58 protein-coding genes, 8 pseudogenes and 1 riboswitch (2 of these 67 only partly in view) are annotated in these 57,671 nt (G+C 35.5%); of the genes and pseudogenes, 29 read left to right on the top strand and 37 right to left on the bottom strand.

From position 1 onward, the window contains the following. Window positions 1-249, bottom strand: the 5' portion of a protein-coding gene (locus ABH960_RS15645; RefSeq protein ID WP_404446412.1) for a ribonuclease. It extends 423 nt beyond the left edge of the window; only the first 249 of its 672 coding nucleotides appear in the window; its start codon is at window positions 247-249; its stop codon lies off the left edge, out of view. 258 nt (window positions 250-507) lie between these two features. Beyond that, window positions 508-1,977, bottom strand: coding sequence for a glutamate decarboxylase (gene gad, locus ABH960_RS15640; protein WP_404446409.1), 1,470 nt, complete (start codon window positions 1,975-1,977; stop codon window positions 508-510). 105 nt (window positions 1,978-2,082) lie between these two features. On the opposite strand from gad, the pseudogene ABH960_RS15635 reads away from it, so the two are divergent. Beyond that, window positions 2,083-2,397: pseudogene (locus tag ABH960_RS15635) on the top strand (Tn3 family transposase); the annotation flags it as partial. A gap of 113 nt (window positions 2,398-2,510) precedes the next feature. Here ABH960_RS15635 and ABH960_RS15630 read toward each other — a convergent pair. From ABH960_RS15630 to ABH960_RS15620, 3 genes are all read right to left on the bottom strand, one after another. Continuing rightward, the gene (locus tag ABH960_RS15630) at window positions 2,511-3,122 is read right to left on the bottom strand and encodes a DUF2812 domain-containing protein (protein ID WP_002186530.1); all 612 of its coding nucleotides are present in this window, start codon (window positions 3,120-3,122) and stop codon (window positions 2,511-2,513) included. A 16-nt stretch (window positions 3,123-3,138) separates the two neighbouring features. Then, on the bottom strand, window positions 3,139-3,453 hold the full coding sequence (locus ABH960_RS15625) for a PadR family transcriptional regulator (RefSeq protein ID WP_001078071.1): 315 nt from the start codon (window positions 3,451-3,453) through the stop codon (window positions 3,139-3,141). Window positions 3,454-3,606: 153 nt separating this feature from the next. Then, window positions 3,607-5,343 carry an S-layer homology domain-containing protein gene (locus tag ABH960_RS15620; protein WP_404446405.1) on the bottom strand — a complete coding sequence of 579 codons (1,737 nt, stop codon included), beginning with the start codon at window positions 5,341-5,343 and terminating at the stop codon, window positions 3,607-3,609. A gap of 637 nt (window positions 5,344-5,980) precedes the next feature. On the opposite strand from ABH960_RS15620, the pseudogene ABH960_RS15615 reads away from it, so the two are divergent. Then, a pseudogene (locus tag ABH960_RS15615) lies at window positions 5,981-6,184 on the top strand (hypothetical protein); the annotation flags it as partial. A gap of 88 nt (window positions 6,185-6,272) precedes the next feature. Beyond that, window positions 6,273-7,109 (top strand): VanW family protein, encoded by an 837-nt coding sequence (locus tag ABH960_RS15610; RefSeq protein ID WP_404446402.1) that lies wholly within the window; start codon window positions 6,273-6,275, stop codon window positions 7,107-7,109. Between the two features lie 628 nt (window positions 7,110-7,737). Here ABH960_RS15610 and ABH960_RS15605 read toward each other — a convergent pair. The 3 genes from ABH960_RS15605 to ABH960_RS15595 form a co-directional block, all read right to left on the bottom strand. Continuing rightward, window positions 7,738-10,122, bottom strand: coding sequence for an immune inhibitor A domain-containing protein (locus ABH960_RS15605; RefSeq protein WP_242311204.1), 2,385 nt, complete (start codon window positions 10,120-10,122; stop codon window positions 7,738-7,740). Between the two features lie 418 nt (window positions 10,123-10,540). Next, the gene (locus ABH960_RS15600; protein ID WP_257475379.1) at window positions 10,541-10,675 is read right to left on the bottom strand and encodes a hypothetical protein; all 135 of its coding nucleotides are present in this window, start codon (window positions 10,673-10,675) and stop codon (window positions 10,541-10,543) included. Next, the gene (locus ABH960_RS15595; RefSeq protein ID WP_404446398.1) at window positions 10,672-11,784 is read right to left on the bottom strand and encodes a response regulator aspartate phosphatase; all 1,113 of its coding nucleotides are present in this window, start codon (window positions 11,782-11,784) and stop codon (window positions 10,672-10,674) included. The genes ABH960_RS15600 and ABH960_RS15595 overlap by 4 nt, the downstream gene beginning before the upstream one ends. A 221-nt stretch (window positions 11,785-12,005) precedes the next feature. Between ABH960_RS15595 and ABH960_RS15590 the strand changes: the two genes are divergently transcribed. Beyond that, window positions 12,006-12,341: an AbrB/MazE/SpoVT family DNA-binding domain-containing protein gene (locus ABH960_RS15590; protein ID WP_061674074.1), complete on the top strand. Its 336-nt coding sequence runs from the start codon at window positions 12,006-12,008 to the stop codon at window positions 12,339-12,341. Next, entirely contained in the window at window positions 12,341-12,724 is a 384-nt protein-coding gene (locus ABH960_RS15585; protein WP_404446394.1) for a type II toxin-antitoxin system PemK/MazF family toxin, read from the top strand. Before ABH960_RS15590 ends, ABH960_RS15585 begins: the two co-directional genes overlap by 1 nt. A 118-nt stretch (window positions 12,725-12,842) precedes the next feature. On the opposite strand, the pseudogene ABH960_RS15580 reads toward ABH960_RS15585, so the two are convergent. Next, window positions 12,843-13,100: pseudogene (locus ABH960_RS15580) on the bottom strand (DUF3967 domain-containing protein); the annotation flags it as partial. Between ABH960_RS15580 and ABH960_RS15575 the strand changes: the two are divergent. Together ABH960_RS15575 and ABH960_RS15570 are read left to right on the top strand one after the other, a co-directional pair. Continuing rightward, window positions 13,092-13,292 (top strand): annotated as a pseudogene (locus tag ABH960_RS15575) (IS4 family transposase); the annotation flags it as partial. The pseudogenes ABH960_RS15580 and ABH960_RS15575 overlap by 9 nt on opposite strands. A gap of 247 nt (window positions 13,293-13,539) precedes the next feature. Further along, window positions 13,540-14,016, top strand: a complete 477-nt coding sequence (locus ABH960_RS15570) for a YhfM domain-containing protein (protein ID WP_404446391.1) — start codon at window positions 13,540-13,542, stop codon at window positions 14,014-14,016. 31 nt (window positions 14,017-14,047) lie between these two features. Here the strand turns inward: ABH960_RS15570 and ABH960_RS15565 are convergent, their stop codons facing one another. Both ABH960_RS15565 and ABH960_RS15560 read right to left on the bottom strand, forming a co-directional pair. Beyond that, on the bottom strand, window positions 14,048-14,782 hold the full coding sequence (locus tag ABH960_RS15565; RefSeq protein ID WP_404446388.1) for a hypothetical protein: 735 nt from the start codon (window positions 14,780-14,782) through the stop codon (window positions 14,048-14,050). Between the two features lie 143 nt (window positions 14,783-14,925). Continuing rightward, window positions 14,926-15,725: pseudogene (locus tag ABH960_RS15560) on the bottom strand (LLM class flavin-dependent oxidoreductase); the annotation flags it as partial. 82 nt (window positions 15,726-15,807) lie between these two features. Continuing rightward, a riboswitch (SAM riboswitch) is annotated at window positions 15,808-15,915 on the bottom strand. 251 nt (window positions 15,916-16,166) lie between these two features. On the opposite strand from ABH960_RS15560, the gene ABH960_RS15555 reads away from it, so the two are divergent. The 3 genes from ABH960_RS15555 (at window position 16,167) to ABH960_RS15545 (ending at window position 17,139) form a co-directional block, all read left to right on the top strand. Then, on the top strand, window positions 16,167-16,373 hold the full coding sequence (locus ABH960_RS15555) for a hypothetical protein (RefSeq protein WP_404446385.1): 207 nt from the start codon (window positions 16,167-16,169) through the stop codon (window positions 16,371-16,373). Between the two features lie 135 nt (window positions 16,374-16,508). Continuing rightward, the gene (locus tag ABH960_RS15550) at window positions 16,509-16,832 is read left to right on the top strand and encodes a YolD-like family protein (RefSeq protein ID WP_404446382.1); all 324 of its coding nucleotides are present in this window, start codon (window positions 16,509-16,511) and stop codon (window positions 16,830-16,832) included. A 67-nt stretch (window positions 16,833-16,899) separates the two neighbouring features. After that, on the top strand, window positions 16,900-17,139 hold the full coding sequence (locus ABH960_RS15545) for a 3'-5' exonuclease (protein ID WP_404446379.1): 240 nt from the start codon (window positions 16,900-16,902) through the stop codon (window positions 17,137-17,139). Window positions 17,140-17,606: 467 nt separating this feature from the next. On the opposite strand, the gene dhaK is transcribed toward ABH960_RS15545, so the two are convergent. Next, on the bottom strand, window positions 17,607-19,358 hold the full coding sequence (gene dhaK / locus ABH960_RS15540; protein ID WP_404446376.1) for a dihydroxyacetone kinase subunit DhaK: 1,752 nt from the start codon (window positions 19,356-19,358) through the stop codon (window positions 17,607-17,609). A 178-nt stretch (window positions 19,359-19,536) separates the two neighbouring features. On the opposite strand from dhaK, the gene dhaS reads away from it, so the two are divergent. The 3 genes from dhaS (at window position 19,537) to ABH960_RS15525 (ending at window position 21,524) form a co-directional block, all read left to right on the top strand. Further along, window positions 19,537-20,103 (top strand): dihydroxyacetone kinase transcriptional activator DhaS, encoded by a 567-nt coding sequence (gene dhaS / locus ABH960_RS15535; protein ID WP_000204220.1) that lies wholly within the window; start codon window positions 19,537-19,539, stop codon window positions 20,101-20,103. 19 nt (window positions 20,104-20,122) lie between these two features. Beyond that, entirely contained in the window at window positions 20,123-21,121 is a 999-nt protein-coding gene (gene dhaQ, locus ABH960_RS15530; protein WP_404446372.1) for a DhaKLM operon coactivator DhaQ, read from the top strand. Between the two features lie 295 nt (window positions 21,122-21,416). Beyond that, window positions 21,417-21,524 (top strand): YjcZ family sporulation protein, encoded by a 108-nt coding sequence (locus tag ABH960_RS15525; protein WP_000505673.1) that lies wholly within the window; start codon window positions 21,417-21,419, stop codon window positions 21,522-21,524. A gap of 328 nt (window positions 21,525-21,852) precedes the next feature. Here ABH960_RS15525 and ABH960_RS15520 read toward each other — a convergent pair whose 3' ends face one another. Together ABH960_RS15520 and ABH960_RS15515 are read right to left on the bottom strand one after the other, a co-directional pair. Then, window positions 21,853-22,488 (bottom strand): hypothetical protein, encoded by a 636-nt coding sequence (locus ABH960_RS15520; protein WP_404446369.1) that lies wholly within the window; start codon window positions 22,486-22,488, stop codon window positions 21,853-21,855. Between the two features lie 126 nt (window positions 22,489-22,614). After that, a complete protein-coding gene (locus ABH960_RS15515; RefSeq protein ID WP_404446366.1) occupies window positions 22,615-23,244 on the bottom strand; it encodes a VanZ family protein in 630 nt (209 codons plus the stop codon). Window positions 23,245-23,488: 244 nt separating this feature from the next. On the opposite strand from ABH960_RS15515, the pseudogene ABH960_RS15510 reads away from it, so the two are divergent. The 4 genes and pseudogenes from ABH960_RS15510 to ABH960_RS15495 all read left to right on the top strand — a co-directional run. Then, window positions 23,489-23,590: pseudogene (locus ABH960_RS15510) on the top strand (TetR family transcriptional regulator); the annotation flags it as partial. Between the two features lie 194 nt (window positions 23,591-23,784). After that, window positions 23,785-24,096: an ArsR/SmtB family transcription factor gene (locus ABH960_RS15505; RefSeq protein WP_404446363.1), complete on the top strand. Its 312-nt coding sequence runs from the start codon at window positions 23,785-23,787 to the stop codon at window positions 24,094-24,096. A gap of 288 nt (window positions 24,097-24,384) precedes the next feature. Further along, window positions 24,385-25,560 (top strand): MFS transporter, encoded by a 1,176-nt coding sequence (locus ABH960_RS15500; protein WP_404446360.1) that lies wholly within the window; start codon window positions 24,385-24,387, stop codon window positions 25,558-25,560. Between the two features lie 550 nt (window positions 25,561-26,110). Beyond that, window positions 26,111-26,212, top strand: a complete 102-nt coding sequence (locus tag ABH960_RS15495) for a YjcZ family sporulation protein (RefSeq protein ID WP_000505688.1) — start codon at window positions 26,111-26,113, stop codon at window positions 26,210-26,212. 129 nt (window positions 26,213-26,341) lie between these two features. On the opposite strand, the gene ABH960_RS15490 is transcribed toward ABH960_RS15495, so the two are convergent. The 3 genes from ABH960_RS15490 to ABH960_RS15480 are packed head-to-tail and all read right to left on the bottom strand — an operon-like array spanning window position 26,342 to window position 27,804. Then, entirely contained in the window at window positions 26,342-26,713 is a 372-nt protein-coding gene (locus ABH960_RS15490) for an ATP synthase subunit I (protein WP_404446445.1), read from the bottom strand. A 38-nt stretch (window positions 26,714-26,751) separates the two neighbouring features. Further along, complete coding sequence (pssA, locus tag ABH960_RS15485; protein ID WP_404446357.1) at window positions 26,752-27,300, bottom strand: CDP-diacylglycerol--serine O-phosphatidyltransferase; 549 nt, start codon at window positions 27,298-27,300, stop codon at window positions 26,752-26,754. Window positions 27,301-27,345: 45 nt separating this feature from the next. Continuing rightward, the gene (locus tag ABH960_RS15480) at window positions 27,346-27,804 is read right to left on the bottom strand and encodes a MarR family winged helix-turn-helix transcriptional regulator (protein WP_404446355.1); all 459 of its coding nucleotides are present in this window, start codon (window positions 27,802-27,804) and stop codon (window positions 27,346-27,348) included. Between the two features lie 519 nt (window positions 27,805-28,323). On the opposite strand from ABH960_RS15480, the gene ABH960_RS15475 reads away from it, so the two are divergent. Next, window positions 28,324-28,629, top strand: a complete 306-nt coding sequence (locus tag ABH960_RS15475) for a hypothetical protein (RefSeq protein WP_404446352.1) — start codon at window positions 28,324-28,326, stop codon at window positions 28,627-28,629. A 127-nt stretch (window positions 28,630-28,756) separates the two neighbouring features. On the opposite strand, the gene ABH960_RS15470 is transcribed toward ABH960_RS15475, so the two are convergent. Then, window positions 28,757-28,993, bottom strand: coding sequence for a hypothetical protein (locus tag ABH960_RS15470; protein WP_002134711.1), 237 nt, complete (start codon window positions 28,991-28,993; stop codon window positions 28,757-28,759). A 275-nt stretch (window positions 28,994-29,268) separates the two neighbouring features. On the opposite strand from ABH960_RS15470, the pseudogene ABH960_RS15465 reads away from it, so the two are divergent. The 4 genes and pseudogenes from ABH960_RS15465 to ABH960_RS15450 form a co-directional block, all read left to right on the top strand. Further along, window positions 29,269-29,361 (top strand): annotated as a pseudogene (locus ABH960_RS15465) (YjcZ family sporulation protein); the annotation flags it as partial. Window positions 29,362-29,650: 289 nt separating this feature from the next. Next, window positions 29,651-29,992, top strand: coding sequence for a PadR family transcriptional regulator (locus ABH960_RS15460; RefSeq protein ID WP_113936656.1), 342 nt, complete (start codon window positions 29,651-29,653; stop codon window positions 29,990-29,992). Continuing rightward, window positions 29,985-30,467, top strand: a complete 483-nt coding sequence (locus ABH960_RS15455) for a hypothetical protein (RefSeq protein ID WP_002140612.1) — start codon at window positions 29,985-29,987, stop codon at window positions 30,465-30,467. Before ABH960_RS15460 ends, ABH960_RS15455 begins: the two co-directional genes overlap by 8 nt. Continuing rightward, complete coding sequence (locus ABH960_RS15450) at window positions 30,464-30,991, top strand: permease (RefSeq protein ID WP_016126645.1); 528 nt, start codon at window positions 30,464-30,466, stop codon at window positions 30,989-30,991. Before ABH960_RS15455 ends, ABH960_RS15450 begins: the two co-directional genes overlap by 4 nt. A gap of 43 nt (window positions 30,992-31,034) precedes the next feature. On the opposite strand, the gene ABH960_RS15445 is transcribed toward ABH960_RS15450, so the two are convergent. Further along, window positions 31,035-32,510, bottom strand: a complete 1,476-nt coding sequence (locus tag ABH960_RS15445; protein ID WP_309514625.1) for an MDR family MFS transporter — start codon at window positions 32,508-32,510, stop codon at window positions 31,035-31,037. A gap of 142 nt (window positions 32,511-32,652) precedes the next feature. Between ABH960_RS15445 and ABH960_RS15440 the strand changes: the two genes are divergently transcribed. Further along, on the top strand, window positions 32,653-33,228 hold the full coding sequence (locus ABH960_RS15440) for a TetR/AcrR family transcriptional regulator (protein WP_404446346.1): 576 nt from the start codon (window positions 32,653-32,655) through the stop codon (window positions 33,226-33,228). Window positions 33,229-33,393: 165 nt separating this feature from the next. On the opposite strand, the gene ABH960_RS15435 is transcribed toward ABH960_RS15440, so the two are convergent. The 3 genes from ABH960_RS15435 to ABH960_RS15425 form a co-directional block, all read right to left on the bottom strand. Next, window positions 33,394-33,555 carry a hypothetical protein gene (locus ABH960_RS15435; RefSeq protein ID WP_404446343.1) on the bottom strand — a complete coding sequence of 54 codons (162 nt, stop codon included), beginning with the start codon at window positions 33,553-33,555 and terminating at the stop codon, window positions 33,394-33,396. A gap of 163 nt (window positions 33,556-33,718) precedes the next feature. Continuing rightward, complete coding sequence (locus ABH960_RS15430; RefSeq protein WP_199715369.1) at window positions 33,719-34,378, bottom strand: PspA/IM30 family protein; 660 nt, start codon at window positions 34,376-34,378, stop codon at window positions 33,719-33,721. Window positions 34,379-34,380: 2 nt separating this feature from the next. Continuing rightward, entirely contained in the window at window positions 34,381-34,926 is a 546-nt protein-coding gene (locus ABH960_RS15425) for a hypothetical protein (protein ID WP_016103904.1), read from the bottom strand. A 393-nt stretch (window positions 34,927-35,319) separates the two neighbouring features. Between ABH960_RS15425 and ABH960_RS15420 the strand changes: the two genes are divergently transcribed. Continuing rightward, window positions 35,320-36,207, top strand: coding sequence for a DMT family transporter (locus ABH960_RS15420; protein WP_404446339.1), 888 nt, complete (start codon window positions 35,320-35,322; stop codon window positions 36,205-36,207). 224 nt (window positions 36,208-36,431) lie between these two features. Here the strand turns inward: ABH960_RS15420 and ABH960_RS15415 are convergent, their stop codons facing one another. Continuing rightward, window positions 36,432-37,199: a TSUP family transporter gene (locus ABH960_RS15415; RefSeq protein ID WP_404446336.1), complete on the bottom strand. Its 768-nt coding sequence runs from the start codon at window positions 37,197-37,199 to the stop codon at window positions 36,432-36,434. 110 nt (window positions 37,200-37,309) lie between these two features. On the opposite strand from ABH960_RS15415, the gene ABH960_RS15410 reads away from it, so the two are divergent. Beyond that, entirely contained in the window at window positions 37,310-38,095 is a 786-nt protein-coding gene (locus ABH960_RS15410; protein WP_404446333.1) for a TrmB family transcriptional regulator, read from the top strand. Window positions 38,096-38,258: 163 nt separating this feature from the next. Here ABH960_RS15410 and ABH960_RS29555 read toward each other — a convergent pair whose 3' ends face one another. The 8 genes from ABH960_RS29555 to ABH960_RS15370 form a co-directional block, all read right to left on the bottom strand. Continuing rightward, window positions 38,259-38,423: a MerR family transcriptional regulator gene (locus ABH960_RS29555; RefSeq protein ID WP_483862328.1), complete on the bottom strand. Its 165-nt coding sequence runs from the start codon at window positions 38,421-38,423 to the stop codon at window positions 38,259-38,261. A 197-nt stretch (window positions 38,424-38,620) separates the two neighbouring features. Then, complete coding sequence (gene dnaB / locus ABH960_RS15400) at window positions 38,621-39,907, bottom strand: replicative DNA helicase (RefSeq protein WP_404446327.1); 1,287 nt, start codon at window positions 39,905-39,907, stop codon at window positions 38,621-38,623. Next, on the bottom strand, window positions 39,904-40,761 hold the full coding sequence (locus ABH960_RS15395; protein WP_404446324.1) for a DnaD domain-containing protein: 858 nt from the start codon (window positions 40,759-40,761) through the stop codon (window positions 39,904-39,906). The genes dnaB and ABH960_RS15395 overlap by 4 nt, the downstream gene beginning before the upstream one ends. Window positions 40,762-40,947: 186 nt before the next feature. After that, on the bottom strand, window positions 40,948-41,274 hold the full coding sequence (locus tag ABH960_RS15390) for a phosphoribosyl-ATP pyrophosphohydrolase (RefSeq protein ID WP_404446321.1): 327 nt from the start codon (window positions 41,272-41,274) through the stop codon (window positions 40,948-40,950). A gap of 82 nt (window positions 41,275-41,356) precedes the next feature. After that, entirely contained in the window at window positions 41,357-42,085 is a 729-nt protein-coding gene (locus tag ABH960_RS15385; RefSeq protein WP_404446318.1) for a hypothetical protein, read from the bottom strand. Between the two features lie 288 nt (window positions 42,086-42,373). Then, a complete protein-coding gene (locus ABH960_RS15380; RefSeq protein ID WP_404446315.1) occupies window positions 42,374-43,111 on the bottom strand; it encodes a MerR family transcriptional regulator in 738 nt (245 codons plus the stop codon). Window positions 43,112-43,119: 8 nt separating this feature from the next. Continuing rightward, window positions 43,120-43,371, bottom strand: a complete 252-nt coding sequence (locus tag ABH960_RS15375; protein WP_404446312.1) for a hypothetical protein — start codon at window positions 43,369-43,371, stop codon at window positions 43,120-43,122. Between the two features lie 3 nt (window positions 43,372-43,374). Continuing rightward, window positions 43,375-43,713 (bottom strand): magnetosome magnetite crystal formation protein family, encoded by a 339-nt coding sequence (locus ABH960_RS15370; protein WP_404446309.1) that lies wholly within the window; start codon window positions 43,711-43,713, stop codon window positions 43,375-43,377. A gap of 286 nt (window positions 43,714-43,999) precedes the next feature. On the opposite strand from ABH960_RS15370, the gene ABH960_RS15365 reads away from it, so the two are divergent. Next, entirely contained in the window at window positions 44,000-44,620 is a 621-nt protein-coding gene (locus ABH960_RS15365; RefSeq protein WP_404446306.1) for an AAA family ATPase, read from the top strand. 31 nt (window positions 44,621-44,651) lie between these two features. After that, window positions 44,652-45,713, top strand: a complete 1,062-nt coding sequence (locus tag ABH960_RS15360) for a hypothetical protein (RefSeq protein WP_404446303.1) — start codon at window positions 44,652-44,654, stop codon at window positions 45,711-45,713. Between the two features lie 327 nt (window positions 45,714-46,040). On the opposite strand, the pseudogene ABH960_RS15355 reads toward ABH960_RS15360, so the two are convergent. The 6 genes and pseudogenes from ABH960_RS15355 to ABH960_RS15330 all read right to left on the bottom strand — a co-directional run. Next, a pseudogene (locus ABH960_RS15355) lies at window positions 46,041-46,379 on the bottom strand (PD-(D/E)XK nuclease family protein); the annotation flags it as partial. A 27-nt stretch (window positions 46,380-46,406) separates the two neighbouring features. Continuing rightward, window positions 46,407-48,851: a DUF2357 domain-containing protein gene (locus ABH960_RS15350; RefSeq protein ID WP_404446442.1), complete on the bottom strand. Its 2,445-nt coding sequence runs from the start codon at window positions 48,849-48,851 to the stop codon at window positions 46,407-46,409. Beyond that, entirely contained in the window at window positions 48,826-51,366 is a 2,541-nt protein-coding gene (locus tag ABH960_RS15345; protein ID WP_404446300.1) for an MrcB family domain-containing protein, read from the bottom strand. The genes ABH960_RS15350 and ABH960_RS15345 overlap by 26 nt, the downstream gene beginning before the upstream one ends. 88 nt (window positions 51,367-51,454) lie before the next feature. Continuing rightward, a complete protein-coding gene (locus ABH960_RS15340) occupies window positions 51,455-52,429 on the bottom strand; it encodes a tripartite tricarboxylate transporter substrate binding protein (RefSeq protein ID WP_404446439.1) in 975 nt (324 codons plus the stop codon). Next, the gene (locus ABH960_RS15335; protein ID WP_404446297.1) at window positions 52,426-53,103 is read right to left on the bottom strand and encodes a response regulator; all 678 of its coding nucleotides are present in this window, start codon (window positions 53,101-53,103) and stop codon (window positions 52,426-52,428) included. Before ABH960_RS15335 ends, ABH960_RS15340 begins: the two co-directional genes overlap by 4 nt. Before the next feature lie 19 nt (window positions 53,104-53,122). Continuing rightward, window positions 53,123-54,712, bottom strand: coding sequence for an ATP-binding protein (locus ABH960_RS15330; RefSeq protein WP_404446295.1), 1,590 nt, complete (start codon window positions 54,710-54,712; stop codon window positions 53,123-53,125). Window positions 54,713-54,937: 225 nt separating this feature from the next. Here ABH960_RS15330 and ABH960_RS15325 point away from each other — a divergent pair, with 225 nt between their 5' ends. Next, a complete protein-coding gene (locus ABH960_RS15325) occupies window positions 54,938-56,260 on the top strand; it encodes an MFS transporter (protein WP_201034777.1) in 1,323 nt (440 codons plus the stop codon). Between the two features lie 642 nt (window positions 56,261-56,902). Continuing rightward, a protein-coding gene (gene blaIII, locus ABH960_RS15320; protein WP_404446292.1) for a class A beta-lactamase BlaIII crosses the window boundary here: on the top strand, window positions 56,903-57,671 show its 5' portion. Its footprint extends 179 nt past the window's final position; only the first 769 of its 948 coding nucleotides appear in the window; it begins with the start codon at window positions 56,903-56,905; its stop codon lies off the right edge, out of view.

Raw genomic sequence — 57,671 nt, 5'->3', positions numbered from 1 at the left:
AGGCTTGATTTCGTTTTCGTATGTAGCCTTATCAGCGTTTACAGCTGGCTTAGGTTCTTCCTTTTTCTTAGCTTCATCTTGTTGCTTCTTCTGTTCTTCTTTTATTGGAGCATCCTTTTTGCTTTCTTGTTTTGGATTAGTAGATGCTTTTTCTTTCGAATCATTACTACCATCAATAACTGCAGCAACAAAAATGATGACTACTATTGCTATTACCCCTAAACACCCAAACTTAAAAATTTTACCCATTATGTAGTTCCTCCAGTGGTTAAATGTAAGATTTACTGCACAAGCATAACAGAAACAGTTACAACTATTTTGTCATATTCTGTCGAAGAGCAATAAAAAAGACACCCTAAGGTGCCTTCCTCCGACTTGAACCATCTTAATTTTAATAATATGTATTGAGGTAGCGTCAGAAAAATGCTGATTTACAACGTTAAGGAAATTTCAATATTAAAAAGCCTAATTTCTCAATTAAATATGAAGAAATTAGGCTTTTTTCATTTAGTGATGAAACCCATTATCACATTTCGTATCATGTGGCATAGGCCCGTCCAGGGAATCCAGAAAGGCAACGGTCTGTTTGAGGTTCCTCAAAAATAAATGCGCGAGATCCATGGAAAATCCATTTCGAACCACAACGCGCATAATCGTCACCGCTTCCATATCTGGAGGCAATGGATAGGCGGGTACTTGCCAGCCGAACACACGCAATTGTCGAGATAAATCATAAAGATTCCAGTTTAATGTGTAACCATCTTTCAGTCGCCAAGCGAAAACCGGAATATCCGAACCATCGGACAAAAGTTCGAACGGTTCCATCTTCTGAATCGCCTTGCTAAGAAAAAGAGCGACTTTCTGAGAAGCCCTTTGGACATCATAGTACCCACTTTTCCACAAACGCAGGTAATTGTAATATTGCAGGAGCACTTGTGCGCCAGGACGAGAGAAATTCAGGGCAAAAGTCGGCATGTTCCCGCCCAAATAGGAGACGCGGAAGATTAGATCCTCAGGGAGATCTTCAGCTTCCCGCCAAATTATCCAACCCAACCCAGGGTAGACTAATCCATATTTATGTCCGGATACATTGATGGACTTCACCCTCGGTAATTGAAAATCCCAGACTAAATCTGGTTGAAGAAACGGTGCTATAAATCCCCCCGAAGCCGCATCCACATGCATGGGAATGTCGAGGCCCGTCCTCTCCTGTAAATCGTCCAACGCTTTCGCAATGGCGGCAACCGGTTCGTAAACCCCGGTATAAGTCTCACCTAGAATCGGTACCACACCAATCGTATTTTCATCCACGGCAGCGAGGACCCCCTGAGGATCCAATCGGGGATGCTCTGGGCTAACCTTCACATAGCGTGGTTCAACCTCCCAATAGTTCGCGAATTTTTCCCACACGACTTGAACAGCAGAACTAAACACAATATTGGGCCGATCCACCGGCTTCCCTTCGCTTTTGCGTGCATTTTGCCAGCGTCTCTTTAACGCAAGCCCCCCGAGCATACATGCTTCCGACGATCCAGTTGTTGAAACGCCCATAGTCGTAAGGGGAGTGGGCGAATGCCAGAGGTTTGCTAAAATGCGGACACACCGCTCCTCAATTTCGGCTGTCTGTGGATATTCATCCTTGTCAATCATGTTCTTGTCGAATGATTTGGCATATAAGTGCTCTGCGGCAGGCTCCATCCATGTGCTAACGAATGTTGCAAGATTCAAGCGGGCATTGCCATCAAGAGCAATTTCATCATGGACGATTTGATACGCTGTTTCTGGTAACATGCCTTCATCAGGCATGTGAAAGCGCGGAACGACTGATTCTCCTTCGCGGGCAAACAGAGGATTTACAGAAAATTCGTGAGGCAGCTCCATTTGCACGTGACGCGGTAGATATTGTAGATTATCTGGCATGATCTCTTTTCCTTCGTATGCATCGTTTTGAACTTCTGCTTTTCGATCCTGTGGCATACAAGTCCCCCTTAATTAATTGTTTAACAAACATATTATTTACAAAAAAGCATTTGTTACACCAAGGGGACAATTCTAATAAAAGGTGCTGCCACCATTCGAATTAAAGGAGAAGCCATGAATGGACTTGCAAGAGCTATTTTCTTCGGAAAACAAGGTGAGCTTAGGGAACAAACCATACAGCATCAATTGCAAAGGGCCAGTGCCTTAAACATAATTATCAATGCCATCAGTATCTGGAATACTTTACATCTAACAAAAGCAGTTAAATATCAAAAACGGATAGGTAGTTTTAATGAAGACTGATTGCATCATATGTCACCTTTAGGTTGGGAACATATCAATTTACTAGGAGAATACCATTTTAATTCAAAGAAAGTGGTCTCATTAGATTCTCTAAGACCATTGAAACTTTCTTAGCGTTGTAAATCCGCATTTTCCTGACTCTACCCCATGCCCATCAAGCTAACCAAGTACACCATTTACAAATTCAAAAGAATCCCCCTCAAAGCATCAGCTTTAAGGGGGTCCTCCTAGTATTTTCTCTCTTCATACAATCGATTTGCTTTATATGAGAAAAAGAAAAACATACCAATCGCAGCTGGGATAAACAACCATGAAATGCCCCTCATTAATGCAAATGGCGTTTCAAATAAGAATGATCCTAAAAATGCTGCGCCGTGCATATCCCATAATCCTGGTGTATAGTATAGGCCTTTCGGATTTAACATCACTCCTAAATCAATTGTATTATTAAACATAAATAGCATTAATAGAGGAAAATAACATATTGCTAATTCTAAAAATGTCTTAGATAAACGTTTATACTTCCCTGCTCGTGACATTTGATCTGAAAAAATGTCATCTTCACTTTCCTCATCTATCTTTTTAAAATATTGCGTGCCTGCCCACCATTTACCGGCTATATGCTTCCAGCCGCTATCTTCAAATAACGTACAATAATTAATAAAATCACTTCGTCTATAAAATATTCTATAATCTATTTTAATTGTCGCATCCTCTGGTTCTGCGATTTTAAATTTATAACCAAATGTATTACTTTTTAGTTGATAGCCTTTCCAAGCCATCTCTTCTAACCATTTTTCCTCTTTCTCAAAGTCTAAGAAGAATTTCAATCTCCACATCTTCGCTTCCTCCTAACTATACATTTAATAAGCTTTTTGTAACCCCAATAATGTGCTGCATCCTCATAAAGTCTAAATGTAATACTTCTTTCCCCCGCTCAGTAATGACATACACTTTTCTTCGTTTATCTTCACTTTTTACCGATTCTATTAATTGTTGCTTTAATAAATTTTCAACCGCACCATACAATGTACCCGCTGCGATTTTCACTTGATGATTACTAAGTTCCTCAACCTTTTGCATAATTAAATATCCGTGTGCTGGCTCTAATAAAGCTAAAAGAACGTAATACGTTGTTTCCGTTAATGGTAAATTTTTATCTCTATTCATAAAGACCTCCAATGTAACGATTAATATATAGCTAAACTATATAGTTGAACTGTATAGTTGAACTGTATAGTTTTATTTTATACAGTCTAACTGTATATGTCAAATTTAGGTACAAAAAAACAACCTAGATTTCATAGGATCTAGGTTGCTTTTTTACATAAACGTAATCGTCACTAAAGAATATCCTTCTTTCGCATTATACGGCTCAGCTTTATAAGAAACACGGTTCGCTCCTTGCGGATAACCGATTTCTCCAATTACTTTTTTCACATCTTGCAATGCGCCATCCATTGATTGTTTATAAAGAATTTCAATCTTTGCTGACTTTGTGCTATAACGTTGCTGCATTTTATTTTTGAATTCATTATAGTTATTTGCGATATATTCATTTCCTAAATAATTTAACTTTGTATCTTTCAATATTTGCTGATATGCAGGTGTTTTCGTACCACCTGTCGCAATTTTATTTGTTAATGTACTATAATAGTTTGTTGTAGCTTGCGGATAGTCCCCGCGGTTCCACTCATGATTTCTTGCAATTTGCTCATCTGATAAGTTGAAATAAGAATATGTTACGCGGCCTTGTTCATCTGGCACCGGATCATCGAATGTTGTATCAAGGTGATACCATTTGTTTTCGATTTTCACCAAGTTCCAAGCATGAGGCTGACCGTCTCCAGTTCCTACTACAAAATGATTCTCAATTCCAGCTTCTTTTAATAATTGATAGGTTAATAGTGTGTAACCTTGGCAAACGGCAGAACGATTCGCGAGTGCCTCATATGCTGTATACGCTTTATAAGACGTATCGTAAGAAACATGTTTTACAACATAATCATGAATTGCCTTCACTTTTTCATGATCATCCATTCCCGTTTGAATAATAGAAGAAACGATCGCTTTCGCTTGTTTCATCACATATTCTGTTTGTTCTTTCGTTTCGCGATATGTAATCTTTAACGTAAATGTATAATTTCCAGGGGATCCAGAAAGTCCATATGAAACATTCGACCTATTATAATTTGTATACTCATTTTTACTTGCGACTTCTTTATACGCGTTAAAAAGTGTATTCATCACTTCTTCTGTATTACTATTTTTCGTTTTATATGGAAGTGTAATATTCGTTTCGTACGTATTAATACGTGTTTGCACTTCACTTTTGAATGCTGCTAATAATGCCGCATCTCCTGTATCTTGCACCGCAACCTCAGGCTTTTTATATTTCAATGCATTATATAAAAACTGTGCATACTGTTCACGCGTTACCGTTTTAGCTGGTTCAAATTTCCCGTCTCCTGTACCAGATGCAATCCCGTTTGACTGCACGGCACTAATCGCATTTTCTGCCCAAAATCCATTTGGAACATCATTAAATGTATGTTTTTGTTTAGCTGAAACTTGGAATGCATTTTTAATAATTTGCGCCATTTCTGCGCGGCTAACAGAATCTTTCGGTCTAAAACCGCCATTTCCATCACCTTTAAAAATCCCCAATTTCGTTAACGTTAAAACCTCTTCCGGAAACATTGTAGAACCTGAGCGAATATCTCCATACGGATTATTTAAAGTAGACCCATCTTGTAATACATAACGAGCACCATCATTACTAAACGTACCGCCTTGCTTATTCGGTACTAACACACGATAAATTAAAGCTGCAACTTGCTCCCTCGTCGCAACATCACCAAAACCAAACTTTCCATTTCCATAGCCTGAAATAATATTTTTGCTCGCTAAGTCTTTAATCGCAGGATAGGACCAGTGCGATGTAGGTACATCGGAAAAAGCACCTGCTTCAGCAGCTTTCATCTCACCAACATTTGTATATAATAAAGCGCTACCAATAAGCGTTAATGACGTAATTGATTTTAATAGTTTTGTGTACATAATACCCTCTCCCATACGTCTTCTATTCTTGTTATTTTTTGTCGAAAAATCTAAAAAACTATGACAAGAAACATTATACAATTAAAACTTTTCGGAGGATATATTAAATTTTAAAATATGCAAAAACTCATATTACTATAGTGATTCGTACTAATATTATGTTGCAAATATATAAAGTGAAACTTTAATCAGTGGGGGTTTACGGGCAGCCCGACTCCCACCTAACTTCTTTGCTCCACCTGAATTTTGAGGTGGGAGTTTTACTGCCCGCAAATAGCGGGATAAATAAAAAGAAAAACACTAATGTAACATTGTAAATATACATATCGCTTTTTGAGCCTTTATTTCGCTAAAATGTAGCCTAAAAAACAATGCTATCTCCATTAAAATCACAATATAATCCTGAGAACATACCTTTTAACATGATTCATTGTAATTAACTTAACTTTTTATTTGCTAAGAAACTTTGCAACAGAACCTAGTAAAGTCTCAAAAAATAACTTATTATCAATCAATATTTAGTAAAAATATATTAATTCTTTAGAATTTATTTAATTTTCATTATTATTTATTTAAGGTTATCCTTTATATTTATAATGTGTTTATTTGAATTTATCATATTGAGGCAGAGTTTCACATGACTATAAGCAATTCGAAAAATGGAAAAAACAAGGTCCCCATTAGATTAATTATACTGTTTTTTTGCGTCTTTTATCTATTTATATTAATTACTATGCAGCTAAGAAAAGTACAATTCATTGATGGATATACATATAAGAATGTAGTTAAAAAACGAGAGAATGCGATAATTAATATTACAGTTCTGTGCGGGAAAACTTGGGTAAATTCAAAGGCATTAATACGGCAATTGATTGGGATCGTAATTACGAAAATGGTAACATATGAAAACGATGGAGAGAGGAAATAAAATGAATTTAGTGAACTTACGTCCTAAACAGCGGTCTAAGTATCGCATTCTACTAGGGACATGGTATTACTCTACAAAGAGGTACATTCAGTGGTTAGCAGATGGAAAAACATATGCAAAAACATTTCAACAAGAAAAGTTACCCTATACAGCGATTCAGCACCGAACGATACTACTTCGTAAGCTCAAAGATGTAGATATGTGGTATCAACAGAATAAAGTTGTTAATTTGAAGATTGCTATTAAACAACTAAATGGTATCGTCATTAGACCGGGAGAAACATTCTCTTACTGGCGTTTAATAGGTAAGCCTACGAGGAGAAAAGGGTATGTAGAGGGCATGATACTACACTATGGATCTTTTCAAGCAGGCATTGGAGGAGGGCTTTGTCAGCTTTCAAATTTAATATATTGGATGACCTTACATACACCATTGACAGTAACAGAGCGATATCGTCATAGTTTTGATGTCTTTCCTGATTCCAAGCGGACCCAACCATTTGGAAGTGGAGCGACTTGTTCTTATAATTATTTGGATTTACAAATCAAAAATGAAACGGACCAATCGTATCAACTTCACCTTTATATTACAGATAAGCATTTAGTCGGTGAGTGGAGAATTGCCCATCCGCAGCTTTATCAATATGAAGTATATGAAAAAGAACACTCAATCCAATCTGCATACTGGGGTGGTTATATACGACATAATGTTATTCAACGTAAAGTATATAATCAACAGAAACAGTTTATAGAAGACCAATATGTAACGGAGAATCACGCTATAATGATGTACGAACCATTATTAGCTTATAATAATGAGGAGGGTAAGTTAAGGTAACCTTGGTGTATCAAGTATTTTTGTCTAGTAACACACTACATGCCTCTCTTCATATAATTAATAGGCACAACCCTTTTTGCAACATAACTTTTTCTTGTTAAAAAACTTTGTAACAGAACCTCTTTTTAGGTTCTAGTGTGAAAATAAAAGGATGTGATAATTAATTTTTTCTGTACATCATAAAAAATCAATTATCACATTCTTCTTTAAATGGTCTTAAGGATAATAACAATACAATTATACTTATCATTTCTTACAATCAAGTCTGATAAGTATTTTGTAATTTAATAAAAATCTCGTATGAGAATGTATTTTTGCTCATGCATTTCAATTAATTTGAATCATGCTACATAAATCTATTTTGATTTCTCGACATATAAATCGCTGCTATGCAGAATATAACAGGACCACTACTGACTTTCTCCCTTTGTTTTACATCTCTCACGTGGAAGGAAAAGGAAATTATCTGACGATATTATTTCTCGTTTTTATTGAAAATGAATTTTATATCTTCCTTTCCAATGAACTGGTTCCTAAACTAAACTGCCACGTTTCTAGAATAAGAAAAGAGCTGTCCATAAGTAAGTTTCACCAACTTATGGACAGCTCCTCTTAGTTTCACCTTATTCTATCGATGAATCCAAACTGCACCTGCAGATTTGTCTTCAGCTTGACCTACTACTTCAAACTTCAATCCTAGTTTCGGCAACTTACGTCCTGCATCTGGAATTGCACTGTTGATGTACTGCTTAGAGTCATCAAATTTTGCAACGCCTGGTAATCCTTTATAGTCAAAGATACCGCGAGTTGGCGAATCTACTCTCCATGCTGGCGTTTGATCAAATGAGAATGCCGCATCGGCAATTTGATAACGCGTACTGCTCTTCACAGTCGGTTGTCCGTTTAATGTACCTACGATTGCCTCTGGATGAGAATCTACTACTCCTAAGAATCCTTCACCTGGATGAACACCTACCCAGTTATCTGTAAAGCTTTGATCCGCATACCATACAACCATTCCTGTATTAAAGACTGGACCACGCGCATGTTGTAACGCCGTGTCAGAACCAGCGTAATTTCTCCACTCTACATAGTAGTTATTTTTTTTCTGTTCCAATCCGTTAGATACAGTAAATCCTTTTAATGTCATTGCTGGTTGACCTTCTGCATCATCTGAGAAAACAACTTTTCCATCTACAGTTAATGCAGCATTATCTAACGCAAATCCTTTATAAGCTACTGCAATATCTGTTAAATACTCAAATTGCAGTTTTACTTTTTTCCCTTTAAATTGGCTTAAATCGTATGATTTATCAACCCACTTACCATTAGTTGTATCCACGCCGTCTTTTACATCTTTTTCGCCCATTCTATCAATACGTACCTTCGTTCCATCTTCTGCAATCGCATATACGTCAAGGAAATCATACTTCGCTTCAAGTTCGTAGAATGCCTTATAATCGAACTTAGCATCCTTTGCATTTGTTAAGTCAAATACTGGTGTCTCAAGTGTTGTATGAATGTCATTTCCTTTTGTGCTGTAATAAAACTTCTTACCAAATGCCGCTTCGATATTTTTAATATCTTTGTCTGGCAAGTTAACACGAACGATTCCTGGTCGTTTTGATTTTGTAACACTTTGATCTAAATATGTTGCAACACCGACTCCCGTGCGAAGTTTATCATAATCTACCTCAACGATATTCGCCCAGTTGCCATTCATATTCTTTTGGAAAAACTCTTTATTTTGTGGTGAAAAACTTGTTGGCTCTGTTCCTGCAATTTTTCCAGCCCAGCTACCACCACTCATAATAGACCATGACTCAATAGGTTCACCTTGTCCTGAGTACTTCGTATCGTACTCATCTGGTAAGCCTAAATCATGACCATACTCATGCGCAAACACACCAACCGCTCCATCTTCAGGCTCGATTGTATAATCGTATGCAGCCATCTTTCCGCCCCAATTCGAAACAGAAGATTTTGTGCCATCAATCGCATATGGTTTTGATCCAAGTTTTGAACGATGAGACCAAATTGCATCATCTTTCAATTTACCGCCGCCAGCTTCTTGACCCACGCCAGCATGTACAACCATTAAATGATCAATAATGCCATCTGGCTCGTTTTTATTTCCATCACCATTTTGATCGTATTGATCATATTGGTCATAATCAGCTAAGTTAATTCCTTTTGCTACCGCTGCTTTTAATGCTTCTTTCACAAGATCGCGCGGCCCTAAAGGACCTTTGTTATCATGACCAGTGCCCGCATCCGCACCATAATCTGAAGCTTTCCCTGGAACAGTAAGCCATTCCGTTACAGTTCCATCAACTGTGTAGCTGCCGCCAGATTGTTCTTCATAATATTGTTTAAATGTATTAATCTTCGATCCATCAAATAACGTAAATGGTTCATCACCAAATAACATTTTTTGATAATGTTCACGATTAAAGTCCTTAGAATACATGTATCCTGGCTCTTGATCAATATTGTTATGCTTAAAATCGCTAAATTCTACAAGTAAAACAAGTACTTTATCTTTTCGAACAGCACCGTTGTACTCTTCTTGCTTCGCTGGTGCAGTAGGGACTTTTCCATTTAATTTACTAGAATTCAATCCCGCACCTGGTCCAGCTACTGGCCCTACTGTTGGCTGCTGCGCCTGTTCATTTTCCTTCATTTTTGCATCTTTTACTTTTTTCATAAAATCAGAAGCTTCTTGCGTAAGACTATCTCCTGTCAAGATTTCTTTACCAGGGTTTTCCCCTTTCTTTTTCTCAACATATTTTTCGACAGCCTTTGACGTCTCAGCTTGTGATGCAGATTGATCAATTACGCCCCGTTGTTTTAGCGCTTCTGCCAAACGCTCCTCCGGTATTAAATGCTCATCTATTGGTAGAGATGATGGCGAATCAGCATACGCCGCATGACTTCCAAAAGCAAAACTACTACTTAGTACTGCCGCTGTTGCTAAAACTGATAATGGTTTTAACTTCTTATTCTTTTTCAATGCATTTCCTCCCCAGTGTCTGCGAATTATCGTTTTTTTTGCCGATAGCAACATAATATTCTCTTTATAGAGAATATTCAATGTTTTTCAACAATTAAATATTGAGAAATATTTTTTGTGCAGGGTGAAATGCGTAGGATAAGAAAATACAAAACTTCTACTAGTTTATGTTTTGCACATAACCATAAAGTGGGGTCACTCGTTCTTTTGTTTTGATGGCGATAGAATAGTGCTAGGAAAGGCAAGGAAATAACAAACAGCCCAAGTTCCTCATTGGAACTCGGGCTGTTTGTTATTTGAATGAATACTTTCCATAATGAACGATTACATTTCAAGCCAATTTACAGAGTTCCTTTCCTAATTCCTTTATATTAAAAGAGCGCCACCCTAATTCGGATAGCGCTCTTTATATTTGGCATCAACCACCATAATCTCCTACTGACATACTTTGAATCACATTTTTATGCTGTTTCACATCTTTCTGTCCTACTAATCCTAATGAAAACGAAAAGATTGTAACGATCCCCATCACACTGATCAATACTTTTTTCATTTTAATGCCCCCTTGTCTTGTGCTTTCTTTCTAAATTTTGTACCCAAGTAAAAATACTTACTAGATTCCATGTGCTTTTCTTCCTCTAAAAATCTCACCCCAAGTGCCTCATAGTATTCTTGGACATTTTCATATAATTCTTCCCTCTCAAAATAGCGAATTCCTTCTAACACTATTTTTTCAAATTCCGTTGCGGAGTAATTATTATTTAATCCTTTTAGAATTATAAAGCGGTGATAAAATTCCTCTTGCTTGATTTCCTCTACAACTTTTAAACCATTTTCAATAAGTTCATTCGCTAGTTCTACCTCTTCTAATTTATAATGTTCTAATGCTTTTGCAAAAATCGCCTTATAATGATTTGGATTCTTTTCTACTACTTCAGAAAGATAGCGAATCGCTAAAGGCGATAGGTTTTGATTTGAATACATCCAACCTAAGTTATGGCGCACCATCAATATAAACTTTTCTTCTCCAACCCTTTTGAATTGGTCCAATGCTGCTGTGAAATATTCTTCAGCTAATCCCCATTCCCTCAAATGAATACAAGCTAATCCCAAAATATTCTCACAGAACGCCACGTTAATTTCGTAGCCACTTTCTTCAGAATACATTTCTTTCGCTTTTTTTCCATATTCAAAAGCCTTTAATCCTTGCTGTATATCATAGTGGAATGTAGCCATTTTAAAATAAAATTCAACCTGTTCTAACGGATCGGAAATATATCTCAAATACTCTTCAGCTTGATCATAATACTCTTTTGCTAAATGCAAATTACCAAGTTCATTTGCGTGAATCCCCTTAAAGAAGTAATAATAATACGTTAAAGGATTATCCGTAGGCTTCCCAAATGCATCTATTTCATTAAAACTATCTTCAGAAACCCCTAAATTATTAATTAAATAATTGTATCTAAACTCTAGTAAGGAATGATATAGAAATAGACTTTGATCCTGCGCCTCTACTTCTGCCTCCTTCTTTAGTTGAGATATTTTAAAGTCAATTTCCTTTTTCAAGCGTTCCGCTTCTGGAATACGTCTTGATCTGATTTCTATGTACCATTCATTTAGCAATTCTAATACTTTCTCTTTCGTATTAGCGACAACCATATGACCCCTCCTATTCACAATCAAAATACTCACTACCTTAATAATAACAGAAAATTCTAATTTGTTTTTCCTCATAATCCGTTATTAAAACTTTCTCAACATTTATCACACAATTATAAGACCACATTGATTTTCTCTTCATGATTTTCAAAAATCATGTATCATTCTTTCGTTTTTTGTATATACATAAGTATACACATTTTTAGCAGGAGGTGATACAATTGAACCATAGTAATACAAATAATAGCAAAGGGATGATTCATGTGACAGTAGTTGCTGAAGCTATCGCAAAAGGAACTATCCGAACTTGGGGGAATAGCCTCGCTGTTCGAATCCCATCTGAAGTCGTTAAAATGGCTAAGTTTAAGGATGGAGTTAAAATTGATTTCCACGTTTCAGATAACGGAGAAATCGTTTTACGCCCTGCATCATATCCTGAAGCCGATGATCAAGAAGGTCTAAGAAAATTGTTCCTATCCTTGCGTGGATCTTCTAAGCCAGGTGTACGTAGTCATGAAGAAGAACTTTATGAACCAATAGGAGATGAAGAAATTTAATGGCTATTTCAGGAAATGTAGTTCGCGGGAGTATCGTTTGGCTTAATCTGTATCCGAAAGCCGGAAATGAACAAGCGGGATATCGCCCTGCAATCGTTATATCAGACGGGCTTATCGATGATAAAATCTCTAGTTTAGGTATTATCGTTCCCACAACTTCAAAAGTAAGAGGCTACGCTTTCGAAGTTCCCGTTCCTTCAGGTATACCAATGAACGGCGCTTTAGTAGGAACGCCATATACGAATCTCTCAGGTGTAGCATTAACAGATCATGTGAAGTCATTAGATTTAGCTGCAAGAAACGCAACTGTTGTTGGTCATATTGACCCAAACTCTGATTTCTATAAAAAAGTCGTAACATATGTAAGAGCAATGCTAGCATAGCAACAAAAAGGCATTTTGATAAATATATCAAAATGCTTTTTTATCAAAATCGCTATTTGTGGCTAGTAACCACCCCTAAACCCACCTGCACAACCAAATCCGTTTATACTTTTATAAACTACCCCCAAAATTTCCACCAGGCTCTCTTCTTTGTTGTGGCTATTTCTTCTCGTACTGAAGTAAGTTCTTTTTTTACTTCCTGAATTCCCCTGATCATATTCATAAGATTTTCATCCCGCTTTTCCAATCTTTTTTCTATTTTATTTTCATGTTCCACCAATCTATTTTCCATTTCCACCAGGCCTGCTTGCTGCACCTTATTAATCTCTTCTACCATAGCGCTATATTGTTGTTGCATGAATTGTTGTATAGGATAAAGAATTATTATCTATTGTTTTACCAAGGATTATAAAAGGGCACCCACGAATTATCAAAGATTTTCCTACGTCTGTTCAACCTTTTAGAGAAAAATGGACGGAAATCTCACCGTTACGAAAAGAAAACAGTCTTTGATATCCTAGGCGTTATGTATGATTGTACGTTGTTAAAGAGTTTCAAAGTTGCATAATATTTTTCAAAAAAACTATTTGATAGGTTTATTTGTTATGCTCATCTTTAGTGTAGTCATAAAAATTCCAAAAAACACACTCATATATACCCTCTTGGTACCCTTAGTTTGATGGGCATGGGGTCCCACCAACCGAATGACATATTTCTCAACTTATAGATTTTTATTTAAGTACTTATTTTTCTTCACTTTGGGATATTCTTAAAATAAAAAGTAAAATAAATTTTCAGATTAAGGTGATACCATGGTGAAATTCCGGATTACTTTACTACTTACTTTTCTGTTTTTTAATAATTTAGTAGGGTGTACTATTCAATCTAACACTTTAAAAAACACAGAAAGCCAAGAAATAAAAAAAGACACACTGGAATCTTCTATACAATTTAAAAACAAGGTAATAAAAGAAATTGAAATTACATCAAATAAAGATCAGACATCAATAAGCATTAATGACAAGAAAAAAATAAAGGTATTTGTGGATGGACTTAATCAAGCCAAAGAAAAAACTTTATCAGTAGATAAAGAAGCATTATCTTTTGTAGAAAATAAGATAAATTTAAAATACCAAGATGGCTCAAATCAAGAATATCTAATTTGGGTGACTGATAATGAAAATGTTGTTACTTTAGGAGAGCAGATGAAATCAGAACAATTACAAGTTCCAGGATATAAATTAACTGATCATGATTCAAAGAAGTTTATAAACCTCCTTAAAAATAAGTAAAGATGGACAAAATGTCCATCTTTACTTATTTTTAAGGCTTATATCCATCTAATTCTTGGATTTTAAATTTTTGAGTATCAGATGGTGTATTTAATTTTATATCATTCACTTTAATTGCTACTACTTTTTCGCCTTTTGAATCGTATTCTTCAAAGTTTAGTAACATACCAGTATCCCTATGAATCCACATTTTAAATGTGGAACTACCATGTCTTTCTTTGAAGTTATCTGATACTTCACCAGTAATAACTTTTACAGGTAAACCGAGATAAATTTCATCAGCTTCGAATTTCCATTTACTGTAGTCCTCTAAAAATCCTAGTGCAATATTTTGACTAAATAGAACTTCGCTAGCTAACCCCATGTTTGCAGGGGCTTTACGTAATTTCACACCTTCTGAATTGTCGTTTTCATCCTTTATATATCTTTCTTGAGCAGGAATTGCTTGTGAATCTACTGGCGCTTGCTCCCTAGCAACTGGAGTAAGCATATATTCTTTTGCAGAAGAATTTACATCTAATTTTTGCTCTCCATCATATACTGTTATAGATTCTGTTTTTCCATCAGGACTTTTTACTGTATAAAAGCTTGCGGGTGTGTCTTTTAGATTTACATCAAAAACAATGGTGTCATTAAATTTAGCAAGTTTAACATAATATGTGAAGGAACCTTTAGCCGTTTGGAAGTTATCGATGCTATTTACCATTTTATTTTGAATGGCTAATTTTTCTCTTTCAATTGAATTTCCAACGTCAGCATTTACCACTTCATGCTTATCTGAAACAATATAATATCCACCTGCACTAATTGTAAAGCCTGTAGCAAGTAGGAGTGCAATTACTTTATTTTTTTCATTCCAAATGTCTTTGCTGTATTTTGTTATAATAAAATATAATAGTTTTATATGTTACCCGCATAACCTAAAGCATCGTCTTTCACATCCGTTATGCGTCTCCATTCTTCTAATGCCTCTTCTTCTGTATCACGACAAATGACGTAAGCCGCGAGCCCGAATGACTGCAATGGCTCCTCGGTAACTTTCTTTCTACGATTCTTCATATCTTCTATTTTCACAGATACTTCTTCCACTGTTCCCCGTTCATTACATATGCACCAGTGTGGTTTACGATTACCTCTTTTCCTCACTCACTCTCACCACCTACATAAATCTTAATGCCTTGTTTCTGCACAGGTTTTGGACTTAAATGTGTATGATGAAGCTCATAAAAGTTCCCTTTATAAGAAAACTCTTCTTCTTTCCAAAGCTCCTTCAAAACTATTACAAATTCCTCTGTGCGATCATATCTTTCATCATGTGCAGTAAATACTCCGCCGTACTGTCTCGCTTCTTCTTCCCACCATGCTGAAACTACATTCAATGTAAAACGGCCATTACTTAATTGATCGATATTCGCTGCCATTTTCGCTGTTACTGCTGGATTGTGGAATCCAGGTCTTACAGCTGTCATAATCTCTAACCTATCCGTCACTGCTGCAAGTGCTGCCGCAGTTGTCCATGCTTCTAAACTTGGTGCTGAAACACCTTTTATATCATTTAAGTTTAATTCCGCAATAAGAGTTGTTGAAAAACCTAACTGTTCTGCCGCTTGCGCTGTTTGTTTTGCATACTCAAACGTAGGCGGCATAGATTCATCATCTACATTTCGAAGCCATCCCCCAAAAATCGGTAACCAAAAACCATACTCCACTACATATTCCCCCTTTATCTTTTAGCCATAAAAAAAGCCACTCTTATCGAAATAAGAGTAGCCTTCTTGACTAAGTGAACCGCTCTTATCTTTCAGGTGTTTTTTTCACCTGCAGGATTTGGCACCTTTCGTCTAAAACGAGGTTACCGAAGTTTCATAGGGCCCGTCCCTCCACTTCTCAACATAAGAATTGTTTGTTTTTTATTTGTTATAATCATCAGAATAATAAAACTCAATACTTTAATACTTATTTTTCCGATAAACATTAAATGATATATGAAACATCATATTGTTATAGAGATTTATAGGGTGTTGTTTTACTTGCGGATATATAAAGGGGTATGTTGTATCATGTCGAAAACATCATTTATAACCAAGTTGCTTTACTTCTATCTTAAAAAAACAGAAAAATAAATATCAATCAAATGAGGTGTTAGTAACATGAAAAATAAACGATGCGAGAATTGTGGTTCTACTACATTTAAAGAAGGAAGGGTTGGATCTGCTTATCATGCATATGTTTGTGAAGATACAGCTAGTTCACTCTTCACAGTGGGGAAGCGTTCTAAACTGTTAACAACATTCTGTTTAGAGTGCGGTGAGGTGAAATCATTTAGAGTTGAAAGACCAGAACTATTTAAAGAATAAAATATAGCCAAAACACTTAAATTATTCATACTTTTGAGTGTCTTGGCTATTCATGTGAAATAGATTTATTTATAGATGAAATACGCATAGCGCCACAGCTAGATACAGAAACACACTGTTAATGGGACACAAATCATGAATAACGCTACTAGGTCAAAAGGAAGAGGTATGGTCAAATGGACTCCGTTCGTCGCATTGACATCTCAATTTGACGGGATACGTGAAATGATTAAGGAACAAAACAAAGTAACCCGTCCAATCTTAACAACTGAAGAAAAGGAACGAATTGAAAACATGCTATTATGTTCCTTAGTATCAGAAGAAGAAATAATGATTACATATTATGAAGATGGTTATTTACTCTCTAGTTATATGACTGTTGCTGATATTGACCCTTCAAATAGCGCTGTCATATGTACGGATGCTTTGTATAACAAGGTGAAACTGCAATTAGATTAGTTGTAGAACCAAGAACGAATAAGGTTATTACTGCATATCCTGTTAAACTTTGATGGAGGAATTCTAAATGGAACTATTTAAAGGAAAAGTTGTTTGTCCAATGTGTCATGGAAATGGGCTAATTTTCAAGGCGAAGATTAAAAACGAAGAAACAATATTATATATATGTGATGAATGTGATGCAACATGGGAACGTGATAATGCCATTCGAATGTCAAATTTTACAGAATTATCAAGTGTTTTGAAGAAAAGTAATAGTGTTTACTCGGATATATTAAATTTAGGTTATGATTGGTATAATGAGTAATTCAATGTTTTTATATTTTTTGTTTGATAAAATTGTTTAATTAGGAAAAACCAGTTACAAATGTGAAAATACACATTTGTAACTGGTTTTTTGAATTTTATATTTTGTATGTTTTATAAAATTCATTTTTCTTTGTAATCTTTAAATACGTTCCAAAAGGTACACCTTATGGAATAATATCTTGATCCCTCTCAAAGTACTCCATAAGGTGTACCACTATAATTTTGAAGTTCGAAATAATAAATACCACCTTTTGAAGGGATTTCTGTCAATTGATCAGCTTTTCCAAAAACACAATTAAGCAACGTGAATTCCATATTTATAGGAGCTCACGTTGCTTCTTTTAGAACTATTATCTTAGTATTTATAAACATACATATCTTTAAGTAGAGAACATCTAGCGAAATTACATACCAATCAACTATAAAAACCCCCTCCACCATAAGGTAGAGGGAATCTCCTAATTTCTATTTCAAACTACCCGCAATCTCCGTAAAGATAACTCCAAGTGCATGTGCACCTGCATCTGGATAGCCTAAGCTTCTTTCACCAACTGTACCAGCGCGGCCCATGCGAGCTACGATTTCTTTCGTATACTCTGCGCCTTTAACCGCTGCTTCTGCACCTTTTTCGAAGGCAGTTTTCACGTCTGTGCCGTTTGAAGCACTGTCAATCCAAGAATCTACACATGGAGCAAGTGCATCAACAAGTGTTTTATCACCAACTACTGCTCCTCTGCCGAATGATCTTTCACCGATAGATTGTATGCCTTGAAGTGCTGCTTGTAACATTTCAGCAAACTCTTTTACTGTTAGCTCACGTTTTTCGCCTGCTTCTTTACTAGCTGCACGGAATGCTCCGCCCCAAATTGGACCAGAAGCCCCGCCGCAATGTTCCATAATAATCATTGAACAACCGTCAAGGAACGATCCGATCGTTACGTTCTCTTGATCTACAATAGAATGCCACTCACGTTTTAATTGCTTAAATCCTTTCGCAACACTCATTCCGAAGTCGCCGTCACCTGCATGTGTATCTAACTCGCAGAACGGTACTTCATTTTTAATAATAATGTCGCTCATTTTATCAACTAGATAGATCATGTTGTTTAATGTAAGGACATTATCTTTAATAACAGCGTGTTCTTCCGCTGTTTCTATTTCAAATGAAACTTCCTTCTCTTCTGCTCCTTCAAGCACATTCACGTACTCAACACTTTCAACTGGTCCATCTACTTTAAACGCTGGTGTATTGCACTCTTTCGATAATAACGTTTTTAGCTCGTCATCTAACTTCATCACTGTTAAAGACATACCAGCCATATCGATACTCGTCATATAGTTACCGACGAATACTCTATTAATCTTAATATTTCTAGCAGCTAATTCTCTCGTAACTGCATTATTAAATAGATAAAGTTCTTGCAGTGGTGTGCCGCCAAAACCATTTACAAGAAGCGCAATTTCCTCGCCATCTTTTACTCCTAAATCTTTTATTAAATCATTTGTCATACGGTTAGCTAATTCATCTGCTGACATCGTTTTTTCACGTTTAATACCTGGTTCACCGTGAATACCTACGCCGTATTCCATTTCATCTTCCGCAAGTGTAAAAGTAGGTGATCCGCTTGCTGGAACTGTACAAGAAGTTAATGCTAAACCGATTGTACGCACGTTAGCCGCTGCTTTTTCCGCTACAGCTTTCACCGCTCCTAAATCCATTCCTGCTTCCGCTGCTGCGCCGGCAATTTTATGCACTAAAATAACTCCCGCAACACCGCGGCGTCCTACTGTATACAGGCTATCTTCTACCGCAATATCATCGTCTACTTTTACGTAGTCGACTTCAATTCCATCTTCAGTCGCTAAATGTGCACCGTTTTTGAAATTCATAATATCGCCGCTATAATTTTTAATAATTAATAACGTACCTTTTTTACTAGCTGTTTCTTTAATTGCTTGATAGACCTGAATTTGCGAAGGAGAAGCAAACACATCTCCGCACACTGCCGCATCCAGCATACCTTTTCCGACTAGACCTGCATGCGCTGGCTCATGACCACTACCGCCGCCACTAATTAACGTTACTTTATTTTCATTCATTTCTTTCTTTTTAATCACTTTATATTTTTTCAAAAACTCAAGCTCTGGATGAGCCATCACCATTCCATTGCACATTTCCATTACTAATGTTTCTGGTTTGTTTATAATCTTTTTCATTGTGATTCTCCCTCAATTCCTTTAATATATTGTGATATATTTGAAATCTTCTTCTTACTACTCATGTTAAAATGAAAGCGTTTTATAGTAAACGGACAAAATGGACAATCTGTCTAAAGACACCGCTCTCATTTCTCGGTAGGATTTTCATATTAATAACATTCTAGGGATGATCCACATGACCTCTTCTATAATTTCTAAAAAGATAATCGCGAATTCATTGAAATATTTAATGGAAACAGAGTCGTTTCATAAAATATCGGTGAGCGATATTATGTTACACTGTCAAATGCGTAGGCAAACTTTTTATTATCATTTTAAAGATAAATTTGAACTATTAAGCTGGATTTATAGAGAAGAAACGAAAGAAAACATTATCGACTTTCTCGACTATGAAACGTGGGAAAACATTTTCGATTTATTATTTGATTACTTTTATGAAAATCAAAAATTTTACCGAAACGCTTTTAAAGTCATTGAACAAAACTCGTTTAATCACTATTTATTTGAGCATACGAAAAACTTATATATGAAGATTATTGATGAATTATCTGTGAGCTGTGGATTCAGCCTTTCTGATGAGACAAAAAATACGATTGCCTCCTTTTATAGTCATGGCTTCGTTGGAACGATTAAAGATTGGATTGAAAGCAAATGCGAAGTAGATCCTTCCATTATGTCTTCTCTCATGAAAAATATGATAAACAATCAATTACTACTATTACTGGAGCAATCAGCAAAGTAATTAAAGGGTGGCAAAAGCAATGAAAAAGATTATGAATGATGTAGAAAATATTGTTCAAGATATGATGCATGGCTTTTATTTTGAACATAACGACAAAGTAAATTACGACGAAACACATAACATCATTTATGTAAAAGATATAGAAAAACTGAAGCAAAACGTTGTCATTATAAGCGGCGGTGGTAGCGGACATGAACCTGCTGATATAGGTTATGTAGGAAAGGGAATGCTTACTGCGGCCGTAAACGGCAGTATTTTTACCCCGCCTACAGTGGAACAAATTATTGCGGCAACTCGCCTCATGCCAAAAAATAAGAGTATTTTATTCATCATCAAAAACTTTAAAGATGACGTAGCGAACTTTTTAGAGGCAGAACAAATCGCAAAAGAAGAAGGAAGACGAATTGACCACATCATCGTAAATGACGACGTTTCAATTGAAGATGATGCTTCTTTTAATAAAAGAAGACGCGGCGTAGCGGGCACTGTTTTCGTTCAAAAAATAGTAGGCGCGGCCGCTGAGAGCGGTCATTCTTTAGAAGAACTAACAGCACTTGGCCAATCTGTCATCAAAAACTTACATACATTAGGAGTCGCCCTTTCACCTGCGAATGACCCAGTACAAGGAAAAGCTTCCTTCACATTAAACGACGATGAAGTCTTTTACGGCGTCGGCATTCATGGCGAAAAAGGTTACCGCAAAGAAGCGCTATCCTCTTCTGAAATATTAGCGATCGAACTTATGAACAAACTAAAAAGCATTTATCGCTGGAGAAAAGGTGAAAACTTCGCCATCCTCATTAACGGACTCGGTGCGACACCATTAATGGAACAATACATTTTCGCAAACGACATTCGCCGTTTATGTGAGCTGGAAGGCTTACATGTGAAGTTCGTAAAGGTTGGTACCCTTCTCACTTCTTTAGATATGAAAGGTGTTTCGCTGAGTTTGCTTAAAATAGAAGATTCGGATTGGGTGAAGTGGTTGAAGACGGATGTTGGAGCGAGTGGTTGGTAACAATAAACTAAACATTATGATGATTGAACGTTTAGTAATCAAAAGTACTGACTTATATGGAAGAATGTATAAATCTTAGGTACCTGTAAATAAATCGAAGCATACATACTATTTGCAAGTTATCCACCAGTTTCGAAATGCGGTTATCCAGTCGGAGAAAGGCACCTTAATGTGTCTTTTTTTTATTTTCAAAAGGACCTGCTCAATTATTGCGTAAAAAACATAAAGTAAATTGAATCCGTTAAAATACATGAGTGACCCCTTGTTTTCCCCTCTTATTAAAGGAGGAACTATTATGGGATTTGGTGGTAGTTGTGGCGGCTGTGGATTTTCTGGCGGCTTTGCTTTATTAGTAGTATTGTTTATTTTATTAATCATAGTTGGAGCTTCTTGCTTCTGCTAAACAAACTATCGGAAAAGACACTCTTATATGGGTGTCTTTTCTTTGTAATAAAAAACTCTCCATAAAGGAAAGTTTTTAAGTTTATACATTCAAGTCATCCAAATTAGTTATTTATACAGCACCTTATCACTTTCGGTCTTTAGTGTGACATATAAATAATCCTTCCCCTACACAAAGTTGCTCAACTAACTTTAATTCCTTAGATCCAAAACTTATATAATTAAAACACTCATCACCAATTAATACACCTATTCTTAAATCAGAGAATATTAATATGAGTTTATCAACTTCTCTACTTGGTAAAAACTTTGACACATCATCATTAAATTCATTTTCTTACATCAATAGTTAGCTCATCTGTAATCTGCTCAAGATGGAAAAATCCTTTTATATAATGGATATCTGACCACTTTTCTTCCCCGCCAATAATAAATAATTCTTGCGCATCATACATAAATGAAAAGCTTGGATAGAAACTGTCAGCCTTTATTTCAATCTCACCAGTACGATTACTGATCATCTTACAGTCTGCTGAATAGCTTAATAACGTATAGAGAGAATCTTGTGCTGATTGGAAGAAATACTTCATAAGTGTGGTTATATCATCACTACTAGTAATGAACACATTAAAAAAGTTCGTATCCCTTTTCTTATTATTAAAAACTAGCTCCAACGTGAATTTATTCTCTTCTAAAAATCCTTCAATAAAGTCACCGCGCAAATAAGTTTCAAATAACATATACATAGGAAATTTGTTATTTGCACCTATAAATCCTTTAATAATTTCTTCAAATCCTGTATGCTGATCCCAATTCGTTCCCACTCCTATCATAATAGGAGAATTGGAATAGATAGGATAAGGTGATACCCCTTCATCTTTTAACATATACACTCTTTTTCCAGCTGTATGAAGAACTGGTTTAGATTCTTTTAGTAAGTATTGAGATAATTGAACATGTAACACATTTACACCTACCTATCATTTCATACATAAACTGTATCTATTAAGTTAGAAAAAAGGATGAATAATTCACATTTTACTGTGTTTAAGCGAAGAGAACTAGAATCATTTTATAAATGATATCGTAGCTTACAGGTCACCAGGATAATAAATTAACATCGCACCTACAAATGAACATACTAGACAAAAAACAGCCTCGTATTTTATGACTAAAGGAGAGTTCGTATCCAGCTTTTTTTCCTCTCTTTTTAATATCATTTTAAATAATGCTGTATATAATACTTTATATAATACATACCCAACCATCGCCCCGAGGGTATTCGTAAATAAATCATCAATATCTGTAATTCTATTATTTAGTAATTGGTTTAACTCAATTGCCAATGAAAAAAAGAATCCTGCACATACGGTGTTTTTCATTTTTCTAAACTGTGGCCAAATAGTCGGTAATAAAAAACCTAACGGCATAAACAGTACAATGTTCAAAAGATACGTAGTACTACCTGCCGTATCAAATAGAGTCAAGTTAATTTGATTTACACGAATCCACGTTTCGTATCTACTTATATCCCATACAGTCGCGATTTGCGTCACCCCATATACTAACGAAAGGTAGAATAGAAAAACATATACCCATAGAAAATGCAGAATAGATATATTTCTTTTCGCTTTAAAATAAAACCCAATTTGAAACACAATACAAAAAATAATAGTAAAGAAATAAGTATACAAATAACTCATCAAAACTTCTGTATGCATGCAGAACCCCCTAACTTTACATTTTCATCTATGACTTTATCGTTTTTAGTCTCCTTCTTGATGTAACTCATTTATAGGATAGGAAAAACTTTTGAAATAAAAAGTGGGGTAAACATAAAATTTTTCTTAAATCTTCAGTTAGGTTTTATTATTACTCTTCTTAGGAATCCGCCATTGATAGCTAGGCAACAACATGCTTAAACCTAACAATATTATCATTTTTGCACGTAATCCTCGTAGTACTTTAACCGATGAAGCATATATAAAATCATGTGAATCGTTTGTTCAGTTAAAACATGAAATTAAGAAATATATGACGTACTATAATCACTCTTGCTATCAATAAAATTTAAAGAAGATGACTCCTGTTTGCATACAGAAATCATCTTTTTTAGGTTGCCTAACTTTTTTTAGAATGTCCTTTACAAAGGATACAGATCAAGAGCACCTCATTCCTATTTAAGGGGCTCACGTATACCTTCTCCCCTTAAAATCACCAAAACCCATTTACAAATCTATAAAAGTAGATATAATATCCTTATGGAACCTTTATTAATTTATAAAGCATTGTCAAATGAAACAAGATCTCAAATTTTATCATGGTTGAAAAATCCAGAAAACCATTTCGATGAAAAACCTTATCTAGAGCAAAGCCTTAGCTTTCAAGTTGGAGTATGTGTAGGAGATATCCAGCTTAAAACTGGCTTAGCCCAATCGGTTATTTCTAGTTATTTATTAACTATGAAAAAAGCAGGACTACTAGACTCTGACCGAATTGGAAAATGGACATACTATCGCCGAAATGAAAAAACAATACGAGAGTTTTCTGAATACGTTCAAAACGAATTATAAAATGAAAGCTAATAATCAATCTGCATACTAATTGATTATTAGCTTTCACACATTCTGCTTTTTTACAGGCATCCAATTACTTTTTTATAAGATTGCACTACTTATAAAAGCAAGAAACATAGAAAGGAGAAAATTTTTTAATATATCATATCTAGTTATTTAGATATCTGTTATTGTATTTCGGATTACATAGTCCTGATAAAATTGGCATCCAATCATGCTTGTAATAATGCTTCTTTGTTAATGAATTTACTTTCAAAATACTGATACGAATGGAGAGTTTTATAAATGAAAAAAGTAAATCCTTTACTTATTCTGACACTCGCAATAGGTGTGTTCGGAATTATTACTACCGAGATGGGTATTGTCGGCGTATTACCACAAATCACTCAAAAATTCGGAATTTCGACTACACAAGCTGGATTTTTAGTAAGTATATTTGCACTAGTTGTTGCTATTTCTGGTCCGTTTTTAATTCTGCTCGTCTCTAGTATTAATCGCAAAATAATTTTATTAACAGCAATTTTCATATTTGTTATTTCAAATGTAATCTACGCTTATACAACACAATTTGAAATCATGCTTATTTTCCGTATTTTACCGGCAGCACTTCACCCACTCTTCTTTTCAATCGCTCTTGTAACAGCTGCTAAACTTGTCCCTCCAGAAAAGAGCGGTCAAGCGGTTACAAAAGTTTTCATGGGAATTACTGTTGGCTTTGCTTTAGGTGTACCACTAACCTCTTACCTTGCAGACCAATTTTCACTCGAAATTGCTTTCTTATTCGGAGCGCTTGTTAACACTCTTGCATTCATTGGAATACTAATCCTACTTCCTTCTATGCCTGTTACAGAAAAAATGTCTTTCGGTAAACAAATTCGTATACTCGGCAAACCAGGATTATGGTTAAATATCTTAACCGTCACATTCCTTTTTGCAGCCATGTTTTCCGTATACAGCTACTTCGCTGAATACCTTGCAAAAGTAACTTCCATGAATGGATCTCTCATCAGTATCATGCTGTTCATATTTGGTATCGTTATGATTTTAGGCAATCATTTATTTGGTAGTCTCCTGCAAAAAAGTATAGTAAATACAGTAATATTATTCCCTATCCTATATTCTATTGTTTACATATTGGTTTATTATTTAGGTTCCTACCTTGTTCCAATGATTTTTATCGTATTCATTTGGGGAATCGTACATGCTGGTGGATTAATTGTTGGTCAAACATGGTTAATAAGCGAATCAAAAGAAGCGCCTGAATTCGGTAATAGCCTATTCGTTTCATTCTCAAATCTCGGAATTACTTTAGGAACAACTATTGGAGGCTGGTTCATTTCAAACTTAGGTATTCACCAGCTTATTTGGAGCGGATTTATATTCACACTACTCTCATTTCTATTAATTATAATAAAACTAAAATTTTTCAATTCTAATAGCCAAGCTTCATTATCAAGCTAGTACATTTTCAGTTTCAAATTTGATAAAAAAACATTATAAATTCTTCTCATAAGATTTTATAATGTGAAAAGTATAATGATCAAAGCCTTTAGCCATAATTACGACTAAAGGCTTTTTTGTATGAAAGAATAAACAACTATAAATCTAAAAGGAGCTAGTTTTATGGAACATAATCAAAATGGAGTACTTGCTTTAATTGTTTTGTTTTTAGGATTAGTGTTTTTCGTTAGTGGAATGGTTTATCATTTATGGGGTTCTTATTAATTTCAACTTTTAGAAAGATAAATAATTCAAAAACTAAAACGTGTATTGTAATTATCGATATGGAATATTTCCAAAAACAAATTAACATGGTAAAATAATATTTGGACGGGAGTCCAATATTATTAAAATCAAGATGGTTCAAGTCGGAGAAAGGCACCTTAGGGTGTCTTTTCTTTATTTTCAAAAGGACCTGCTCAATTATTGCGTAAAAAACATAAAGTAAATTGAATCCGTTAAAATACATGAGTGACCCCTTGTTTCCCCTCTTATTAAAGGAGGAACTATTATGGGATTTGGTGGTAGTTGTAGTAGTTGTGGCGGCGGCTTTGCTTTACTAGTTGTATTGTTTATTTTATTGATCATTGTTGGAGCTTCTTGCTTCTGCTAAAAAACTATCGGAAAAGACACTCTTATATGGGTGTCTTTTCTTTGTAATAAAAAGCTCTCTATAAAGGAAGGTTTTTAGGTTTTTAGGTTTTTAGGTTTTTACATTCAAATTAGTTATTTACACAGCTCTTTATTCCTCCACATCTCTCATACTGTAATACCCTAAATTAATAATAATTAAGAAATACCCAGCCATAATTCCAGCAGCAAATGTCCACATGAATTCATGGTGTTCAATTTCATACATAATAATCGCTCCGAGTATTGCGGCTGCAAACCGATTCATCATTCCAAGCATCGGTGCTTTTTCTTTTTTTACAATGCTATCTCCGAACTTTTCAATACGCCTCCCTAAAATCCATACGCAGTACATACTAACTAAAAGGCCGATGCTTATCCCTACAAACTGGGCTCGAAAAGGTGTCATCAACCATCCCAGTAACATCACGCCTAGCAAACAATATATTTGTATGTTAAATGATCTTAGTGCCATACGAATCATGTTACGCTCCTTATCTTTCTCATTATATTTCCGTATCATCAATCCCATCTTTCGGACTTCAAGCTTTCCGATATATCTTTTTTAAAATGAGGGAATTTTATTTTACTCACCATTAAATAAGCGAGTATGCATGTGCCAAACGCCACGGAAACTGGATTATTCAAAAAGCATAAAATGAGAAGACACATTGCCGCAAATGGAGTGGGCATTCCGATAAATGTCGGAAGTTTGCTTTGTTGCGTGTTAAATCTCGCAAGTCGAAGCATGCCACAAACACTGTAAGCAAGCGCACATAACATCCCGATGGACTGCAAATCTTTTAAAGCGACACTATATGCAAGAATAGACGGTGCTACACCAAAAGTAACTAAATCCGCAAATGAATCTAGTTCTCCGCCCATTTCCGAAACAGAATCTAGTTTCCGAGCAACCCTACCATCAAACAGATCAAATACCATACCTGTAATAATGAACATAACTGCACCATACATATCGTGAACGAAAATATCGTGAACGAAAACAGCGTGAATAGCCAAAAGCCCACACACAAAATTTGCTATCGTGATCATATTTGGTATGTAACTCATAACAGGATTTTCCTCCTTTCTATTAATCCCTTCATGTAGACTTTCTTACTCATTAGAATCAATAGCCTTCTGTTTTTCTTCCAATATAACTTTATTTATTTTCGTTAACGTATCAGTCATTTGCTCTAAAGCATTTATATCGATTTTAGAAAAGTATTTCTCAATTAATACGTCATCTAACTCAGACAACCGCTCTATATACTTACTACCGTTTGGACCAAGTGTAAGGAAATACTCCCTTTTATTATTAGGGTTTACTTGTTTCGAAATCATCTTCTGTTTTTCCAATTTCGATAAAACTTGGCTCACAGCACTTTTCGATATATTAAAAGTACTCGCAATGTTATTTGCTGTCGTGTTTTCATTTAAATTGATATAAAATAGCATGCTCTCTTGCTGCCCTGTAGGACCGAACTCATCCTTTAACTCCTGAAATAGTAAAATGTAGAAGTCATTGTAGGCTCGATTCATTTCATTAATTACTTCTTTATACGATCTAGTCATAGCATTCTTCCTCCAGTCATGCTGTTATTTTGTTTCGTTATATAGTTTAGTTAACTTAACTAAACTATATTATACCTTTATGTTCGTGTAAAGGGAAATATCGCTCCATACTTTTCTACACAATTTGTGTAAATTATGAAATATGGTATGATCCTTTACCTTGTCTACTGCTTTTAATAGATCAAATCCCAACATAATATACTACATCTGTCATTCCAAATAATAAAACGTACCCATTATACAAATTCCATATAGACCCATTACTGGTTAAAATGTTATAATTAAAACACCCTACATAGTTACTCATGTTCAGGATGAGAAACTAGCGTCTTATTAAGTAATGCGCATAACTTAAATAAACAAGACACTGCAAAGTGTCTTGTTTATTTGCATCAAGTTTCCTTTTTATCCCAAAATAAATATAATAAAATGTAACATCTAATACATATAAAGAAAAATATAGATTTATTAAATCATTATGGCACCCATGAAAGTACTTTTATTTTGGAGGAACAAACTATGAACAAAAAGTTATTAACATCATTATTATGTAGCACATTCTTATTTGGACTATCAGCTTGCAGTTCACATGATACATCTAGCAGTAACACGAAAAACGAACAGGAGACTTCTAAAGAAACAAAAAATGATGAACTTAGCAACAAGGATTCTCAAAAAGAACTTCCCACCCATGGAGATTCTTCTGATGTATACATATCAATACGCTCTGCCGATTCATTAGATGTACCGAAAAATACGCAAGGATTAACTTTGAAAATTAATGGAGATATGCTGGATGAAGGGATCGAGTTAAAGGTGGAATAGTCAAAGAAAATACAAACCGCCTATCACAACTTATACTAACATAACAAAAAGTACAGCCTCTGTATTAACTACAGTAGACTGTACTTTTTCATTTGTGATTTTGTATAACTCACTATAATAGGATTCCTTAGTTCTTTTGAGAAGATGCTCTCCAATCACGAAAAGATGTTGGAAACCCAGAATGTCCACGTTGCTTTGTAACAACTGGTTTCTCTTGAAGAGTAGCTGATTTCTCTTCAAGAATAGTTGGTTTTTCTTCAAGAATACTCAAAGCTGTTTGCATTTTCTCCAGCTGTTCTTTTAAAGCTTGCTGCTCAATCTTTAAATCCGTAAGTAAACGTAATATCATCTCAGAATTAGCCATAACGATCTCCTTTCCCCCAATGCACAGAATAAAATACCATATGTAATAAGCGGAATACTCGTGACAAAAATAAGTTCGTCAACTCTTTTAAAATACCGAGTACTTTTATTTTTTCAAAAGGACCTGCTCAAGTTTATCCGTAAAAACATAAAGTGATATAAATCCATTAATATATGGACTTTATGGAAGGAGGAGTTAATATGGGCTATGGTGGTAGTTGTGGAGGCTATGGTGGTAGTTGTGGAGGCTATGGTGGTAGTTGTGGTGGAGGCTGTGGTTTTGGCGGTGGATTCGCCTTACTTGTTGTGCTCTTTATCTTATTAATCATCGTTGGAGCTAGCTGTTGGGGCGGCGGATTCGGCTGCTAATAAGAGGCACTCTTGAGAGTGTCTTTTTTTTATTTCTCAATATAGGGCTAACATATATGTGTTACTATCAAAAGGCGAGATTCCCTAAGCGTAATATAGTAGTTTACCAACTATGAAAGCCACTGTCACAAGAAAACAGTAGGCTTTTATTTTGTTATTTAACAAGATTAAAACATGAATTGCCATTTCTCCTCAGTAACATTTTTAAATTGACATAGCACTTCATGCACCATATACTGTTAACAACAGTATACTGTCATTAACAGTATATATTCTAGGAGGTATACTTATGAAGCATACAGGAAGACATACAGGTGCATTTCTTTTGTTATTTTTAGCAGAAGGCGATAACTATGGCGGGCAGCTACTTCAGAAATGCGTGGAAGAACTTCCGGTCAATCCAATCGATAGTGCCATCCTTTACCGCACGCTGAAGAAATTAGAAAACGAAGGTGCGATTGAATCTTATGTAAGTACATCCGTTCCAGATAAGCCGAGAAAGATGTACAAAATTACTATAGCCGGAAAAGAACAATTAGCGGATTTTCAAATGGATATTGAGGAAAAAATGAAAAACTTATCATTTTTCTTAGACAAATATAAAGACTTAAAGGAATCTAATCATGATTAATGGTGCTATCCTTTACACTTTGGCCATTATTCTTACTGGGATTTCTTTTATGAAGGATCGGAATAAAACGAAAGCTGCCCTATTAAAATCATGGAAAATATTTCAAAACCTCCTCCCTGCCATGCTCTCCATTATGCTTTTCGTTGGACTATCACTTTCTATCTTAACGCCGTCCTTCATCTCTTCCATCATTGGAGAACAGTCTGGATTTTTAGGTATTATTTATTCAGCACTACTCGGATCTGTGGCACTTATCCCAAGCTTTATCGTGTTCCCACTTGGTAATACGTTAGTACAGCACGGCGCAGGTCTTCCTCAAGTTGCGGCACTCATGTCTACACTAATGTCAGTAGGAATTACAACCTTGCCGATGGAACAAAAGATATTCGGACGAAGCTTTGCTTACGCTCGTAATGCATCTGCATTACTCATGTCACTCCTATTCTCCTATATCATTTGGGTGGTGATGGTATGAAAGAACTAAAAAGATATCGCTTCTTTTTCATTTTGCTGATTGGACTTATCATTCTAACTTTTATAAACCAATCTTTAGGATGGAGCGCATTACAATTAACGGGGAATAGCATTTTAGATATGTTGTTTCTACTCCCCCCTGTCCTAATATTTGTAGGGTTACTTGATCAGTGGGTGAAGAAAGAAACGCTAATGAAATATATGGGAGAAAAGTCCGGCATATATGGAATATTATTCTCTCTATTATTAGGCGGAATTGCAGCTGGTCCCCTCTATGTTGCCTTTCCGATTGCAGCACTACTATTAAAAAAAGGCGCAAGTATTAGGTACATCGTATTTTTCTTAGGTGTTTGGACAACTGCGAAATTACCGATTATGGTGTATGAATTTTCTTCATTCGGAGCTACCTTTACGCTCGTTCACATTTGCTTCGGTCTGTTGTTCTTCTACGTAATGGGCATCGTTTTTGAGAAGTTTTATGATCAACGGCAGTTGTTGCAGTATGATATTACGAAAGAAATGTAAAAAGACATCTTTATCTTGTAAAGATGTCTTTTTAATATGAACCTTAATTTTCGTTCTGTAAAACCCTCGCTGCCTTTACTTCCTTTTTCTCTTCTTTTAAGAACAACGATACGATAAAAGCAATAACGATAAAGATTAACCCTAGTGTAAATGCGCCTTGGAATCCAGATGTTAAACCGTTTAACTTCTCTACTGGATCCATTGGATTTGCTGAGCTTTCCATATACTTAGTTGTTCCTGAAGACATTTTCGAAATAAAGATAGCCGTACCAATTGCGCCAGCTACTTGCTGTAACGTATTAAACAGTGCTGTTCCGTGCGGATATAAATCTGGTGTTAATTGATTTAATCCATATGTTTGTGCTGTCATTACAAACATGAGTCCGACCATTAATACGCTATGCATGACAATAATTTGTACCATTGATGTATCAGGAGTAATGCCTTTAAATAAGAACATTGCAATACCTACTAACACAATACCGGGAACGATAACAACTTTCGGGCTAAATTTATCAAATAGTTTACCTGCGATTGGTCCCATTATGGCGCTAATAATACTTCCTGGAAGCATTATTAGTCCTGATTTAAATGCTGTAACGAGTAAAACTGTTTGTAGGAACATCGGTAATAAAGTCATCGTTGAAAATAACGACATCATCACAATGACGATTAATCCAACTGATATTGTAAACATCGGAACTTTAAATGCACGTAATTCTAAAATTGGATTCTCGATTTTTAATTGTCGAACGACAAAAATACATAATGATATAAGCCCAACAATTAAAGTGCCATACACTTTCGCATCAGACCATCCTACATCACCCGATGCACTAAAGCTATACACAAGCCCGCCAAATCCTAATGTCGATAAAAGAATAGATGGATAATCTACTTTTGGCCTTGTTAACTCCGTAACATTTTGAATGTACTTCATCCCAATCATAATTGAAATAATCACGATAGGAATAACAATGTAGAATAACCAGCGCCAATTTAATGAATCAACGATTACTCCTGATAATGTAGGACCAATTGCCGGAGCTGACATCATCACAAGTGCGATTAATCCCATTGTGGCACCACGTTTTTCAGGTGGACAAATAATTAAAATCGTATTCATTAATAACGGTGAAATTAACCCCGTCGCTACTGCTTGGACGATACGGCCGACTAATAAAACGGAAAATGTCGGTGCAAATCCCGCAATTAATGTACCGACTAAAAACGTTACCATAGCGATCAAAAACATTTGTCTCGTTGTGAGCCATTGCTGAAGTAACGCTGTAATCGGGACTAAAACCCCAACCACCAACATGTAAGCTGTAGAAAGCCATTGAATCGTTGAAGCTGTTACGTCGAATTCTTTCATTAATACAGTTAACGCATTACCAAGTAATGTTTCGTTTAATAATGCAACCATTGCCCCTAAAAGTAATGCAATTAAAATCGGGGTATGTTTCATATTAGAAGTATCAACTTTGCCACTTGCAGGGCTCTTAGTTGTTATATTCATGTATTGATTCTCCTCCTGTTTTTTACTTGAAAATCTTTAAATACACCGGAACACATGTAATATAATATACATATGTAGATTAAAAAAGGAGAATCAATTTAAAGCCATTGTATATTTAATCTACAAAAAAGGAGAATTGTAGATGAACGATAATGAAAAACAGCTTGATTTACGTATTAGACGTACACATAAATTATTGTGGGATTCCTTATTTGAATTAATGACGCAATCAAAGCAGAAATATAGTACTATCACGATTAACCAAATTTGTGATCGCGCAATGGTACACCGAACAACCTTTTATAAACATTTTGAAGATAAAGATGCTTTATTAGCATTTGGATTTAAACGATATGGCAAGATGATTGCTGAAATACCGGTTTCAGATCGATTAAGTAAACCATTTCAAGTAATGGAACAATTTCTACACCATGAAGAAATCGGTAAAATATTAGAGACACAAATATCTGATGAACAATTTATTAGCCGGACACAGTATTTAAGTCATGAAACGAGAAAACAAGAAATAGAAGCGTTAAATCAACTGTGTAAAAATCATACGATGCCAAATGATTTAACCATTGAATTTTATTCAGGGGCAATCACCTCATTAAGTACGTGGTGGTTCCAAAACGGAAGAACAGTTTCTGCGGCAGAAATGGATAGGCACTTCCATCAACTCATTAATCGGGATATTTTTCAGTTTGAAAAGGAATAGTATTACAACTTTTAGATCATGTAATCAAATTGACCACAAAATAGGAATATGTTATATTTTCCGTAGAATACTATATAAGTGTGACATCGAATGAAATTGCGTATAATAAAAGAAGGGATGCGCTAACATCTCTTCCTTAACTGCTACCGTATAGGGTGGTAGTTATTATAGGTTATTTCTTTTGCGGAACCCACCCTTTTGCTTCCTACGACGCGGAGTGGTTTTTTTGTTGTCCTTATCCAGAAGTTGCTTCCGCAAAAAATACGCTGAAACTTCACGTATAGTCGCTTTCACAAACTCTTTTACAAGATCAAACAAAAACTCCATATTATCACCTCCTTTCCTTCCAAATAGAAAGAAGGGATAACCACCCACCCTCACAATATGCAGTTAAATATATTTTACCAAACGATTGTAAAGATATTATGTAAACAAAACAAATGAAATTTTACATAGAAAAAAGCCCATATGAAAATGGGCTTTTTGCATACTATTTATTCTCTTTTAACTTCTCTAACTCCCGCTGTACTTCTTCTTGCAAATTTTGATCTAACACTTCTTGCTGATTAGGAGACTTTAAATTATAAAAATAGTTACTAGCAGCCGTTTCTGCTTCTAGCTTTTGCACATACGATTCAATGCGCGCGAAGCCTTTCGCTGTACTTTCTGTATGGAACGAATCAATTGCTCTGTTGCTTTCTTTTATCGCTTGCGCCGCATTTAATCGCGAAACAAGAACTAGTTCTTTATATTGCAACTCTCCATATTTCTTTTGCAATTTGTCAATTTGTTCATAAAGCGTCGCTGTTTGCTCTTTTGTTATTTCGTACTGCTGGCGATATAGTTCCGCTTTTTTCTCATTTACAATCTTTTCTTGCAAGGCTAACTGCGCCATTTGATCTTCTTCGCGTGATACTGCAAGCTCAGCTTGGCGAGTTCTCTTTGCAATAAGAGTATCCGTTTCTGAAATTAATGCTTCATATTTTTTTTCTAAATAATATTGGTGAGAAAGTGCTTTTTCAGCCTTCGCAATTTGCTGTTCTGTCTCGCGAAGATATTGCTTCAACATGCTAACCGGATTTTCTATCTTATCTAACGTTTGATGCACATCCGCTACTACAATCTTTTTAATACGTTTTAAAATACCCATTATTACTTCTCCTCCTTACGAATATTGCGTTCCCATTGATCTAAAATATCTACTTGTTTTTGTACTTGAAAATCGCTGTATACATCTATATCAGTTGCCATTCTTTTCTCTTTTAATTTTTTATATGCCCAAACAATCGTTGCAACAAATGCAAGCATCGGAAGGACTGGTAATAAACCAATAACTAGGAGCAATATGCCTGTCCATTTTTTAACCGTATTCCCTTCAGACTTACGAAGCATAAACCAGCCGAAAAGAACAAATCCAAACGCTAACAGGAATGGTATAAAGAATAAACCTTCAAACTCTTTTTCATGGTGTTTTTCATGATGCTGCTTTCGCTCAAAGTTATTAAACTTTTCTTTTTGTGTAACGAAAGCTTCCCTTTCTTTATCGTGAGAAACAGTATATGCCGCTTGCTTATGCTTCTCATGATCCCACCTTTCAAACTTCATACTATGTAATCCAAACAATAGTAATCCCAGAAGTAACGGAAGGATCAAAACCCATTTTAACCAACGCAATTTTTTACACTTATTCTTTTTCATCTGTTCACCACCATCTATCCTTCGTTTTGAAATAAGTAAAAAATGTATTACCTCCCTTTACCTTTGATACATATGAGTGTAAAACTTGGACGTGAGAAGAGCATGAAAGAAACATGATGAATATATGAGAAATATCTAAAAAATTTCTCATAATTATTCCAAAACGAAAAAACCCAACTTCTCCATATCAAATAGAGAAATTGGGTTCTTTTTCATTATTTCTATTCACTTTCGAAACTCACACACCAATCTTCTTCAAATCCGAACTTTCAATAATTGAATCGAGAAAAAAGCGTCGATAAATTTTCGTTCCAAATATTCAGAATTAATATTAAAATAAACAATGGGGATAGGGGTATGGAATCATAAATTATACATAACGAGGGAATAGAAATGAAAATTCAATTAAAAGCTGATTTAATGCTACTACTAGTTACATTTTTTTGGGGTGCATCCATCCTACTTACAAAGCTTGGACTTGATGGCATAGAAGAATACAATTTAATCGCATTACGATTTATTATTGCCTTTCTTTTATCAGGTTTAATATTTTACAAACATTTATTCAAAGTCGATTTTAAAACTGTAAAATATGCTTTTATACTAGCTTCCGTTTTATTTATCGTTTACATTTTCGCGACATTCGGTACAAAGTATACTAGTGTCTCTAATGCTGGTTTCTTACTATGTCTCACAGTCATTTTCATTCCGATATTATCAGCTATATTTTTAAAACACATTCCTGAAAAGAAAGTTATATTAGGAATTGTGTTAACGATAATAGGAATTGGCTTATTAACATTAACTAACGAATTCAAGATCGGTAACGGCGATATATTTTGCATATTATCTGCTTTATTTTATGCCATTCACGTCATCATTACTGGAAACGTAACAAAACATGTGAATTCAATTGCACTTGGGGTAGTACAACTCGGTTTTGTCGGCCTATTTAGTCTTATTTTTTCATTAGTGATGGAAACTCCAAAACTGCCTAGCACGATCAACTCATGGCTAATCATATTAGCCTTAAGCATATTTTGTACCGCAGTCGCATTCATCGTGCAAGTGATCGCCCAGCAATACACGACGCCAACACATACGGGACTTATCTTTTCACTAGAACCTGTTTTTTCGGCAGGGTTTGCCTTTGTTTTCACAGGTGAAACGCTCACAGGAAAAGGGTATTTAGGGGCGACGCTTATATTATTGAGTGTGTTGATTGCTGAGATAGATTTTAAGGGGTTGTTGCGGGTTAATTATAAGAAGAATATAGAGTAAACATTTCACTATGATCAATAAACATACCCCAGAAAAATATGAGTTTATATCATTCTCTTCACTTAGATTTTCTTTTAAATGAGACTTTTTTAGATGCTATCTTCGAATAAGGTAGCATCTAAAAAATGTTAAAAGAAATTTGCCCCTAGTATCTTCTTATATTTTATGTAGCCTTCATATTTGACCTTTTCTACGTTCTTTGAAGTGAAGATGTTCAAAATTACTTACTGAATATAGTCATACAGATTTTTCGCTAACAATAAACAAGTTACTGTAATGAAAAGAGCACGAACATACCCGCTTCCTTTTTTTATAGCAAATTTGGAGCCAACAATCCCTCCAGCAATTTGAGCAATCCCCATTATAAAACCATACACATAGTTTACTTGCCCTACATACATAAATATCAACAATGCACCAACATTACTTCCTAAATTAAGAAGCTTCGCATTACCTGCTGCTTTTAAAAAATCATACCCAATAAATAAAAGAGAAAACATTAAAAATGAACCTGTGCCAGGACCTAAAAATCCATCATAAAAACCAATAGCAAAAATAAAAAAAGTAAAGATAATGACATGTCGACCAGACAATTTTTTATGAGTGGAAATACTACCCCAATCCTTTTTAAATATCGTATAAATAGCAACCGCACCAAGCATGATCAGCATCAATGGCTTCAGTACTTCTGGGTTCATTAAATGAACGGTCCATGCCCCTATTATGGAGCCTATGAAAGTGAGTGGAAATAATTTAAACGCCGATTTCAAATCAAGATTACCAGAACGATAAAACACAATATTACTAGTTGCACACCCCATTGTCGACGCTAGTTTATTCGTAGCTACTGCACTTGCTGGATTCAGTCCTGTAAATAATAAAGCGGGTAAGGCAATGAGTCCTCCACCACCTACAACTGAATCAATAAATGCAGCTAAAAATCCAAAAGCAATCAAAATAATTAATACTGATGGGTCTAAATAAAAATCCATACTATTAACCTCCCCTTTAGTCACTATCCGAATAGTAACTAATAATTTGCTAAATGTAAACAGTTATTGTAACGTTGAAATATAAAAGCAAACATCGGAGGACGAAAAAAGTGGACTACATAGTGCAACAGCTTAAAAAAATTGGTTTTAATGAATATGAAGCTAAATCTTATGTATCTCTTGTTAAACAGGGGCCTGTCACAGCCTACCAAGTGAGTAAGGATTCGGGTATCCCAAGAGCGCGAATTTACGAGATTTTGGGTAACCTTGTAGAAAAAGGAATTGTCATGAAGGAAGAAATAAATGACACCACTCGCTATTCACCTCTACCTGTTGAAATCTTTTTACAAAAGGCGCAATCAGAATGGCAGTCTACTTATGAAGTAATCAGTGATTCATTAAAAAAACTAGAAACTTTCGAGGAAAAAACGGATAATCGAGTGATTACTTTAAAAGACAATAAAACAATAATTAGCTACTGTCAGGCATTAATAAAAAAAGCCCAAAAACGTATTGTCATTTCAATGTGGGATGAGATGTATGAAGCGTTAAAAGAGGAACTATCTGAGGTAGCTGCTAAAGTTACAGTACAAGGTATTACCCTGCATGTTGAAAATCCCATTAAAAATCTAGAAGCCCATCGTATAACACCTTATACAGAAACCCTGTCTACAGAACATTGGTTTATTTTATCGATAGATTCTAAAGAGATGATTTATGGACCATCACTTGAGGAGCGTAATATTGCTTTTTATACAGATGATCCCGTTCATATATACCTATTAGAGGATTATGTATGGCATGATGTTTTAGTGAATCGACTTGTACAACGTAGCCAAGATGATTTGGAGCAATGGATTACTACAGAGAGAAAATCCTTCTTTATGGAAAAATAAGAAACATATTCAAGAGCAAATCAAAAAATTTGCGTATTAAACCTAACAACTTCTCCGTACAAAAATAGCTGACTATTATATAGTAAATAGTCGGCTATTTTTATATAAATTTATACAGACGCTGCCATTTTCCCTTTGCGGAATATTCCCATTAACCCAGCGATTAATGAGATAAACGCTTCTCCCACTCTTTCACCGTCTCAATTGTTACATCTAATTTCTTAGCCACTTCCTCTATACTCATTCCCTTAAAGAGCATTCCAGCTGCCGAAAGTGCTTTATCTATTTCTTCTTGCTTCTCTTGCTCATAAAGTGAAACTTTAATCAGTGGGGGTTTTGTTCATCCCCCACTGATTATTAGTTGAACCAATCGGGCGTTTACGGGCAGTTGATCTCCCACCTAACTCCTTTGCTCCAGCCGAATTTTGAGGTGGGAGTTTTACTGCCCGTTAATGCGGGATAAACGACCTACTTTTGTCAACCGTAACCACTCCTTTACCTTTTTATATGCCTTCTTCTATTTTATCATCCACTCTCCACAAACCTTCCAAACTCCTTCAAAAATCTCAGCTTAAAACTACCCACAGGCCCATTCCGATGCTTCGCCACATGAATCTCCGTCATCTCTTTCTGCATCGTTTCCTTATCGTAATAATCTTCGCGATACATAAGCATAATGACATCCGCGTCTTGCTCAATTTGTCCCGTCTCTCTTAAATCAGATAAAAGAGGACGCTTATCTTGCCGTGACTCTACGGAACGAGACAATTGCGACAACGCTACTATACAAACATTTAAATCACGCGCTAATAACTTAGGCTTACGAGAAATTTCACTAATCTCTTGAAATCGATTGCCCTTATGCTTTGGATCGCCCGTAATAAGCTGCAAATAATCCACAATGACTAAAAGCTTTTTATCCCCATGCTTCCTCTTTAACTTACGAGTCTGCATCCAAATATCCTGCATTGTAACACCGGCCTTATCATAAATCTCAAGTGGCAACTCACCAATCTCCGCAAACGCCTTACTCACCTTTTCCCAGTCTTCTATCGTAAAACGATGCTTCGGATTTTTCAGCCTACCTCCTGACACTTCGCCCGCGCAAGACGCCAGCCTTTTTAGCAGTTGCTTACTACTCATCTCTAATGAAAACAACCCAACTGCCGCTCCAGACTTCGCCGCATGCAGCGCGATATTTAACGCAAACGCCGTCTTCCCCATAGAAGGACGCGCTCCAAGGACGACAAAATCCCCTTCCTGCAATCCGCACGTCATCTTATTTAGCGATGTATAACCAGTCTCAATACCAGTATTCTCTTTCGTATCTTGATGAAGCTCTTCATACAAACCAACTAAAGCATCCTTCAAATCAAACTCACATACATAGTCCTTTTCCTCTAACTCACAAAGCGCCGTAATCGTCTCACCAATAATTTTCTCATTCTTCTCCGCAATAAGACGCTCTCCCATCTTGCGCCCAAGAACGCCAGCCTGATACATTTTCCATGCACCTCGAACAAGCCCCTCATAATAAGAGAAGTTGGCAGTTGTAGGCACACCCTCTATTAACGCTATAAAATACTCCATCCCCCCGATATTCTCCAAAAAATTTGGATTCATCCTAGAAACGAGCGTCACAAGATCAATTGGTTGCCCTTCATCTTCAATTTTTCGCATTAACCGAAATATAGACTTATGCACCGGCATAGAAAAATAATGCTCCGTCAAACGGCACTCCTTAATAAGCTCTCCATCAATTAAAAGAGAACCTAACACCGTCTTTTCCGCCTCCACATTTTGAATACTCATGGACGCCACCCGCGTTCAGTTAAGAACCGCTGCAACTCTTCCTCTGACAGCGCATTCTTCTCCCACTCCTCGCACCTCGTCAAAAACTCCTCCGTCTCCCCGCTACTAACAGACGACTCCTTCTTCCTAAACTGAGCCGTATCTGCCTCAACCTCAGATACTTTCGTAAACCCTTTCCCGTGCCACCCCCTCAAAATCCCCTTCACATAAGCAACCGTCCGCTTATTATTCTCATACGCAATTTGAAGAGCCTTCAGCACAAGCTCCTCTGACAAATCTTCCATCCACGCACTCAGTTCCTCCACAGTATGAGGAGACAAACTACCGAAATGTTGCTCATAAAAAGAAAACACGCGACTTCCCGTCTCTTCCTCTATAACCTCTTCTTCCGCCTCTTCACAAACCGGATCAACATCATGAACGGCCAAATCACCTGGCATACCGAAATGTGCTAAAAGCATCGGAACATTCAGCTCCTCCTCTACGCACTTCTGAAGAAACATATGTACAAACTCCTTATTCTTCACACCCTTCAGCTCACGAAGCACACACTTCTCCACATTCGTATTCGTCACAGGATTATAACGAAGCCAATTTAAAATAAATAACTCCCTCGTCTCCGCATCATACAGAATCTTTCCATAATCAATAAAGCGCTGCACTAACTTATCAACAGTCCCCCCGTTATAACCCGTCTCCATCTCAGCTAACCGCTTCGGAAACGGAAAAATCCCACACTGCGTCGTCTTCGAACAAGTTAACAAATAAACATAAAAATACCGCTCCTCCGGCGTCAAATCCAAAACAAAATCATCCTGCCAAAAATTCACCTGCACAGTACGATACACCGCCATCCCAATTCCTCCTGTCCCGATTCAAAAGTAAAAAATTCCTCTTTGTACTATATATAGGAAGGAGGGGTGGGTTTTTGGCGTGTTATTTCAAATTTTTTTTTGACTACTACTACGGTGTTTGTTGTTGTTTTTGTTTTGTTGTGTTTTTTCTTAGTGATTTATTACTTGGTAGGGGCTTATGAGGGGCTAGTTATCGGTTACTTCGATTAAAAAGACTCGATCTGAAAAGCTACCTCTTTCTTCTGCTTTCTTTTTACGGATGTTGTTGATTTCTTCTAGTGTTGTGCCTTCGTGTTCGGCTAGGGCGTTTATTAGTTCTAGTAGGTCGGATAGTTCTTCGAGTTTATGGGATTTTGTTGTTGCTTCTAAGTATTCGGTTAGTTCTTCTTCTGTTTTTTTGCAGATTTCTTTTATGTATTCTTCTTCAGGTAGGATTCTTGTTGTGGATGTTTTTCCGTTGTTTTTTATTATTTGTGGGATTTTGTTTCGGATTAGTTTGTTGGAGGTTGGCATGGGATTTTCCTCCGTTAGGTTTTTCTTCTATTATAATGGAAAAGCAGTTTAACTAGGTGTTAAACTGCTTTGTTGCTTCTTATTAATTAATATCAATCTTTTCTACTAACATTGCTGGGATACTAATTTCGCCACCCATAGTAGATTTATAAGTATATATACCTGCAGATTTCCCTTTAATAGTAACATTATCTTTTTCTAACACTCTTGAATTTAAAATATCACTTTTATAAGCAACATATAATACTTTATCATAATCTCCATTAACTGCTACTCTTAATTGCGTCTCGCCTTGTCCTTCCATTACTTGAAGGACTTTTCCTGTAAATTTAGCTTTCTTTCCTTTAAACTCATCTGGTGTTCTAGCTAATTGATCATATGTAATTCCTGTTTCATATCCAATTCGCTCTTCTTCTTCTTTTGCTGCTTTCTCCGCTGCTGCTTTCTCTGCCGCTACCTGTTCTGCTGCCGCCTTCTCTGCTGCTGCTTTCTCTGCTGCCGCTTTCTCTGCCGCTGCTTTCTCTGCTGCTGCTTTTTCTGCTGCTGCTTTTTCCTCTGCTGTTAACTCTTTCTTCTGTTCAGCTTTAGCTGGCTTAGCCTCAGTTTTTGCTTCTTCTGTCTTTTTCGTACCCTCAGAAGTTACACCAAATAAAATAAACATTGCTACTACGCCTATTCCATAGAACTTTAGTACACTTTTTCTATTTCTTTTTTCTGCTGATCCCCATCTAACTACTGCTTGAGGTTTAATAATCCCAATAATTAATGCGATTAAGCATACAAAAAACAATAATAAAAATAAAGTATTCAAATCACTTATCCCTCTCATTCTTTTATTTAATTACAATTAATTTCATACAAACTATATATTCCCATGTTTTAATATTTTTTTCAGTACAAAATTATTTGATTGATTTGTCAGATAATATAATTGAAATCCATCAAACAATTTAAACACAAAAACGCTTACAAAATTAATGACCAGAAGAAATTATAGTACGTAATAACCAATGAAAGAATAAAGATGACAACGGATTGATTTTAAAAGGACGGACAGCTTCCCTATTTTATACTAATGGGGAAACTGCCTAGTTACCGACTATATTTTATTCATAGCTTCTTTTATATACCGTTCTTCCTCATTCGTAAAAAGAGCAGGAAATTCAGCTAATGGGATTTTTGACTGTTTAATTATACCCTCCACATCACTTTGAGATATATCAATATAGTTCATCATCTCATCTATTAAATTACGAAATTCCTTCAAGGTAACTAGAACATCTTGATGATGTGGATTTTTCTCTTCTTCCCTATATCTTTTTAACTTCCCTATCACATTCATAAAGCGCCGATCAAACTTTTCTTTTAAATCCTTATTATTGTAAAATGCTTGAACACTATCCTTCGAAAAATGTTCCTCTAACCATTCTTGATTTTCTTTCTCCCATATAAAAGTTTGCAGAAACGAAGAAAACAAAGCGATATCCACGCGTTCTTCCTTTTGAAACTTCTTCGTCATCTCATCCATATGTGAAAGCACCTTCGCAATTCTTTCTTGCTCTGCCAAAAGCACTTCTCTTTGAAAATGCATTTGTCTTAAAAAATCTTCAGTCTCTACATCACGCTGCAATATAATATTTTGAATTTCACCAAGCGAAAAACCAAGATGCTTAAACGATTGAATTTGCTGCAACACATACAAATCATCTTTCGTATATAACCGATGCCCACCCTCAGTATAATCGCTCGGCTTTAATAAATTAATCTTGTCATAATAACGAAGCGTCCGCACCGTAACATCCCCAACACTTGCAAACTCACTAATCATCCATGCCATATCATCACCTACTCCGATAACTTCTCTTTCACATACTGAAGCATATGAGAAAAACTCATCTCATTCTGCCGATAATATTGAAACAAACCTACAACAAGCAATAAAAAAGGAACATTACCTCTATAACGATTTTCATACTCGCTAATACCATCATAAAAGCGCTCATACTTTCTTTTCCGTAAAACAATATAAATCGCAATAAACAACACGGCAATCATAATAAAAATTCGCTTTCTCCTTATCTCCACTTCTTGTTTCATCACCTATTCTCCTTCCACTGCGTACTTATCTTCTTTAAATAACGGAATTCGAATGAAATAACGATATGGCTCATCGCGTATTACTTTCCACGCAACCATGATCACTTGAACGACCTCAAAGGCAAACACAATCCAAAACAAAACATCACTAATACGCGAACTAATATTAAATAGAAGAAAGATTAACAAATGAAAGTTGAACGCCTTTCGGCAATGGTATTTGTACACCTCGTTTTTACGTGCCAGTGTGATGTACATGAGTAATGGCGAAAAGATTCCTATTGCGGCTGATAGTAGTAGCATGATGATGGTGTTTCTTTTTTCTTTTGTGGTGGTTTTCATGGTTGATTTTGTCCCCCCTTTTGATTTGTCTTCTTTAGGTTAGGGGGTGACGTTGGGAGAGTTGCAAGGGGATTTTTTTAATTAAACATGAGTATCTCATATATGTTTTGTCTATACTACTAATTTTTAAGAAAGAGAAATAATATTCATAGCAATAAAATTAGTTTTGCTCCATATTAATTTCTCCGCAAGATAAATGTACAAAAAACAATCAAAATACTGTCACTTCTATGTATAATAAAAATTACAGTATTTGGATTACAAAAAAAGACAGGGGGAGAAACTTTTGAAAAGAGACCTTACATTAAAGGCATTAAAAAACGAACAACTTAAACTTAGTGTATTTTCACCTAAGCACTTCCAAAAAATAAATAGGATAGAAAAAATAATCGATCAACATATTCCTGGAATAACAGTACTTTCTGGAAATAGAGGCGTAGGTAAATCCACTATTATGAATTATTATTTAAACCAATACAAAAATAAAAGTAACTACCTATTTTTCAGATTTAATCTAACTAATAATAATAGTAATTTTTTTAGAGATATATTCACATACATACAAGAAATAGACTTAAAAACCAAAGAAATTGATACAGAAATAAAACAAAGAATCGAATCTCATATTGAATCATTAAAAGAAAAAATTTTTTTTAATATAATTCATGAAGAAATCAGTGATAAAGAATACGCTTTAACCAAAGAATTTAAAGACCACTCTGAATCCTCAATAAATATTCCATTTAAGCTTTTAGCATTTAAAGCGAGCATTTCTAAAAACACTTCTGACAAAGATATAGACAGGTACAAAACAAAAATCATAAAGACCAAAAATTTTTATAAAGACGCTGTACAAAATGAACTAATTGAAATCTTAAATCTTAAATCTTCTTGCAGATTATTATAAAATTTTCTTCATCCTAGATGAATTAGATAAAATGAATAATGTTAGCTTTAATGAATTCATTTTAGAAAATAAAATACTTTTTCTAGAAAGTGACTTATCTTTTTTCATTATTATAGATAAAGAAAAATGTATAGATTTACAATATAACAACTCATTAATGGCCTCTCTTGTTAGAGAATTCATTCATTTATCTAACTTAGAATGGTCTGAGTTTTTAATAATCGCTTCGAGAATGAATACTAATATTTCAGTAACTGAACTAAGAGAATATTTCTACAAGACCAGGGGTAACTTTAGGGAATTAGTTAACTTACAACTCTCGAATAACACTAATTATCATCCCTATAAACAAACCGATTTTCTGAAATGTTCTTTGTTATTTGAGCATTTTATGAACATTCCTTATATAAATAATCTCCCAATATTAATTAAAGATTTTGTAAAAGATTTTTTATATGAGGTCCTAGACATTTTTTTACTCGTTGGTCCACTTAAGAAAAACGAGCTTAGTACAATCAGCGAAAAATATAGCAATAATATCATTTTGCATTCCGTTATCACTAGATTAACATCTGAAATCACTAATCTTAAAAATTTTGAAGAAATTATAGTCTCTGATGTAGTTACATTGAGAGATGAGATAAAAAAATATCATGCTCCTAAAGAATTATATTTCAATACGTTTAATAATAAACTATATAAATATAATATGGTTGAGTTTGATACACCTGAATTACAGGATTGGATATACTGGATTGACGCTTGGATAGATTCTATAGATTTTGTTTGTATATGTAAACAAACAATAGACCCTGATGTAAAGTCAATAAATTATCTTTCATATCATTTCAATGTTTTTGTTTCAAATAGCTATATTGAACCAACTATTTTTGTAAATAATGATGGATTTGCATGGATTCATGAATATGGTAGTAGAGAAAATAAGCTGATAAATCATTTAAACGAACTCGGATTACTCTATTTGGAAGTTGATTTAGATAAGAATATTCTTAATAAAGATTTTTTTAAAAAGGCAACTAATTTAATAAATTTAGAAACAAAAATTAAAGAAAAATATGACTCGAAACTATAAGGTTCGAGTCATATTTTTTGTATTTCGTTTTGAAAATTCGTTTTTAACAACCAATCATCAAATATATATCCCAAATTAATCTTTCAAAATAAATTTAGTGACTATTAGAATAAAAACTTTATTCTATTTTATTATCATACTCTATAACACCATTTGTCACAGAATTGGTGTTATCCCCTTAAAAAATCTCTGCTATTTTGTTATCTGCACCTTCTAGTATTGTTGCCAGTACATTTGAATACGTGTCAAATATGATTTTAATATTACTATGTCCTAACAAATTAAACATTTTTGCAGACTATCCCCCGTATTACATTTCACATCATTTTTTAAAAATTTCATTACATCTTCATAATAGCGTTTCAATTGATTAGAATGCTCTTTTGTATACGTTTTATCTTCAATTAAAATAGCCTGATTACCGTTAATTTCAATAAGTATATCTAAACCTTTAAATTGTTTCGTAATCTTAATTTCTTTAATAGCGGTTGGAAAAGTCTTTTTATGTAAGTCATATATCTTTCTAATAAAACCTATACCAGCTCTATGTAAGCATTCATCGGTTTCTTTATAGATTGGGTTCGCCCACTCTGCTAGCCAACAAATAAAAGCATCTTGCGCCAACTCACTTGTGCCATGTGAAAATAAATTCGGTCTCTTATCCATTAATTTAATCCCCTTTGTATCTAAGCGCTATTCTCCAACATTTAATACTTCTAAAACCTCCCTAAACAACACCGAACTCCTACCAACAACCAACTCCAAAGGAACCTCTTTAACTCGCCCATCTCTCCCCACCACAACAACCTCATTTTCATAATCAACCCAAATCTGAACATCCTGCACATAATAACTCTTAATAGCAGAAGCCTCATCTAAATTGCGATGATCCAACTCAACTTTAACCTGCTTCGTAAAACGGCGTAGTGTTTTCCAAAGAATTCGTTCTTCCTTTGATTTCATGAAGAGTTCCGGGAGTTCTTGTACTTCTTTTAATAACGACATAGTTGTTATTGTGTATGTTTGAATGCCGTATCCTACTGGGCGGATGAGATGGTCTAGTTTTTTCCATGGCTCTAGTTCAAAATGTACATACTCATCGTTTTGTTGCATTTGAATGTGTTTAATTTTGGCTACGTACTGGATTCCACCTTTTTCGCCGTGCCATTTTTTCGGTGCATATAATGCTATGTACTTCGCTTCTTGCCATCCTGGTTTTAGCTGTGTGACCGGTAACTGATATAAGCCATTCTTTCTATATGTTTCATAGTCAGCTTCAGTTTTCACGCTGCCCACTAATACTTTTTCTTCTAGTGAAGAGTGCCATTCTTCTTTTGTTCCTCTTGGGAGGATACCTTCTCTTATAATTTCTTCTGGGCTTTTTTCAATGAGATGATCTAGAAACTGTTCAACTAGCCTTGTTGCGTTCGGTAGGAACGGAAAGCCACCGATATTTACTTTTTCGATACTTTTATAAAATGGATGATTCTCATACGCTTCCTCTTGGTTCCACGGGAATAATACGTATGCTCCGTAAGCTGTTCGTTCAAATGGCCCTTCTTGTTCTACTACTAATGCATCTCTGTAGCGGTGCATTGTATTAATGTCTTCTTCCATTGGGCCAGGGGCGCCATACTTCCTTTTATAATGAGAGCTTTCAGCAAAATCAATTCGATATTTCGCATCAAAAATGTATTGGTATTGATAGCTCTTTCCCTTTTTTTCAATGGCAAGCATCGTATCCGGTTTTTGTGTAACTGTTGGCAGTAAGCCGTTTCTTTTCTGGAAGTAAAGTTCTATTACCTCATCTGTCTCCGGATGTTTGAACGTTCTTTTTGCAGTTTTACTTTCATCAAGCGTTACGTATAAACCGTCTTGTTTAACTTGAATAACGTCTTGGTGAAGCGGTATATATTTCTTTGATAGAATTTGTCCAAGCTTTAAATACGTCCAGTATTCGTATAATCTAGCGACATCTTTTACCGACATTTTGAAAATTTGTCCTCGTAATGTTAAACCTCGCGATAGCATTAAGAAGATTTGATACGCATCTCTATAGCCTGCCGCCATCTGGATAACGAGTGAAAAGACTGAGCGATCTAATTTTCCGATTCCTCTCCAAAATGGATCGTTCAATTCATTTTTCATTCGATATTTCATATTTTTCACACGTTCTAACAAGTCTTCATCAGTTACACCACGTGTATATCTGGACTTTGGCTCTAGCGCCTTAAGTAAATCTTCTATTTTATGTACGACTCTTTGAATCATCCATTTAACAAATCGATTTTCCAGCGTATCATAAGACACTTCCTTATAAGCTGTAATACCTTTGGTTGGTATACTGTTTTCTCCTTGCAACAAGTGTGGTCGCTTTCGCAAATAGTTCATTCCGACAGAATCCAATTTACGAATTTTTTCTCCTCGTACTAGTTGATGCCTAGTCATAAGCGTATGATGCGGTTGTCTTTTAATATGAGAGATCGACTTCATAAAACGCTCAAAGGAATCATTTAAAATACGATAAAACTCACTCTTCGATGGATTTGTAGCGTAAATCGCAGATGCTCCTAAATAAGTTCTCTTTAGTAAATGAAATGCTAAATTATAAATTTCATCATTTACTTCATCTAATAAGGCCCTGTAATCATCCTTATAATCAAGCTTTGCCGGGAAAACTTCAAATGTAACAGTTAATAAAGTATCTTTATCATCTTTAATTTCAAACGTTGTATTTCCTACTTCATTCGGAAAAGAAAGATTCCCCATTAACACATGAAGTGACCCCATTTGAATAGAACTAACTTGTTTTCGAAAACCCGGATGTTCATGATAAAAAGAGAGCTGCCTGTTATTTTTCGGAACAACAACAAGCTGATAACTTCTATTCTCAAAAAAGATTGGCGGGTGTTCGTTCCATTCATCTAGCCTCTGCAATCTCGCATCAAATACAGAAACAGATTCCGTCTTCCCATCTACATGAAAATACATCATTTCATCTGCGTTCATGGCGTGATATTCTTTTAAACTCTCGTATTTTTCATGATAAGGATTTCCTTTAATCGTCAATGATAGCTCCTCTGTTTCAATCTTAACTAGCTCTATCTCATTATTAGATCCAGAAAGAGGTGAAACCATCATATTCGAACCTCCTTAACATATGAGACAGCTTGTTAGCTGAACGAGGATACTTCGCATAGGAAGCGTCATTATTGCCACTATCGTATTCTTCATTTGCACATAATACATACAACTGTTTTAATACCTCTTCTGTTCTGCCATCACTCCCTGCAAGACGCGGTAAAATCTTTTGATATATTTGATAATCAAGCGCTTCATCGAATGATAATAACTTTCCTTTTTCGTTGTATGCCATATAGAAACAAATTTCATCTCGTATACGATATCCAACTTGAGCGCCAACTGATTCAAGTGTTTTATTTATTTCTATTAAAATGGTCGATATATTTCTCACAAGATCTTCGTTTTCTTTAAAGCATTCTTTTAAATGCAGATACTTAGTTGCTAAAGAGCTATTAGAAACAATTTCAGCTTCCTTCTCTTCTACATCCATTAAGAAATTAAAATAATCTAAGTTAACGGTATTAAACTCAATTGTATTCGCACGATCTAATACTTTTTTACTTAACGGATGTGTCGTTTCATCCATATTTACAGTTCCGATAATATATACATTTGATGGAATCGTAATATGCTTATTCGTAATTGATTCTGGAAGCACTGGTGACGTAACAATTTTCCCATCTTTCCATTTACGACTTTCAATTACGCTTAAAAAGTCACTAAAGTAGTATTCCACTCGAGCTAAGTTCATCTCGTCCAACACTACAAAATACGGCCTATTTGGATTTGCATCTGCAGCTTCAAGCACCTTAATTAACGGTCTTTCTTGAAACTCCCCTTGAAGGTTCACATACCCAAGCAAATCAGAACTATCACTCCAATCAGGTCGAACCGGAATAAGCGTAAATTGTCCATTCTCTTCCGTTGCTCCTAAGCTCTCCGCAAACCACTGAACAATTTTCGTTTTCCCTGTACCTGAAATACCTGATAAAATCACAAACGGCTTCGTCTTTAATGAAAGGAAGAAATTAATAAGATCCTTTTTCTCATAAAAGAAACCTTTACTTTGAATATAAGAAGACACATGATCGATAATGGATTGTTGATCTAAATACACTTCTTTCCTCTCATAAATCATTTCATATTTCGTCCCTTCCTCTTTGTAAGCAATAAATCCCTCATAATAACGAAACATTTCTTCTAGATCTTCTACTAACTCTTTTTCACTTGGCATTTTATTAGCATCATACGCAATATAAGCCGCTGTTGAATTCGCATATCCTTTCGCTTTTGGACTTGTCCCTAGGAAAATTTCATCATCTTTTTTCACCTTTTGGGACATATGTATTTGCTCACGAATCTCTTCTTTAATTTTTTGCATCTCTTCTTTAGACGTTTCCGTCACACCTTGCGCCAACGTTAAATATAATCGCTCCATATCTTCACTAAATAAATAAACGATATAATATCCTCGCTGCGTAGATGTCGTAATATCTTTATTCATAATTGCCAGCCATGGAACAGCAGCCCAATTTCCTTGTCCAATTGATCCTGTGACAACATACTGATTATGATCAATAAATGGTAACCTCGTTATTTCCGTTGTCATCTCATGCCTAACAACCGATCCCATTTTATGACCCGCAAATCTTTCTGTTCTTGCCTGTAAATACTCATTCATAACCGTTAAAAACTTTTCACGTAAATTACTGTTCATACTACCGCCCTTTTCCCCATCATCTTTTACATATTGTTCAACAGGAATCCATTCATCATTAATTAGTCCTACTTGCTCAAGCCAATCTAGTAAATTATTCGTACGCCGCCTCGCTACCGATTCAACCATCAAATTATCTCCTAATGAATTTCGAACAATCGTCATTCCTAACTCCACTAATGCTTCTTTCTTGTCATCTTTTGAACAGTTATTTAAAACTCCAAGAACAAATAAAGCATATCGGAAATATTCCTGTTTTAAAACTAACTGGGCAATGAAAGCATTCTTATCCTTCGATTGAACATATTCGCTTAATAGAAGCTTATTCATTTCATGGGATTCATTCAAAAAGCCCAGTAACCTTAAATCTTGACGCGCACGAGACTTCCTACTATATAAATTTTCATCCGTTTGTTCACGTAACTTAATCGGATTATATGTATCATTCATTACCTCTTCTAAAAAGAGCATAACTTTATCATATTTTTCACTCGGTAGATTATCAGTTTGGAATTCTTTAAATGTAATAGCTCGCGATCCAGTCACATTCACAAATGGAAACTGAGAAAAAAAAGCTACCAAGAAAGCATTACATTCTCCCGCTTTCCCAAAATCCTCATGCTTTACCTTACGAACATCAATAAGTTTTTCCCAAGCATTCTTAAGAATTTCAAAACTCACTTTAAAATAAGATATTGCTGTCTCGCCCTTTTCATATTGCTCAAGTGAAAGTTTAGTTTCAACGTATAATCCTTCATCATCCTTGTTTATAACCAAATAAGGTTTATTACCTTTTATATCTTCAACCTGCTTCGTTGATTTAGCCAATTCAATTATGAGTTGCTCTAACATTTTCATCCCCACCGTTACAATAAATTACAATTACTACTATTTTACCAAACTATGTACAAAAGAAAAATCATACGCCATACCGTATGATTTAATAATTTCTATTATTCCCCACTAGCTCCCCATACTCCTGACTACTCTCCTCAAGAAACACCCTACTCTCCCCACTCCCCTTATAAAAACTCTCCCAACCCCTCTCCCTCAAAATCCCCTTCCAACTATCACTCTCCACCATCTTCTTAATAACACCATCCCAATAAGCCACCTCTTCTTCAGTCATATCTTTCGGCCCCATAATCCCTTTCCAGTGTTGGAAGATGACTTCGATCCCTTGTTCTTTCCACGTCGGGATTTCTGGTAATCTGTCTAGCCGTTTTTCTGAGGATACGGCTAGTATTTTTATTTTGCCGGCTTTGTATTGTTTTTCGGCTTCGGATAGGGTCATGGTTGCGGCGCCTATTTTTTTGTTCGTTAGGGCGTTTATGATTTTTTCTTTGTTTTCGTAGACGAAGAATTCTAGTTCGGCAGGGTTGATGCCGAATGCTTTGCTTACTTGTACGAAGGATAGGTGATCGTCGTTTCCTAGGCCTGGGGCAACGCCGATTTTGAAGTTTTTCTTGTCTTGTTTTAATTGTTCCATTAGTTGTTTTGCGTTTTCTATGTTTGATTCTTTTGATACGACAACGACTTCCCAGTCCGATGCTAATGTTGCGAGTGGGGTGAAGTCTTTATATGTTAGTTTACTGTGGCCTAGTAGGTTGTTCGTTATGAGTAAGCTTGAGTTAATCGCAAGTACGTGACCGCCTTTTTGTTTCGTATATTTCCATCCGACGTCACCGCTGCCACCTACTTTGTTTGTGACAGTGATTGGTTTTGTGAAGATTTTTTCTTCTGTCAGCGTTTTTTGCATCGCTCGTGCTGTTAAGTCCCATCCAGCTCCTTGAACGTTCGGTGCAACGATTTCTACTTTGTCTATGTTTACTGTATTCGTTTGAGATTTTTCTGAAGAACAACCAGCTATTACTCCTGTTATGATCCATATACATAGTAATAATCGTTTTTTCATAACCCTCGTCCTATTCGATACTTTCGTTCTGGCCGTCCGATAATACCGTATGTGTACTCTACTGTGCACTCATTTGTCGCTACTAAGTATTCTAAATATCTTCTTGCGGTTGTTCTGGAGGCCCCCATTTGTTCTCCCATTTCTTCTATTGTAATTCCCTCTTCGAATCCTTTTATAATCCCTTTCACTTTTTGCAATGTTAACGGATCCACACCTGTCGGTAAGTTTTTTATGTCTTGTGTTTGCGAAGTACCGAAGAAGTTATCGATTAGTGCTTGATTTACTTCATTGTTACTATGTAATAATTGCTTCTTTCTTTTATAGTCTTCAATGGTGCAAACAAATTTATCTAACGTGACCGGTTTTATAAGGTAGTTGCTTACACCATTTCGAATTGCTTTTTCTAACATATGGTTTTCATTCGCCGCTGTAACCATAATGACGTCAACGTTTGGAAAGTCAGCATGGATTTTCGGCAATAAGTCTGTACCAATTCCATCTGGTAAATAATTATCTAATAGAAGTAAATCGATTTCTTCCTTTTGTAGTAGTTCCATCGTTTCTTTTGCGTTCAATGCTTTTCCGATCACTTTTACGTCCTTTATTTTTGATAAAAACTCCTCTTGAATTTGCGCTACGCGGAAATCATCTTCTGCAATTGCAACCTTCAACATATGCCCATCCCCCTGTTTGTCATGTACTTTCTCTCAATGTTTTTGGAAGGTAAATTGTAAAAATAGCTCCCCCATTTTTCTCGTTTTGAATTTCAATTGTTCCTTCTAGTAGATCTACCATTTCTTTCACGTTTGCTAGCCCGTAACCACGATCATTTCCTTTCGTTGAAAATCCTTTTTGAAAAATAGTTGCGATTTTTTCTGTCGGTACTCCCGCTCCACTATCTATCACTTCAAACACAATATCGTATCCAATATCCGTAACAAAGAAGGAAACACTCTTTCCCTCTCGTTCACTCACCGCATCAAATGCATTGTCGATTATGTTTCCAAGGATCGTAATAAGGTGCGAAACTTTTATATGGTCTGGTAATGGATGAAGCGTACTATCTCCTTCAATATGAAAATCGATTTTCTTCTCAGACGCCGTTCCGATTTTCCCTAATAAAATAGCTTGTACTTTCGCATCGTGAATTTGATGAAATAAAATATGGTTTTGGCTTTGATGAATATTAGATTCTTGCTGGATAAATTCAATCGCTTCTTTGTAATGTCCTAACTGAAGTAATCCTGATAAGACAAAAAGCTTATTTGTAAATTCATGTGTTTGAGCGCGTAAGTCCTCTGAATACTTTCTTACCTCAGATATTGTGTTAACAAGGTTTTGCAATTCTGTTTTATCTCTAAAACTACATACAACGCCTACTGTACTGTTATTTTCGAGTATTGGTGTCATGTTTAAAATAAACACTTTATCTTGAAACCCGATTTCTTGATCGTTTTCTAGCACTCTCTCCATATTAAATTCCGGTAAAACTTTTGAAATGTGCTGCTGCATATAGTCATCACTTACATACAGCATTTCTTCTGCCGACGTATTCATCATCGTAATAAAACCGTTTTGATCAATAGCGATAATCCCTTCTTTTATGGATAGTAGTATCGCACTTCGTTCCCGGTATAACGCTGCAATTTCATTCGGTTCTAAACCGAGTGTATCTTTACGAATACTACGCGCTAACAGAATACCGCCAACAATTCCAACTAGTAACACCGCTAAGGAAAAGAGGATAATTTCTTTCGTTCTACTCAATATGTTAGATTCAATACCTTTTATTAAAAACTCTACTGTCACAACGCCTACTACTTGATCGTAGTCTCCGTTATGAACAATAATAGGTGCTTTCGCCATTAAGGCCGGGCCACTTGCACCATTTCCTTCGAGTGTATAATAGCCACCAAAAGTAAGTGCTTCATAGTTATATAAATTGTTACTCTTTGTTCCAATCAACTCAGAATTAGAATGTGAATACATAACCCCATAACGATCTTCCACAATTACATAATCTGCACCAGCTTGCTCGCGAACTTGTTCCGCAATGGATTGAATAGTACTTTTATGCTCGTTGTATTGAAAAGCATCTTTTATAGCTGGCATAAAAGACAAAGATTTAGCCGTTTGCAGTGCTAGCTGCTCTACTTGGCGCTTCGTATCAACGGACTGAATGTAAACAAATATTCCCGCTAATAGAAGAACGACAAATAAAATTAACGTAATTATTAAGCTTACTATTTTCGTTTGTAATGACACTTTACGTGATTTCTTCATACTCCATATCCTTTGATAAAATATTCAAAACTATCAATCTCCTTTTTCTATTATTATGACAAAACTAATAATGAAGCAACTATTAAAACTCTCCATGTACATAAAGTACAAAAAGAATAAAATTGTCATAATATTGCGATTTCAATTCAAGGACAGTACAATTCAACTATATTGAACACGCTTTCATAATTATCATTTTATTTATAAGCAAGAGGAGGAATTATTATGGCTCAAGCAAAATCTAACCGAGTCGCCGGCAATATCTTCAAAGGTTCTGTCGGCAATTTAATTGAATGGTATGACTGGTACGTTTACTCTGCTTTCGCTGTTTACTTCTCAGCAGAGTTCTTTCCTAAAGGAGATCCAACGAGTCAATTACTGAACACAGCCGCTATTTTCGCAGTTGGATTTTTAATGCGCCCTATCGGAAGTTTATTAATGGGACGTTATGCAGATCGACACGGCCGCCGGGCAGCATTAACACTTTCTATTACAGTTATGGCCGGTGGTTCTTTAATTATCGCCTGTACACCTAGTTACGAAAGCATCGGTATTATGGCACCAATTATTTTAGTTCTTGCCCGTTTACTTCAAGGATTATCACTCGGCGGAGAGTATGGAACTTCCGCAACATATTTATCTGAAATGGCTAGTAGTGGACGCCGTGGTTTTTATTCAAGTTTTCAATATGTAACGCTCGTTGCTGGACAGATGGTTGCGTTAGGTGTTCAAATTGTTCTTCAGCAATTACTAAGCGAACCAGATATGAAAGCTTGGGGATGGCGTATTCCATTCATTATTGGTGCGATGGGAGCAGTAGCTGTATTATGGCTTCGCCGCACAATGGATGAATCGGAGCAATTCTCAAATATGGAATCGAAAAACCGCGAAAGCGCAGGAACCGTTCGCGCTCTTATGAAACACCCGAAAGCAGTATTAACAGTAGTCGGTCTAACACTAGGAGGCACTGTTGCATTCTATACGTACACAACATATTTACAAAAATTCATGGTAAACACAGTCGGTCTTCCGAAAGAAGTTGTAAGCTGGATTAACTTTGCCGCACTACTTATATTCGTTGTACTTCAACCAATTGCAGGGCTATTATCCGATAAAATTGGACGCCGCCCACTATTAATGGCTTTCGGTATTCTCGGAACGTTACTAACAGCACCGATCTTCTTCTTTATGGAAAAAACGACAGAGCCAATGGTAGCATTTTTACTCATGATGGTCGGCCTCATTATCGTTACTGGTTACACTTCCATTAACGCAATTGTAAAAGCAGAACTCTTCCCAACTGAAATTCGTGCACTAGGCGTAGGTTTACCGTATGCACTAACTGTTGCGATATTTGGCGGAACAGCCGAGTTCATCGCATTATGGCTAAAAAGTATCGGAATGGAATCACTATTCTATTTCTACGTAGCTGGATGTATCGCAATAAGCTTTATTACTTATTGGCGTATGGATGAGTCATCGAAGACTTCGCAGATTGAGGCAGAGCTTGGTGGTGGAGATAAACTAGCTAATAATAAATCTAGTTAAAATTATGTATTCTATGTTCTTCGTTTACCTGAACTCGATTTGCTTTATCTAAAAAAGCATAATTCATTAATATACAATTTAAAAACCTCTACTTATATGTAGAGGTTTTTGTATGACGAAAAAACACGTAGTTCCATCGTTATTTTACAAACCCCAAATTCTTCCTCATCTTAAAGTGGAACAAATTTATTACTTAGAGTGTCTAATAAGTGTATTTCTAATATTAGTTGTCCAGATTGGATACAACATATCCCGTTTGACATCTATTTTTATGTATTACAAAAAAAAAGAAAGGACTTATTATCCCAAAAAGTGAAAAATATGCATCGTAATACTACTGTTAAGTATTACAAGTTTAATACTTTCACAGGTGAACCATTACAAGTGAAAACAAAAAAGAAATAACCCAAACCGTGACTTATCAATCATATAAAGTGAAACTTTAATCAGTGGGGTTTTGTTCATCCCCCGCTGATTATCAGCCCTCACCAATCGGGCTTTTACGGGATAAACGTTTTGGCTGTCCTTTAACCTGTGAAATTTTAGCTGCAGTAGTATTGTTACCCTATGCCATCTTTAATTGCATTGGTATTTAGAATACCTAGACAAAATCCATATATTCTTGAAAGAGGTTGAAAATTTATGTTCGTTTTAAACAAGTTCTTTAACATTTTACATTACAAAAAGATTGTGCCTGTAGTATTACTTTCATGTGTATCACTTATAGGCTGTTCCAATAGTAACACTCAATCTGAACCACCTAAACAAACGAATCAAGCTAATCAAATTAAACAAGAAAATACAGGTAATCAATCTTTCGCTAAACTTGAAAAAGAATATGATGCTAAGCTTGGTATTTATGCACTGGACACAGGTACAAATCAAACTGTTGCTTATCATTCAGATGATCGTTTTGCATTTGCATCTACATCTAAAGCATTAGCTGTGGGCGCTCTTTTACGCAAGAACTCATTAGAAGCTCTTGATCAAAGGATTACGTATACTCATGAAGATCTTTCTAATTATAATCCAATTACTGAAAAGCATGTTGATACAGGAATGACGTTAAAAGAACTTGCAGATGCTTCTGTTCGATATAGTGACAGCACAGCACATAATTTGATTCTTAAACAGTTAGGGGGGCCCTCTGAATTTGAAAAAATCTTGAGAGAAATGGGAGATACTGTTACTACTTCAGAACGATTTGAACCTGAATTAAATGAAGTGCATCCAGGAGAAACACATGATACCAGTACACCAGAAGCGATAGCTAAGACACTTCAATCATTTACATTAGGAACTGCACTTCCAATAGAAAAACGTGAGCTATTAGTAGATTGGATGAAGAGAAATACAACTGGGGATAATTTGATTCGCGCTGGCGTACCAATAGGATGGGAAGTAGCTGATA

This window comes from Bacillus sp. RC252 (assembly GCF_044909215.1).
Classification (GTDB): domain Bacteria; phylum Bacillota; class Bacilli; order Bacillales; family Bacillaceae_G; genus Bacillus_A; species Bacillus_A mycoides.
This window is presented reverse-complemented; position numbering and strand designations above follow the sequence as displayed.

Excerpts from the sequence above, each read along its gene's own strand:
- gad (WP_404446409.1), bottom strand. The coding sequence starts at position 1,977 with ATGCCACAGGATCGAAAAGCAGAAGTTCAAAACGATGCATACGAAGGA.
- ABH960_RS15630 (WP_002186530.1), bottom strand. The coding sequence starts at position 3,122 with ATGTGGAGATTGAAATTCTTCTTAGACTTTGAGAAAGAGGAAAAATGG.
- ABH960_RS15625 (WP_001078071.1), bottom strand. The coding sequence starts at position 3,453 with ATGAATAGAGATAAAAATTTACCATTAACGGAAACAACGTATTACGTT.
- ABH960_RS15620 (WP_404446405.1), bottom strand. The coding sequence starts at position 5,343 with ATGTACACAAAACTATTAAAATCAATTACGTCATTAACGCTTATTGGT.
- ABH960_RS15610 (WP_404446402.1), top strand. The coding sequence starts at position 6,273 with ATGAATTTAGTGAACTTACGTCCTAAACAGCGGTCTAAGTATCGCATT.
- ABH960_RS15600 (WP_257475379.1), bottom strand. The coding sequence starts at position 10,675 with ATGAAAAAAGTATTGATCAGTGTGATGGGGATCGTTACAATCTTTTCG.
- ABH960_RS15595 (WP_404446398.1), bottom strand. The coding sequence starts at position 11,784 with ATGGTTGTCGCTAATACGAAAGAGAAAGTATTAGAATTGCTAAATGAA.
- ABH960_RS15585 (WP_404446394.1), top strand. The coding sequence starts at position 12,341 with ATGGCTATTTCAGGAAATGTAGTTCGCGGGAGTATCGTTTGGCTTAAT.
- ABH960_RS15555 (WP_404446385.1), top strand. The coding sequence starts at position 16,167 with ATGAAAAATAAACGATGCGAGAATTGTGGTTCTACTACATTTAAAGAA.
- ABH960_RS15550 (WP_404446382.1), top strand. The coding sequence starts at position 16,509 with ATGAATAACGCTACTAGGTCAAAAGGAAGAGGTATGGTCAAATGGACT.
- ABH960_RS15545 (WP_404446379.1), top strand. The coding sequence starts at position 16,900 with ATGGAACTATTTAAAGGAAAAGTTGTTTGTCCAATGTGTCATGGAAAT.
- dhaK (WP_404446376.1), bottom strand. The coding sequence starts at position 19,358 with ATGAAAAAGATTATAAACAAACCAGAAACATTAGTAATGGAAATGTGC.
- dhaS (WP_000204220.1), top strand. The coding sequence starts at position 19,537 with ATGACCTCTTCTATAATTTCTAAAAAGATAATCGCGAATTCATTGAAA.
- dhaQ (WP_404446372.1), top strand. The coding sequence starts at position 20,123 with ATGAAAAAGATTATGAATGATGTAGAAAATATTGTTCAAGATATGATG.
- ABH960_RS15525 (WP_000505673.1), top strand. The coding sequence starts at position 21,417 with ATGGGATTTGGTGGTAGTTGTGGCGGCTGTGGATTTTCTGGCGGCTTT.
- ABH960_RS15515 (WP_404446366.1), bottom strand. The coding sequence starts at position 23,244 with ATGCATACAGAAGTTTTGATGAGTTATTTGTATACTTATTTCTTTACT.
- ABH960_RS15505 (WP_404446363.1), top strand. The coding sequence starts at position 23,785 with ATGGAACCTTTATTAATTTATAAAGCATTGTCAAATGAAACAAGATCT.
- ABH960_RS15500 (WP_404446360.1), top strand. The coding sequence starts at position 24,385 with ATGAAAAAAGTAAATCCTTTACTTATTCTGACACTCGCAATAGGTGTG.
- ABH960_RS15495 (WP_000505688.1), top strand. The coding sequence starts at position 26,111 with ATGGGATTTGGTGGTAGTTGTAGTAGTTGTGGCGGCGGCTTTGCTTTA.
- ABH960_RS15490 (WP_404446445.1), bottom strand. The coding sequence starts at position 26,713 with ATGATTCGTATGGCACTAAGATCATTTAACATACAAATATATTGTTTG.
- pssA (WP_404446357.1), bottom strand. The coding sequence starts at position 27,300 with ATGAGTTACATACCAAATATGATCACGATAGCAAATTTTGTGTGTGGG.
- ABH960_RS15480 (WP_404446355.1), bottom strand. The coding sequence starts at position 27,804 with ATGACTAGATCGTATAAAGAAGTAATTAATGAAATGAATCGAGCCTAC.
- ABH960_RS15475 (WP_404446352.1), top strand. The coding sequence starts at position 28,324 with ATGAACAAAAAGTTATTAACATCATTATTATGTAGCACATTCTTATTT.
- ABH960_RS15470 (WP_002134711.1), bottom strand. The coding sequence starts at position 28,993 with ATGGCTAATTCTGAGATGATATTACGTTTACTTACGGATTTAAAGATT.
- ABH960_RS15460 (WP_113936656.1), top strand. The coding sequence starts at position 29,651 with ATGAAGCATACAGGAAGACATACAGGTGCATTTCTTTTGTTATTTTTA.
- ABH960_RS15455 (WP_002140612.1), top strand. The coding sequence starts at position 29,985 with ATGATTAATGGTGCTATCCTTTACACTTTGGCCATTATTCTTACTGGG.
- ABH960_RS15450 (WP_016126645.1), top strand. The coding sequence starts at position 30,464 with ATGAAAGAACTAAAAAGATATCGCTTCTTTTTCATTTTGCTGATTGGA.
- ABH960_RS15445 (WP_309514625.1), bottom strand. The coding sequence starts at position 32,510 with ATGAATATAACAACTAAGAGCCCTGCAAGTGGCAAAGTTGATACTTCT.
- ABH960_RS15440 (WP_404446346.1), top strand. The coding sequence starts at position 32,653 with ATGAACGATAATGAAAAACAGCTTGATTTACGTATTAGACGTACACAT.
- ABH960_RS15435 (WP_404446343.1), bottom strand. The coding sequence starts at position 33,555 with ATGGAGTTTTTGTTTGATCTTGTAAAAGAGTTTGTGAAAGCGACTATA.
- ABH960_RS15430 (WP_199715369.1), bottom strand. The coding sequence starts at position 34,378 with ATGGGTATTTTAAAACGTATTAAAAAGATTGTAGTAGCGGATGTGCAT.
- ABH960_RS15425 (WP_016103904.1), bottom strand. The coding sequence starts at position 34,926 with ATGAAAAAGAATAAGTGTAAAAAATTGCGTTGGTTAAAATGGGTTTTG.
- ABH960_RS15420 (WP_404446339.1), top strand. The coding sequence starts at position 35,320 with ATGAAAATTCAATTAAAAGCTGATTTAATGCTACTACTAGTTACATTT.
- ABH960_RS15415 (WP_404446336.1), bottom strand. The coding sequence starts at position 37,199 with ATGGATTTTTATTTAGACCCATCAGTATTAATTATTTTGATTGCTTTT.
- dnaB (WP_404446327.1), bottom strand. The coding sequence starts at position 39,907 with ATGAGTATTCAAAATGTGGAGGCGGAAAAGACGGTGTTAGGTTCTCTT.
- ABH960_RS15395 (WP_404446324.1), bottom strand. The coding sequence starts at position 40,761 with ATGGCGGTGTATCGTACTGTGCAGGTGAATTTTTGGCAGGATGATTTT.
- ABH960_RS15390 (WP_404446321.1), bottom strand. The coding sequence starts at position 41,274 with ATGCCAACCTCCAACAAACTAATCCGAAACAAAATCCCACAAATAATA.
- ABH960_RS15380 (WP_404446315.1), bottom strand. The coding sequence starts at position 43,111 with ATGGCATGGATGATTAGTGAGTTTGCAAGTGTTGGGGATGTTACGGTG.
- ABH960_RS15375 (WP_404446312.1), bottom strand. The coding sequence starts at position 43,371 with ATGAAACAAGAAGTGGAGATAAGGAGAAAGCGAATTTTTATTATGATT.
- ABH960_RS15370 (WP_404446309.1), bottom strand. The coding sequence starts at position 43,713 with ATGAAAACCACCACAAAAGAAAAAAGAAACACCATCATCATGCTACTA.
- ABH960_RS15360 (WP_404446303.1), top strand. The coding sequence starts at position 44,652 with ATGAATAATGTTAGCTTTAATGAATTCATTTTAGAAAATAAAATACTT.
- ABH960_RS15350 (WP_404446442.1), bottom strand. The coding sequence starts at position 48,851 with ATGGTTTCACCTCTTTCTGGATCTAATAATGAGATAGAGCTAGTTAAG.
- ABH960_RS15345 (WP_404446300.1), bottom strand. The coding sequence starts at position 51,366 with ATGTTAGAGCAACTCATAATTGAATTGGCTAAATCAACGAAGCAGGTT.
- ABH960_RS15340 (WP_404446439.1), bottom strand. The coding sequence starts at position 52,429 with ATGAAAAAACGATTATTACTATGTATATGGATCATAACAGGAGTAATA.
- ABH960_RS15335 (WP_404446297.1), bottom strand. The coding sequence starts at position 53,103 with ATGTTGAAGGTTGCAATTGCAGAAGATGATTTCCGCGTAGCGCAAATT.
- ABH960_RS15330 (WP_404446295.1), bottom strand. The coding sequence starts at position 54,712 with ATGAAGAAATCACGTAAAGTGTCATTACAAACGAAAATAGTAAGCTTA.
- ABH960_RS15325 (WP_201034777.1), top strand. The coding sequence starts at position 54,938 with ATGGCTCAAGCAAAATCTAACCGAGTCGCCGGCAATATCTTCAAAGGT.